This is a genomic window from Mesorhizobium sp. CO1-1-7 (assembly GCF_020164885.1).
Classification (GTDB): domain Bacteria; phylum Pseudomonadota; class Alphaproteobacteria; order Rhizobiales; family Rhizobiaceae; genus Mesorhizobium; species Mesorhizobium australicum.
Genome location: NZ_JAIUHA010000001.1, coordinates 286,775 through 344,445 on the forward strand (window position 1 = coordinate 286,775; position 57,671 = coordinate 344,445).

Here is a 57,671-nt window from a genome sequence, read left to right on the forward strand (position 1 = left end):
AACGGAACTGATCGGCTTGGCCGGCTTTGCACTGCTCGGCTTCGGCTTCCTGACGATCTCGGAGAGCGACCCGTTTCCGGGCTATAACGCCCTGTTTCCCTGCGTCGGAACGGCCCTGCTGATCTATGCGGGCCAGAACCATGCGAACCGACCCGTGCCCCTCGCCACGCGTGTGCTTCAGTTCGCCCCGATGGTCTGGATCGGCCTCATCTCCTATTCGCTCTACCTTGTTCACTGGCCGATCAACTCCTTCGTCCACTACCTCTCGCTGAAGGCCATCTCGGTGCCGATGATCGTCGCGATGACGGTGGCCAGCGTCGCCCTGGCGACCTTCTCGTGGAAATATGTCGAGCAGCCTTTCCGGCGGAAGCGGGCCTTCACCGCCCCGTTGCCGATCTTCGCCTTTTCGGCGACGGCGATCGCCCTGCTGTGTGTCGGCGGTCTGGCCGGTGTGCTGGGCAAGGGCTTTCCGCAGCGGTTCCCGGATTTCTCGACGCAACGGATCCTGGTGGGCGACTGGCGCAACGGTGTCTGCTTCAATGAGGGTGCGAGCCGGATCGAGGATTGGAACCTTGCCGACTGCACGCGCACGCACGGCTTTGCCACCAATGTGCTGCTGTGGGGCGATTCCTTCGCGGCTCACTACGTATCGGGCCTGGAAGCCAACGCGCAGAAAATCCAGGCCAACGTCGTCCAATATACCTATGCCGGCTGCCCACCCAACCTGAGCTATTTTTCCTATGCCCGGCCGGCCTGCACCCGCTTCAACGAACGGGCGCTGTCGATCATCCGCGATGCCAACATCCAGGCGGTGATCCTGAGCGGTCGATGGACCGACTACCAGGCCAGGGGCTTCGACGGCCTGCAGACGACGATCGACCGGCTGCGCGACATGGGTGTCAAGGTCTATGTCATCGGCCAGTCTCCGGAGTTCATCGCCGACGTCCAGAAGATCGCTTTCTTTGCAAAACACGAGGGCGCCGCGAATACATCCTGGCCGATGGCCATGGATCCCGACATCAACAAGCAGGTGCAACTCTTCGCCAACGGCGCGACCTTCATCGACCCGCTCACCTATCTGTGCGACGCAACCGGTTGCTCCTATGCGGATGCCGGCAGCAAGCAGTTTCTCTATTTCGACTATGGCCATTTCTCTTCCGCCGGCGCGACGCTGGCCATCTCGAAATACTGGCCGAGCTTCGCCGCCGGCGGCGAAGTCGCAAAGGCCAGGGAACCAACGCCGACCGTCACCGGTGAGCTGGCGAAGCCCGCCTTGTGAGACCGGTTTGCGATTGCCCGAGGCCATGCCGTCATGATAACGAGGCTGCAGCGCGGGTATGATGTAATGGTAGCCTGTCAGCTTCCCAAGCTGAACGCGCGGGTTCGATTCCCGCTACCCGCTCCAGCTTGATGCGAAAAGCCGATTGCCTAGCCCGGCCCCTGTCCGATTGGCAGCACTATCGGGACTCGCCTAGGCCTGTCCGGTTAGCATCTGCTTCTTGAGGAGGAACCGGGCGAGATTGTTGATGTTCCGCGGCGCCACCTTCCTGGGCAGATGCGCCAGCAAGTCTTCCGATTTGACGTCGTTGCGGAACCGCTCCGCCCAATCTTCGGTGAGATCGTCCCGCTGCAGGCGTAAATTCGTTTCGAACTCTCCGTCCGGCATTTCAACCGACAACTGCCGGGCCACCGACGCAACGTACGGCCGAGGATCGTCCAACAAATCCTCATAAAAAAAGTGATCGTATGCCAGGTCGGCCAGCCGCAGGTAAGCTTCCCAGAAGGCATAGCTCTGCTCGATCAGGAAATAGGCCTGGCAGATGCCGGCGAAGTCGTATCGCGGAAGATCGGCGCCGTCCATCGTACTTTTCCAGTGCCCCGACGCCTTTGCCCGGCAATAGGAAATCGCCTGGCGAAGGCGGTCCCGCCGCTCCAACAGGACCAAGCCCATGGCATGGCGCCGGCTGCATTCAGCGAGGAAGTCAACTCCATATCTGGCCTGCGACCAGTGAAGATGCCGCGGAAACAGTTTCACGGCGAACGTGCCGTTTGCGGTTCCGCCGCGATCGATCACGGCGGACATCAGGTCATCGAAGGATTTCGGCTTGCACCCCAGATTGGCCGTATCGAGCCACTCGGCCGACTTGCCCAACAATCCCGTGCTGTTCGTGAGACTGCCAAGCCATTCGGAGCCGCTGCGGGCTTCGGTCAGTATGGCGACGCCCTTCATGCGTGCCGCTTCTCCGCGGCACGCATGATCTTGATTGCAGAATGCCGTTCTTCTTGGTGGTCCCTCGGCATGGTCAAAGCTCCGCTTTAAACAGGCTTCAACGGACAAAGGCTCATATGGTTCCGCCGATTCGGCGGCAGCTAGGCAAAAGTGCGAGTCCCAAACACGTTACAGTTGGGTAATCAACGCCGGACTTGAAGAGACTGAACACAGGTGCCGGCCACCTGCGGTGGCCGGCTTAGCGTCAGCAAGAAGAGATTACAGCCATACGCGGAGCCAGACGCGCTCGCGCCAGCAGCGGGTACGGCGGCGGCCATGGCGCCAGTAGCTGCGGCAAACTCGTCTCCAGCCGCGGCGACGCCCGTGGCGACGACGCCAGTAGCCATCGTGGCCATGATGGCGGCGAAAATGCCAGTCGCGATGCGAGACCTGCTCTACCTCGACCGCTTCATCCCCTTCGAAGACAGCCGGATCCGGCTTGTCCAGTTCATCGAGAATTCCGTTTCCCTGGGGAACACCGGCTACCGCGCGGCCGGGTCCGGCCACGCTCGCAAACGCCGCTGCCCCCGCGAGGCCAAGCATTCCAGTAAGAAACAACCGACGTTCCATAAAAACCTCCCGAGTTGTTAATCGTCGACACCTCGTTTCCTCGCCCGCAACGGGCTCCAGCGCGCATGCCGAACGGTTTGAACGCGCGGCAGCGGTTCTCGTTCCATCACCCCACTTCGCGCAGGATGAAATCATGCAGCATTTTGGCAGCCGGCGACAGTACGCGATTCCTGACGGTGATCAGGCTGTAAGGCCTGACCTCGATGTCGAATTCGGTTTGGACGACATCAATGGCGCCGGCAAGCCCGTCCGGGTTCTGGATGAACTTCGCCACCTGCACCGAGACCGGCGCGATGGCATCGGATTGCGCGACCATGACCAGCGTGAGCAGCAGCGAACTGGTGTTCAAGATCCGGTCCGGCAGCGCGATGTTGCGGTTCAGGAAGTTGCTCTCCATCGCCTGACGCAAGGGCGAACCGCCCGACTGGAAGACCCAGTCATAGGCAGCGGTGTCTTCCAGCCGCACCACATTGCCTCCGGCGAGCGGGTGGCCGCGGCGCACGATCAGGCAGGCCTTCTCGACGCCGATCACACGGGATTCGAACAGTCGTGGATTGAGGTCGTCGGGAATGCGGGCGATGATGAAGTCGTGGCGCGAGCCGATCAGCTCGCGGGCGAGCACGTTCGACGTCTCGACCTGCATGGTGATCTCGATGCGCGGGTAGATGCGGCGGATTTCACGGATCGCCGGCACCGCCAATTCGATCGCCGGCGCGGTCACGGCGCCGAGGAACACCGAACCGCCCTTGCCGGCCTTGAGCTCGGCAATCTCGCGGTCGGCTTCGCGCATCTCGAGCAGGATCGAGCGGGCCCGCCTGGCAAGCGCCTGGCCATAGGGAGTGAGGGTCACTCCGCGCGGCAGCCGTTCGCACAGCTTCACGTCGAGCACCGCCTCCATCTCGGCAATCATGCGCGAAGCGGCCGGCTGGGAGATGTTCATGACCTGGGCCGCGGCGCTCACCCGTCCGTGATCGTCGAGGGCGGCGATCATGCGCATGTGGCGCAAGCTCAAACCACTGCGCAGGAGTGTCTCACCGTCTCCCGGGAGCTTCTCGTAAGTTACTGGAATCGCATCGGGATCGCGCAATGCCGCCATGATCTCCAGCTTTCTCGCCGATTGCTTTCCGGATGCTAGATCATACCGGTTTCGATATAGCAACCACCAAAGATCGCATTTGACAGTTATGGCAAAGGGACCCACCCTTCGCGCGTTCCGGGACGCAAGGGTCGGTGGCGATCAAAATCGTATCGATTGAAACTGCGTCGCGGAGCCGATTGGGAGGATACCGGAGATCGATAATGCCGACAGCGGCGCGTTTGCGCTCCTGTCTGGCTGCGCGGCCCGCGAAGCCCCGAGGTGTCGCGTCCATCAACCAGGGAGAGTAATGTGAAGATTATCAAGACGCTGGCCGCCGTGGCGGCCCTTGGCATCGCTGCCATGACCTATCAGGCGCACGCGGCCGACAAGGGTCTTGTCGGCGTGCTGATGCCGACCAAGACCTCGCAACGCTGGATCAATGACGGCGACGCCGTCAAATCCCAGCTCGAGGCGCTCGGCTACACTGTCGACCTGCAATACGCGCAGGACGACATCCCCAACCAGCTCAGCCAGCTGGAAAACGAAATCACCAAGGGTCCGAAGGCGCTGATCATCGCCTCGATCGACGGCACCACCCTGTCGGATGCGCTGCAGAAGGCCAACGACGCGGGCGTCGTCGTCGTCGCTTATGACCGCCTGATCAAGAAGACCAAGAATGTCGACTATTACACCACCTTCGACAATTTCGGCGTCGGCGTGATCCAGGCAAATTCCCTGGTCAAGGGCCTCAAGGAGCGTTTCCCGAACACCAAGCCGTGGAACGTCGAACTGTTCGGCGGCTCGCCCGACGACAACAACGCCTTCTTCTTCTACAATGGCGCGATCTCCGTCCTGCAGCCGCTGATCGACGACGGCTCGATCAAGATCAAGTCCGGCCAGACCGGCATGGACAAGGTCGGCACGCTGCGCTGGCTCGCCGCCACCGCCCAGGCGCGCATGGACAACCTTCTGTCGGCCAACTACTCGGACGGCAGCCGCGTCGATGGCGTTCTGTCACCCTATGACGGCCTGTCGCGCGGCATCACCGCCTCGCTGCGCGCTGTCGGTTACGGCACCGACGCACAGCCCTGGCCGATCGTGACCGGTCAGGACGCCGAGACCGCCTCGGTCAAGCTGATCATCTCGGGCGAGCAGTACTCGACCGTGTTCAAGGACACCCGCGAACTGGCCAAGGCCACGGTGCAGCTGGTCGACAAGGTGCTCTCCGGCGGCAAGCCGGAAGGCCTCGACGAAAAGACCTACAACAACGACGTCAAGGTGGTTCCCTCGATCCTGCTGACGCCGCATGAGGTCGACAAGTCGAACTACCAGGCCCTGGTCGTCGACTCCGGCTACATCAAGGCCGAAGACCTGAAGTAATCCCGGTTACAAAGGCAGGGGTCCTGCGCGACGCAGGGCCCCTTTTCGTTCACAAGCGGCCCCGGTATTGTCTCTGCCGGCCTAGAGCCATTCCCGGAAATTGCGCAGCGGTTTTCCGTCAGGAATCGCCTAAGAAAGAAAGTCTAGGAGGAGCTTGCCCTGATGACCTCGACGATTTTGGAGATGCGCGACATCACCAAGACGTTCCCCGGCGTGAAGGCGCTGTCGAACGTCAACCTCCACGTCGAGGAAGGCGAAATCCATGCCGTGGTCGGCGAGAACGGCGCCGGAAAATCGACACTGATGAAGGTGCTTTCGGGCGTCTATCCCTCCGGCACCTATGATGGCCAGATCATCTTTCAGGGCCAGGAATGCCAGTTCAAAGGCATTCATGACAGCGAACACAAGGGCATCGTCATCATCCACCAGGAGCTCGCGCTGGTGCCGATGCTGTCGATCGCCGAGAACATTTTCCTCGGCAACGAGCAAGCCAGATACGGCGTCATCGACTGGGACGCCAACGAGGCGCGCACGGCCGAGCTTTTGAAGAAAGTCGGGCTCAAGGAAGACCCCAAGACGCTGATCACCCATATCGGCGTCGGCAAGCAGCAGCTGGTCGAGATCGCCAAGGCGCTCAGCAAGGAAGTGAAGCTGCTGATCCTCGACGAGCCGACAGCATCGCTCAGCGAGAAGGACAGCCAGGCGCTGCTCGATCTATTGCTCGAGTTCAAGCGGCAGGGCATGACCTCGATCCTGATTTCCCACAAGCTCAACGAGGTGAACCGCGTCGCCGACAAGGTGACGGTGATCCGCGACGGGCGCACGATCGAGACATTGCCGAGGAAGGACATCAGCGAGGACCGCATCATCACCTCGATGGTCGGCCGATCCCTCGACGATCGCTACCCGCCGCGCGAACCTAGCATCGGCGACGTCATTTTCGAGGTCAAGGACTGGTCCGTCTACCACCCGATCCATGCCGAACGGCAAGTGATCAAGAGCATCGACCTCAAGGTGCGCAAGGGCGAAGTTGTCGGCATAGCGGGACTGATGGGCGCCGGTCGCACCGAATTCGCCATGAGCCTGTTCGGCCGCTCCTATGGCCGGCGCATCAGCGGCGAGGTGCTGCTCAACGGCAAGCCCGTGGACCTTTCCACAGTGGGCAAGGCCGTGCAGAACGGCATCGCCTATGTCACCGAGGACCGCAAGACCTACGGGCTGAACCTCATCGACCATATCAAGCACAATGTGACGCTGGCCAACCTCGGCGGCGTTTCCAGTGGCGGCGTGATCGACGATATGCGCGAAATGAGCGTCGCCAACGACTATCGCAAGAAGACCAATATCCGCGCCTCCAGCGTCTATCAGCTGACCGGCAACCTCTCTGGCGGCAACCAGCAGAAGGTGGTGCTGTCGAAATGGCTGTTCGCCGACCCGGAAGTCCTGATCCTCGATGAGCCGACGCGCGGCATCGACGTCGGCGCCAAGTACGAAATCTATACAATCATCGCTCGCCTTGCTGCCGAGGGCAAAGCGATCATCGTCATCTCGTCTGAAATGCCGGAATTGCTCGGCATCACCGACAGAATCTATGTCATGAACGAAGGACGCATCGTCGGCGAGATGGCGGCAAGCGACGCCAGCCAGGAAAAAATCATGCGCGCCATTGTTCGCGGAGAAGGAAAAGCATCATGAGCACAGACAGCGCTCCCGCACCTCAAAGCGGCACCGCCGAGGACGTCAAGCAGGGTCCTCGCGTCGCCGTCTCGGCGCTGACGACGAACCTGCGCGAATACGGCCTGATCATCGCGCTGATCGTCATCATGCTGTTCTTCCAGTACACGACGTCGGGAACGCTGTTCAAACCGGTCAACCTCAGCAACCTGGTGCAGCAGAACTCGTTCATCATCGTGATGGCGCTCGGCATGCTGCTGGTCATCGTCGCCGGCTACATCGATCTCAGCGTAGGATCGGTCGCCGGCTTCATCGGCGCGCTTGCCGCCATGATGATGGTCATCTGGCCGCTCGGCATATTCAGCAATCCGCTCGTTGTCTCGATCGTCTGCCTCATCGTCGGCGGGTTGATCGGTGGCGCGCAAGGATACTGGATCGCCTATCACCGCATACCAAGCTTCATCGTGACGCTCGCCGGCATGCTGATCTTCCGCGGCATCTGCCAGGCGCTGCTTGGCGGCGGCTCCTCGGTCGGCCCGCTTCCCGACAGTTTCAAGGCGCTGAGTTCCGGTTTCATCCCCGATGTCATCGGTCCGCTGACCCTGATCCCGCCGACGGTGAACGCGGCCGGCAAGACCGTTTTGGGCAGTGGCCTGACGCTTCACATGACGACAGTCGTGCTGGGCCTGATCGCGGTGCTCGCCTACGCCTATTTCGGCTTCAGGACGCGACGCAAGCGCGAACTCCACGGTTATGAGGCCGAGCCTTTCACCCTGTTCGTCATCAAGACCCTGGTCGGCAGCGCGCTGGCGCTCTTCCTGATCTTCCAGTTCGCGACCTATCGGGGCCTGCCGATCGTGCTCCTGGTGATGGGCGTGCTGATCTCGCTGTTCGTCTTCGTCACCAAGCGCATGACCATCGGCCGCCGCATCTACGCCATGGGAGGCAACGCCAAGGCGGCGCAACTGTCGGGCATCAACACCGAAAGGCTGACGCTCTGGGTGTTCGTCAATATGGGCGTTCTGTCGGCGCTCGGCGGGCTGATCATCGCCGCACGTCTCGGCCAGGCCGTGCCGGCGGCCGGCCTCGGCAGCGAGCTCGACGTGATCGCGGCCGTCTTCATCGGCGGCGCCTCGGCGATGGGCGGCGTCGGCCAGGTCATCGGCGCGGTGGTCGGCGGCTTCATCATGGGCGTGATGAACAACGGCATGTCGATCATGGGCGTCAATGTCGACTGGCAGCAGGTGGTCAAGGGCCTGGTGCTGCTCGGGGCCGTGATCTTCGACGTCTACAACAAGAACAAGGCTTGAGGGCTGGGGCGAGGACTAGGAGGCATACGGGTTCTAGATCGCGAAGCTGCCGGCAGCCCGTCGGCACCAAGAAGTCCGGGGAAGGACCAGGCTCGCGAACGCAATCCGGACGAAGCGTTTCAACCGTGGCGCGTTTCCGCGCCGCGCCGGTCAGGATTTGCCCATTGGCAGCCGGATACAGATAAATGAGAGAGGACTGATCATGCTGATCTCGCAGATTCTCGACGACGCCGAGACGATCCGTGTCGTTGCCCGCAGCGGCGGGAAGACCCGGATCATCAACGGGGCGCGCAGCGTCTATTCGCTGGCGATGGAGGCTGCCCGCACCGGCGTCGGCCTGGCCGCCCTGATCGAACGCAAGGGGCTTGGCGAGACGATCGATCTCGACGCCGCCTACAAAAGGGGGCGCCTGCTGTCGCCGATCAATCACCCCGACCCGGCGCATCTGCACCTGACCGGCACCGGGCTGACGCATCTGGGGTCGGCGGCGACGCGCGATTCCATGCACAAGAAGCTCAGCACCGACGGCGAGGAGCAACTTACCGATTCCATGAAGATGTTCCGCATGGGACTGGAAGGCGGCAAGCCCGCGAAAGGCCAGGTCGGCGTGCAGCCGGAATGGTTCTACAAGGGCAACGGGACCATGGCGGTCGCGCCTGGCGCGGCGCTCATGTCGCCGGCCTTTGCCAAGGATGCCGGCGAGGAACCCGAGGTCGCCGGGATCTATGTCATCGGCGATGACGGGGCGCCGTTCCGCGTCGGCTTCACCTTGTCGAACGAATTCTCGGACCATGTGACCGAGCGCGTGAACTATCTCTTCCTCGCCCACTCCAAGCTGCGCAATGCCTCCTTCGGCCCGGAGATCCTGATCGGAGACCTGCCTTCGGACATCCGCGGCACGTCGCGCATCCTGCGCGACGGCAAGGCATTGTGGGAAAAGCCCTTCCTGTCGGGTGAAACGAACATGTCCCACACCATCGCCAATCTCGAACACCACCACTTCAAATATTCGGCCTTCCGCCAGCCTGGCGACGTGCATGTGCATATGTTCGGCACCGCGACGCTATCCTTCGCCGACGGCATCAAGACGGAAGCCGGCGACGTGTTCGAGATCGAGGCCGGGGATTTCGGACTGCCGCTGCGCAACCCGCTCGAGATCGAAAAGCCGGTGAAGGTGTCGGTGAAGGCGCTTTGAAGCCATGAGCGCGTGATTCCCTCTCGTGGGGAATGGCTGGCAAGCCAGAGCGGGGCGCTGTCCCGCCGATCTAGCAATAGGTTTCCGTCACGTCCCTGCCGGGCATCTCTCCCACAAGAGCGAGGTCGGCAGCTTCAACCTTAGCGCACGGCGCGGAAATGCTTTGACAGCTTCAGGCCCTGCGCCTGGTAGTTCGAGCCGAGATCGGTGCCGTAGAGCGCCTGCGGTCGCTTCAGCATATGCTCGTAGACCAGCCGGCCGACGATCTGGCCGTGGTCGAGAATGAACGGCACTTCGTGGCTGCGTACTTCGAGCACCGCCCGGCTGCCGGTGCCGCCGGCCGCCGAATGGCCGAAACCCGGATCGAAAAAGCCGGCATAGTGGACGCGAAACTCGCCGACCAGCGGATCGAACGGCGTCATCTCGGCGGCGTAGAGCGGCGGCACATGCACCGCCTCCTGGCTGACGAGGATGTAGAACTCGTCGGGATCGAGCACCAGTTCGCCGGCGCGGCTCTTGTGGATCGGCTCCCAGAAGTCGAGGACATCCTGCGCGGCGCGCTTGTCGACATCGACGAGGCCGGTGTGGTGCTTGCCGCGATAGCCGACCAACCCATCCTTGTCGCCATTGAGGTCGATCGACAGCGCGATGCCGCCGCCGGAAATGTTCGGCGGCTCCGTGGCGACCAGCATCTCGGCACGATGCAGCTCATGCAACTCGGCTTCCGAAAGCAGCGCGTTGCCGGTGCGAAAGCGGATTTGAGACAGGCGCGAACCCGTGCGCGCGATGATCGGAAAGGTGCGCGGGCTGACCTCGAGATAGAGCGGACCGTTGTAGCCGGCGGCGATCTTATCGAACTCGTGGCCCCGATCGGTCATGACGCGGGTGAAGATGTCGAGCCGCCCGGTCGAGCTCTTGGGATTGGCCGAGGCCGAAATGTCAGCCGGCAGGGCCAGACTTTCGAGCAGCGGCACAATATAGACGCAGCCGGTTTCGAGGACCGCGCCTTCGGTCAGACTGATCTCGTGCAGTTGCAGCCGATCGAGCTTTTCCGACACCTTGTGGTTGGGACCGGGCAGGAACGAGGCGCGAACCCGCCAGGCCCTTTCGCCCAATCTGAGATCAAGGCTTGCCGGCTGGATCTGGTCGGCATCGAGCGCGCGCGGCGACTTCAGCGCGCCGGACCGGAACAGCGCCGAAATGTCCTGATCGGGAAGAATGCCTGTCTGCCGCAAAGTCTGGCTCCGCCCCAAGACTGGTCTCTTTCGTTGCAGGTTCTTGTTTGTTGCAGGTTCTTGCCGCAAAACCGCCGGGCACTTCTGCGGAACCTGCCTTGGTACAAACGTCTTAATGAAGCCGGCAATTGACGCAAGCGTGGCGCGGGTCTAAAGGGTCGTTATCCCGTGGTGATTTGGCCGGTCGGCTTGCAGCCACGTTAAACAAGTCGCTAAAGGACCGTCGGGCCGCAAGGCCGTATGGACCGGTTGCGACTTTCGCGGCCGGTTTTTTTGTGTCTGGAACAAAGCGATGAGCACCAAGAAGCGCAACTGGAAACCTCAGACGGCACTCGTGCATGGCGGAACCCTGCGTTCCGGCTTCGGCGAAACCTCCGAGGCGATGTACCTGACCCAGGGTTATGTCTATCAGACGGCGCAGGCCGCCGAGGCCCGCTTCAAGGGCGAAGAGCCTGGTTTCATCTATTCGCGCTACGCCAACCCGACCGTCGACATGTTCGAAAAGCGCATGTGCGCGCTTGAAGGCGCCGAAGACGCGCGCGCCACGGCGTCGGGCATGGCGGCGGTGACGGCTGCCCTTCTGTGCAGCGTCAAGGCCGGCGACCACATCGTGGCCGCGCGCGCGCTGTTCGGCTCCTGCCGCTGGGTGGTCGAGACGCTGGCGCCGCGCTATGGCATCGAGGCAACCTTGGTCGACGGCACCGAGATCGCCAATTGGGAAAAGGCGGTCAGGCCGAACACCAAGCTGTTCTTCCTGGAAAGTCCGACCAACCCGACGCTCGAGGTCGTCGACATCGCCGCCGTCGCCTCGCTTGCCAATTCGATCGGCGCGCGGCTGGTCGTCGACAATGTTTTTGCCACGCCGCTGCAACAGAAGCCGTTGCAGCTTGGTGCGCACATCGTCGTCTACTCGGCCACCAAGCACATTGACGGCCAGGGCCGCTGCCTGGGCGGCGTCATCCTGTCGGACAAGAAGTGGATTGACGAGAACCTGCACGACTATTTCCGCCACACCGGTCCCAGCCTGTCGCCGTTCAACGCCTGGACGCTGCTGAAGGGCCTGGAAACCTTGCCGCTGCGCGTGCGCCAGCAGACCGAGAGCGCCGGCAGGATCGCCGACTTCCTGGCCGGGCAGCCGCAGATCGCCCGCGTCATCTATCCCGGCCGTGCCGACCACCCGCAGGCCGATATCGTCAAGAAGCAGATGTCGGGTGGCTCGACGCTGATCTGCCTCGACGTCAAGGGCGGCAAGCCGGCGGCCTTCGCCCTGCAGAACGCCCTCGACATCGTGCTGATCTCGAACAATCTCGGCGACGCCAAGAGCCTGATCACCCATCCGGCGACGACCACCCACAAGAACCTCAGCGACGAGGCCCGCGCCGAACTCGGCATCGGGCCCGGTACGCTCAGGCTGTCGGTCGGCCTGGAGGATACGGACGACCTGCTGGAAGATATCGCGCAAGCCTTGAAGGCCGCCAAATAGGTTTCGTCCAGGCAGCGTCGTCAGCAGCGATCAAGCGCTCGATGGCGTCTCCTCCAGTTCCGCCGTCTTGGTGCGGATGGTCATGGCGTTGCCGCGCCAATCGACGGCGCCGCCGAGCCAGCCGCGCGCCCAGATGGCCGGGAGCATGACGTCCCGCGCGACCGTCGCCGCGATCATGCGCGTCGAGACGTGCCAACCCTTGGCCAGGGCCAGAGCGCATTCCGGAAGATAGAACGCCGCCAGCACGGCAATCGCGGTCGCCCAGAGACTAATGCCGGCGCTCGCCGCGGCAATCAGCGCAAGAACCAGCGGGACCGCCGCACCAGTCAGGATCTCGGGCGCGAAGAACAGCGGGAAAGTGACGCGGCGCAGGCGCGCCCAGCGGGCCTGGCGCGACCAGATCTCGCCAAACGTGCGCTGGCCGAGCGGCTGCTCGAAGGGGGCGGCAACGAGGTTGACACGCAGGCCGAGGCCGTTCACCAGCTTGGTTGCGGCGGCGTCCTCGGCGATCTCGGCGGCCAGCGCGCGTATGCCGCCATTGGCGTCCAGCATCGGCTTGTTCCACAGCATGCTCTTGCCCTGCGCGAAGCCGAGGCCGAGCGCCGCGCCGGCATACTGCCAGCGGGCCTGCAATGTGTTGAGGAAGGCGCATTCGACATCGGCCCAGAAACCATCTGGCCTGGAGCCGATCGGCGTCGAGCAGACAAGGCCGGTACCGTGCTGCCACGCCGCCATCATGTGCTCGACATAGTCCCTCGGCATCAGAACGTTGGAATCGGCAAGAATGATCCAGTCGTGGCGCGCCGCTTCCCAGCCTTTGACGCAATTGTTGAGCTTTGGATTGGCACTGACACGGTCGTCGCCGATCAACAGCCGGGCCGGCACCTGCGGAAACCGGGCAATCGCCCTGTTTATCAGTTTGACCACCGGGTCGTCGGCATGGGCGACGCAGAAGATCAGTTCGTAGCGTGGCCAGTCGAGCGCGAAGGCGCGTTCCAGCGTCTCATGTGTGAATGGCTCGGCGCCGCGCGACGGGACGACAATCGACACCGCCGGCGATCTGCCCGCCGGCGGGGCGATCGTGGTGCGCCGTTTCAGCTGTGAAGCGGCAAGCAGGATGCTGGCAGCGTTTGAGAGGATGAGTGCGGTCGAAAGCGAGGCGGATATGAGAGTGAGTTCCATCGAGATCTGGTCACTCCGGAAGTCGGCCCGCGTCGCGGCCGTTTTCAACAGTTCGACAGAGGGCCGAGTCGCCCGGTTCGCGCACACCACCATTGTCGTGTGTCACTTAAATGACATTCTTTGCCGGCACCTGCGTTTCAATCCCAGGCGCGACAAGACGCGCACGTTGACCTGCTCACCGCGAGCGTCGAAAGTCGTCGGATTGTTTTGGAGCCGCTCATGTACCGCGCCGTGACGCGCAACATCGAAGTGCAGGTCAGGCCATTCTATCTGGAGGATCGTTCGGATCCCCAGGAGAACCGCTACGTCTGGGGCTATCAGATAACGATCGACAACCAGTCTGACGAGTTCGTGCAGCTTCTGTCGCGCTATTGGCACATCACCGATGGTGCCGGCCGGATCGAGGAGGTCCGCGGGCCGGGCGTTGTCGGCGACCAGCCGGAACTCAATCCCGGCGACAGCTATCAGTACACGTCCGGCTGCCCGCTCTCGACACCCTCCGGGATCATGGTCGGACGCTACACGATGCGCAACAAGCGCGGCGAGACGTTCGACATCGCCATCCCAGCCTTCTCGCTCGATCTGCCGGGGACAAGGCGCACAGTGAACTGAGCGCCGACGGTCGCGCCGCCCCTCAGCCGCCCTTCGGGCACCTTCTCCCCGCGGAACGGGGAGAAGGAAAGGCTTTACTGAGCCGCAAACTCGGCCGGATCGAAGTCGTACTGCGTCGAGCAGAATTCGCAGGCGACATGGATGCCGCCATCCTCGGTGCTGTCCTTGATCTCTTGCGCTGAGAAGCCTTCGAGGATGCCACGGATCTTGTCGCGGGAGCATGAGCACTGGTCGGCCACGGGAACGCCGCCGAAGACGCGCACGCCATGCTCGTGGAACAGACGATAGAGCAGCCGCTCGGCGCCTATGGTCGGGTCGATCAATTCGGTCGGCTCGATGGTGCCGAGCAAGGCCAGGAGTTCCTGCCAGGAATTATCGGCCGGATCGTGGACTTCCTCGCGCGGATCGCCGTCCCCACCCGGCAGGTCCGGAATGCGCATGCGCTCGGGCGATTGCGGCAGGAACTGCGCCAGGATGCCGCCGGCGCGCCATTGCTCGCGCGCGCCGCCGATCCCGGGCGTCAGCAGCTTGGCGACCGAGAGCCTGATGTCGGTCGGGATCTGTTCCGACTGACGGAAATAGGTGCGCGCCGCGTCTTCCAGCGTTTCGCCGTCGAGCTGGACGATGCCTTGATAACGCTGCGTATGGGCGCCCTGGTCGATGGTCAGCGCCAGCACGCCGCTGCCAAGCAGCGTCTGCTGGGACGTCTCGCCTGCCGCGACCAGTGCTTCGAGCCGATCCGCATCGAAGCGTGCATAGGCACGCAGTGCCGAGGGCGTGGAGAAGTCCGCGACCAGCATGTCGACAGGCCCGTCGGTGCGGGTCTGCAGGATGAACTTGCCTTCGAATTTGAGCGAGGTGCCGAGCAGAACGGTCAGCACACAGGCTTCCGCCAGCAGGCGGGCGACCGGCTCGGGATAATCGTGGCGGCCAAGGATGGCGTCGAGCATCGGCCCAAGCTGGACCGTGCGGCCGCGCACGTCGAGCGGACCGACCTCGAAGGGAACGACGTGATCGTCGCCGGCGTAGCCGAACTCGCCGAGTTTGGGGTGATGTTCAGTCACTTGATGGCTTTCCAACATGACAAAGCTCCAGGGCGCGGCCATGCGGCCCTGGTGGGCACATGCGTCCAAACGCGCTTGATTTGCGTGATGCGGCGCAGATAGGCATCGCGCCGCCGCAGATCAAGCGCCTGGGCATTTCAGGCGCCTGGGCATTTCGGGCGCCCAAGACACTTCAAGCCCCAAGACACTTCAAGCACCAAGACACTTCAAGCACCGAGGCACCAGGCAAGCACTGCCTTCTGGGCATGGAGCCGGTTCTCGGCCTCGTCGAAGACCACCGAATGCGGCCCGTCGATGACCTCGTCGGTCACTTCCTCGCCGCGATGGGCCGGCAGGCAGTGCATGAACAATGCATCCGGCTTGGCCTTGGCCATCAGCGCCGCGTTGACCTGATAGGGCGAGAAGACATTGTGCCCGCGAGCACGGTGTTCCTGCCCCATCGACACCCAGCAATCGGTGACGATGCAGTCGGCCTGGTCGACGGCTTCCTCGGGCGAGCGGGTGAAATGCAGCTTGCCGCCATGCGCCTTGGACCAGTCGACATGCTTCTGCGCCGGTTCGCTGCCTTCGGGCACAGCGACGTTGAGATTGAAGCGGAACCGTGCCGAGGCCTCGAGCAGCGAGTGCAGCACATTGTTGCCGTCGCCGGTCCAGGCAATCGTCTTGCCGGCCACCGGACCGCGATGCTCCTCGAAGGTCATGATGTCGGCCATCAGCTGGCAGGGATGGGTGTCGTCGGTCAGCCCGTTGATCACCGGAACGGTGGCATTCTCGGTCAGCTCCAGCAGCCGCTCATGCGAAGTGGTGCGGATCATGATCGCATCGACGTAGCGCGACAGCACCTTGGCGGTGTCGGCGATTGTCTCGGAGCGGCCGAGCTGCATCTCGGTGCCGGTCAGCATGATGGTCTCGCCGCCGAGCTGGCGCATGCCGACGTCGAAAGAAACGCGCGTGCGCGTCGACGGCTTGTCGAAGATCATGGCCAGCACCTTGCCTTCGAGCGGCTTGCTCCGCTCGCCGGCCTTGAGACGCGCCTTTCGCGTCACCGCATCATCCAGCATGAAGCGCAAATCGCCTTCGGAAACGGTGGAAAGATCGGTGAAATGGCGAACTGACATCAGGAATGGTTCCGGATTACTTCGCGGCGGCGGAGGCGATCGCCTCCGACAGGCCCTTGGCGCCGGCGCGGATGCGGTTGAGCGCTTCGTGAATCTCGGCGTCGGTGACGGTGAGCGGTGGCAGCAGGCGAATGACGTTGTCGCCGGCCGGAACCGCCAGCAAATGCTGGTCGCGCAGCGCCATGTTCACCTTGCCGTTGGGCATCGCGCATTTGAGGCCGAGCATCAGCCCGGTGCCCCTGATATCCTCTACAATTTCGGGGAATTCGTCGGCTATCGAGGCTAGCCCCTGCTTCATCAGCAGCGCCTTGCGCTGGACATCCTCCAGGAAGCCGTCTTCCAGAACGACGTCAAGCACGGCGTTGCCGACCGCCATTGCCAGCGGATTGCCGCCGAATGTGGTGCCGTGCACGCCGGCGGTCATGCCGACGGCCGCCCCGTCGGTGGCAAGGCAGGCGCCCATCGGGAAGCCGCCGCCAATGCCCTTGGCGATTGCCATGATGTCGGGCGTCACCGCGGACCACTCATGCGCGAACAGCTTGCCGGTACGGCCAATGCCGCACTGGACCTCGTCGTATATCAACAACAGGCCGTGCTGTTCGCAGAGCTGCCGCAGCCGCTTGAGCGACTGTGTCGGTACTGGGCGGATACCGCCCTCGCCTTGCACCGGCTCGATCAGGATCGCGGCGGTCTCGGGCGTGATCGCCTTCTCGGCGGCGTCGATGTCGTCGAAGCCAACCTGGTCGAAGCCTTCGACCTTGGGTCCGAAGCCTTCGAGATATTTGTACTGGCCGCCTGCCGCGATGGTCGCCAGCGTGCGGCCATGGAAGGCGCCCTCGAAGGTGATGATGCGGAAGCGCTCGGGATGTCCCTTGACGAAGTGGTAGCGCCGCGCCGTCTTGATCGCGCATTCCAGCGCCTCGGCGCCGGAATTGGTGAAGAATACCTTGTCGGCGAAGGTGGCATCAGCCAGCCGCTCGCCAAGCCTGCTCTGCCCCGGAATCTCATAGAGATTGGAGACGTGCCAGAGTTTCGCCGCCTGTTCGGTGAGGGCCGCGACAAGATGCGGATGGCCGTGGCCAAGCGAGTTGACCGCGATGCCGCCGGCGAAATCGAGATATCGCTCGCCCTTGTCGGTAACCAGCCAAGTGCCTTCCCCATGGTCGAAGGCCAGGGGTGCGCGAGCAAAGGTCTCGTAAAGCGCCGAACCGCTCATTATATGCGTCTCCGGTACCGGAAAATCAAAAAAGCCGCCAAAGCGGCGGCCTTCTGCGGCTTATCGTGTTTTTCGGCCATGAAGTCAACGAAAACGTCGCGTAGTGGCGCGCGGCAAGCTCCCCGACGCAACGCCGGCTCATGAGCGACCGGGCAAGTTGGGGAAAACCGAAAAAACCGATTCGTGTTGCACTTGGGACTCTTGTCACCGAGTCAGCGCATAGAGTAGTTGTAGTCGAGAAATAACTAGATTTCGTGCGGCGGACCTAATCACCAGATATATGTGGTGTCTGCCCCAGCAGTGGTGCTGGGTCGGGAATGGATTCTGATTGCCGCACGCTTATAAGGAGCGCGGTCATGAACTGGACTGACGAGCGGGTAGAACTCTTGAGAAAACTGTGGTCGGAGGGTCTGAGCGCAAGCCAGATTGCTGCGCAGCTTGGAGGGGTCAGCCGCAATGCCGTCATCGGCAAGGTGCACCGGCTGAAGCTGTCGGGTCGCGGTCGCGCAACAGCGACGCCGGCGCGCCAGAAGAAGGCTACGCAGGGATCGACCGTCCAGAAATCGGTGGCGCGCGCCGCAAGCACGGCACGCCACGTCACGACTTCGATCGGCGCGACGGCCCTTCAGACGCAATTCGACGCCGAACCGGTGGCGCGGCACTACATCCGTCCGGTCGAGAACGTCGTAGTGCCGATCTCACGGCATCTGCAGCTCGTCGAACTGACCGAGCGCACCTGCAAATGGCCGAACGGCGATCCACTTTCGGAGGACTTCAATTTCTGCGGCAACGAAGCCGCTGAAACCGGTCCCTACTGTAAATACCATGCCCGCGTGGCGTTCCAGCCGGCGGCGGAGCGGCGGCGGAATAGATAAGCGGTGAGTAGTGAGGAAACAAGCGCTCCCACCAACCACTACCGACTACCGACTACTGACTACTGACTACTGACTACCGACTTCCTCACAGCCAGCCGTTCTTCCTGAAGCGCCAATAAAGGAAGCAGCAGATAAGCGCGATGGTGGCCAGCACCATCGGATAGCCATATTCCATCTTCAGCTCCGGCATGTCGGTGAAGTTCATGCCGTAGATGCCGGCGAATGCGGTTGGCACCGCCAGGATGGCCGCCCATGAAGCGAGTTTCTTGGAGATCGCCGTTTCCTGGCTTTGGCCGACCAGAAGACTGGCCTCGAAGGCAAAGGCCAGCACCTCGCGCAGACTGTCGATCTTCTCCTGGACGGTACGGATATGATCCGTAACGTCGCGGAACAGCGGGTGCATGGCCGAATGGATCTGCGGCAGGTCGGCGCTGGTCAGCCGGCGACAGACTTCCACCAGGGGCAATGCCGCGTTGCGCAGGCGCAGGAGGTCGCGGCGCAGCATGTAAAGGCGTTCGATGTCGGGGCCGGTCATTGGCTTCAGCAGGACCTTGTCCTCGATCGCCTCGACCTCGTCCTCGATCTGCTCGAGCACGGGCATGTAATTGTCGACGATGAAGTCGAGAATGGCATAGAGGACGAAATCCTCTCCCTTGGCCAGCGAGTGCGGGCAGCTTTCCCAGTGCTGCCGCACGGCGGCATAGGATGTCGAAGGACCGTGCCTGACGCTGACGATATAGCCTGAGCCGACAAACAGATGTGTCTCGCCGAAGGTGACGCGCCCGTCGATCAGCTGCGCCGTGCGGGCGACGATGAACAGCGCATCGCCATATTGCTCGATCTTTGGCCGCTGGTGCGGATGCTCGGCATCCTCGATCGCCAGTTCATGCAGATGAAACTGCGCCTTGACGCGCAGCAGAAGTTCGCGGTCAGGCTCAAGCAGCCCGATCCAGACGACATGTCCCGACTTCTTGGCCCATTCGCCCGCTTCCTCGATCGGAATATCGGCGATACGGCGCCCGGCGGTATAGACACCGCAGGCGATGATGCCCGATGTCGGCGGCGAGGCCTTGAACTCCCGGACATATTCCATGGCAGCCTCCCGAAAGCGTTGCCTTCCCTGGGGAACCGGCAAGCTTATCTTGGGATAGTCTAGCGCAATATGATCAAGCGTTCGAGAGGACGTGCGTTCACTTCACCGGCAGCGCCTCGGGGAGGCCGATCTTGTCGGTCTTGTCGCCTTTCGGCCGGTCGGCGGGCATCTGGTCGCCGGTGACGATATAGTAGATGGTCTCGGCGATGTTGGTGGCGTGATCGCCGATCCGCTCGATATTCTTGGCGCAGAACAGCAGATGCGTACAGGGCGTGATGTTGCGCGGATCTTCCATCATGTAGGTCAGCAATTCGCGAAACAGCGACGTGTACATGGCATCGATCTGGTCGTCACGGTCGCGCACGAAGCCGATCTTGTCGACTGAGCGCGATGCATAGACGTCGAGGACTTCCTTCAGCTGGGTCAGCGCCAAATTGGCCAGAGCCTCCAGGCCGCGAAACAGGCTGGTCGGCTGCCGGCCGTCGGTAACGGCAACCACCCGCTTGGCGACGTTCTTGCCGAGGTCGCCGACGCGCTCGAGGTCGGCCGAAATGCGGATGGCGCCGACGATCTCGCGCAGGTCAGTCGCCATAGGCTGACGCCTGGCGATAATGATGATCGCCTTGTCGTCGATCTCACGCTGTCCCTCGTCCAGGACGGCGTCGTCTCGGATGACCTTCTGAGCCAGCCCCGGATCGGCATTGACCAGGGCGGCGACCGCCTGCTCGACCATGCGCTCGGCGTGCCCACCCATCGCGGCGATGCGCTTCGAAAGATATTTCAGTTCCTCGTCATAGGCGCTGACAATGTGAACGGACTGCATGGATGAAATGCCTTCCCACGGGATCTTGTCTTTGAGTCGTTTCCTCGAATCCCCGCTGATACGCTAACGGGATGACAGAAAAAAGAAACGGCCCCGTGGAAAACTAGGGCAGTATCAGTGCGCCGGCAAATGGACCGAGAAGGCGGCGCCCTTGCCGACCTCGGACCTGATCGTCAGCCTGGCGTTGTGACGTGTCAGGATGTGCTTGACGATCGACAGGCCAAGCCCCGTGCCCTTCTGGGTCCGGCTGGTCTCGACATCGATACGATAGAAGCGCTCGGTGATGCGCGGTATGTGCTCCTCGGGGATGCCGGGACCAAAATCCCTGATGGTGACGTCGATGCCGGGTTCGGAACCATCATCGCCGCGCGCGATCGACACCACGACACGACCGCCCGACTGGCCGTATTTGCAGGCATTTTCCAAAAGGTTCTCGAACACCTGGAACAGCTCGTCGCGATCGCCCGGCACATCGAGCGGCCCCTTGGCGAAATCGCGCTCGATGGCGACATTGTTTTCGCGGGCGAGCGGGCCGAGCGAATCGATGACGCTGTCGACGGTCTGGCGCAGATCGACTTCGGTTCCCGGCTTGAGATAGGGCTTCATCTCCAATCGCGACAGAGACAGGAGGTCGTCGATCAGGCGGGCCATGCGGCCGGTCTGGTTCTGCATGATCTGGAGGAACTGCTCGCGCGCCGCCGGATCGTTGCGGGCCGGTCCGCGCAGCGTTTCGATGAAGCCCGCGATCGAAGCCAGCGGGGTGCGCAATTCGTGACTGGCATTGGCGATGAAGTCGGCGCGCATGCGGTCGATACGCCGCGCCTCGCTCTGGTCCTTGAAAACCAGCACATAAAGATCGGTGCCATGCCCGACCGAGGATGCGCTGACCCGGTAGGCCCGTTCGACAGGCAGTTTCTCCGTGTAGTCGACGACATCCGAGGCGACAGTGCCCGACAGCACACTGTCCAGCAGCGCCTGCATTTCCGGCGCCCGGAATTTCAGCGGCAGCGATATGCCGGGCGCGATGCCGCCAAAGGCGGCAAAGGCGGCGGCGTTGGCGTGGACGATGGTGGCGGCGTGGTCGAAGATGATCAGCGGGTCGGCCACGGCGGCCGCCAGATATTCACCGGACAGGCGCTGCAAGCCAATCGCCTCGATCGCCGCGGCGTTCCCCGCGGAATGGCGGGCGCCGGTGACCGGCAATATTGCCGCGGCCGGCAGCAGGAGCAGCGCCGGCACCAGCACGTAGGCGGAAAAGCCCGCGAAGCCAAAGGCGATCAGAACCGCCACGACACCGGCCGCAAGCAGCCAGCGGCTGTGCCACAGCCGAGCGGCCACAGCTTGCCCCGTGCTCTTCTGCTCTGCGCCCAGCTCGGTCATTCGCGCGCCCAGCCTCCACCGGTCAGACGGCGGCGAAAACTTCCGCTGGACCGCAAATCAAAAGTGCTACAGCCTCCTTTGCGCGTCCAAACGGAGGCGCGGCGCTGTAGTGGCTCCCAATAGCATGAGTCCAGACACTTAAAAGGGTTCGTCTGCATGAAAAAAGCCAACGACAATTCGGTCACACCAACCTCAGGCCCGCTGAAAATCAGGATCGGCGGCAAGGAACGGGAGTTCGATATCGAGAATCCCGAGCTTCCGGACTGGGTCGAGGAGAACAAGCTGACCGCGGGCGGATATCCTTACGACAAGAAGATGAAGAGCGAGGAGTATGACGAGACGCTCGAGAAATTGCAGATAGAGCTCGTCAAGGCGCAGGCATGGCTGCAGGCGACTGGCAAGCGGATGATGGCGCTGTTCGAGGGTCGTGACGCGGCCGGCAAGGGCGGCACGATATTCGTGCTGCGCCAGTATCTTAACCCACGCACGGCGCGCAACGTCGCGCTGACCAAGCCAACCCCGACGGAACTGGGGCAATGGTACTACCAGCGCTACGCCGACCATTTCCCAACAGCGGGCGAATTCGTCACCTTCGACCGCTCCTGGTACAATCGTGCCGGCGTCGAGCCGGTAATGGGTTTTTGCACCCCCGAACAGCACGAGAAGTTTCTCGACGAGACGCCGCATTTCGAGCGCATGATCGTCAATGACGGCATCTATTTCTTCAAATTCTGGCTGAACATCGGCCGGGAGACGCAGCTCGAGCGCTTTCACGATCGCCGCTACAGCCCCCTGAAGAGCTGGAAGTTCTCGCCGATCGACATTGCGGGCATCACCAAGTGGGACGATTACACCAAGGCGCGCGACACCATGTTCGAGCGCACCCACAAGGAGTTCGCGCCATGGATCATCGTGCGGGCCAACGACAAGCGCCGCGCGCGGCTGGCGGTGATGCGCCGCATCCTGCTGTCGCTGCCCTACGAGGGTCGCGATCTCGACGCTATCGGCAAGGAAGATAAGAAAATCATCGGCGAAGGGCCGTCATTCCTGGGCAAGCAGGATTGACACTTTTGGCGCCGCGCGGCCAGAAAGGCAGCGCGGCGCGGTTGATGCAGGTCCTTTCTCTCGGCCTTTTCGACTCAGGCCGCCAGACGCGCGATCCGCTGCAACCGTCGCAACGTGGCGTCGTCCTGCAGCGCCTGCTGGAACAGCGATATCTCCTCATCGATGCGCTCGCAAAGCGGGGCGGTGTTCCCCTTGAGCAGGCCGCGTGTCTGCAGCAAAGCGGCAACCGGCTTTTTGGCGAGCTGCCTGGCTCGGCCAAGCGCCGCTTCCTCGACGCTGCCTTCCGCGACGATCTCGGCGACGAGGCCGAGCGCCCTGGCGTCTTCGGCACCAAGCGTGTCGCCGAGACAGAAGAAGCGGAAAGCACCGGCATAGCCGAGTTTCTGCGGCGCCAGGATGCTGGTTGCCGCGTCCGGCACCAGGCCGAAATCGACGAACGGCACCCGGAACGTGCTTTTTTCAGATGCGATCACCATGTCGCAATGGAACAGGATGGTGCAGCCGACGCCGACGGCATCGCCGTCGACACAGGCCAGGATCGGCTTTGGAAACGTCGCCAGCATGCGGAACATGTCGGTGACGGCGGCGATCAGCTTCTGGTGCTTGGCGGCATCCAGGAATTCGGAAAAGTCACCACCAAGGCAGAAGCAGCCGGCCAGGCCGCGCAGCACGACAACCCGCACCTCGTCATTCTCGGCGGCTTCATGGAACGTCCTGGCAAGGCTCTCATAGGCCCTCCGGTCGAGCACCGGCCGGCCGTCGTTCGACGACACGGTGACGATCAGTGTGTGGTTGCGCAGTTCGGGTTGCGGGTGCGCGTTCATGACGCCCTCCTTTGACCGAACATGTCGGGATATCCCCTGGCCAGGACGGGTGCATGATGATTGCGGCGCGAACGCACCACGTCCAGCGTGTGCTCGTTGAAGGTGAGCAGCGTCGCCACGACCTGCTGGTTGCCATAGGTGCGCTGATAGCCCAGCGGCGTCGCCAGGAAGTGCAACTGGAGCGCGCGCAGCACCCACATCGGCTCGAACTCGATGATCACCTTGTCGACGCCGCGCTTCAGACCCCACTCGACGAAGCCGGCTATCAATTCCGTGCCGACGGTCGAGACGCCGCGCCGGCCATCGCGAAAACCCGGAGCCACCGCGTAGCGGGTCAACTCCCAGATGTTGGGACCCGCCGGCGGCGTTCCTTCGGAGAGATCGGTCAACACCTCGGTCAGCAAATGCGGCCGTGTGGTCGGCAACATCCTCTGATAGCCCGCGACTTCATTGCCCCTGATGACGATCTGATGCACCGCCTCGTCATGATCGAACTGGTCGACCTCAAATCCGTCGGGGCGCCGAAGGTCCTCCCATCCCATCTCCTCGACGAATATCCGGTAGCGCAGCCGATGGACGGCCTCCCAAAGGTCGGGACGTTCCATCAATTCCTTGGTCGTAAGACAAAAAAGCATTCCGTAGTCTCCTGTGGTTCAGGGGAAGATACGGCCGTGCTTCGATGCGAAAATTGCGTGATCACGTAGGCAAGAAGTTCTAGGCCTGCACGGCCGACCTAGCTAATGTAGCCGCGCCTTATCGCCTCGGCGACTGCCTGGACCCGGTTGACGGCACCGAGTTTGCTTTTGGCGTTAAGAAGATGTTTCTCCGAGGTGTGCTCGGAGATGCCGAGGATTTGGGAAATCTCCCATTCGGACTTGCCGACGGCAGCCCATTGCAGGCATTCGCGTTCGCGCGGCGTCAGCTCGATGTGATCGATCGTCGTGGTCGCCATGGTGTGGAGTTGCATGGCGCGGCCGACGGCATAGGTCGAGACCAGGGAGACCAGGCCGAACTCGGCCGCCGACAGTTCCACGGCCTCGCCCCCCAGCGACACCATGACGATTTCGCCGTCGAGCGTGATCAACGGAAAGGCCAGCCCGTCGCGCAACTTGAAGGCGCCGGCGTCGCCCATCACTTCGCCGCTGCTCTTGTCGATGCGGATGCCCTGGGCGGCTTCCCGCCACTGGAACGGCGCTTGCAGCTGTTTCATGTGACTGACGACGGGATCGTGATCGACATAGTTGCGCGTCACGTAGCGCTCCAGCCATTCGACCGGCCAGTCGCAGAGCAGCACATGCTGCTTCTGCTGGCCCGTCGGTGTGCCCGGCTGCGGAACGGTTCCGGCCATCAGCGCGGTCAGGCCGAACTCCGACGTTACGCCCAACAGTTTCTCGCAGACCGCGGCCGCCGTTGCGGCGTGCTGCAGTTGATCTATGTATTCCAGCGTTCGATCGAACTGACTCATCGCAACATCAACCCCATGTTGCCTCATGCATTAAGTCCATGGTCCGCGCCTTCCCGGCACTTCGCCACCGACCACGGATTGCAAAGCGCCCGCTTCCGGTTGTGGTTCTCGACCCTGGTATTCCCACCAGGGCAGCCACCGCTGTTTGCAAACCGACCGAACCATATCCTGAAATCGAAGCGTTGAAATCAAAAAGCATTGTGCCTGTATCGTTTTCGTACCAAAACCGGCACGAGCACGGGTGCGGGGGAGTTTTATCGTGGCGTTCCAATGGAGGTCCCATGTCCTGGCAGCGGCGCTCATCGCCGCATTGTCATGGGTTTCCGGCGCGGGCGCGGGCGAGCCGCAGGTGCCGGTGTTGTGGGATGCCAAGGAGCGGCTTCCGAAGCCCGACCTTGCGGCGCTGCCGCGGCTGCGGTTCCTGACGACCACGGATTTTCCGCCCTTCAATTTCCTCGACGGCGCGGGGAAGCTGTCCGGTTTCCACATCGACCTGGCGCGCGCCATCTGCGCGGAACTCGGCATCGTCGACAAATGCCAGATCCAGGCCTTGCCTTGGGCGGAGCTTCAAGGCGCGCTTGAGAGGGGCGAAGGTGAAGCTGTTATCGCCGGCATTGCCCCGACGTCACAGTCGCGCCAGACATACGCCTTCTCGCGCGCCTACCTGCAGTTCCCGGCGCGCTTCATCACTGCGAAGAACAAGGCACTGGCGGAACCGCTCTTCGACAAATTGCACGGCAAGCGAGTCGGCGTGATATCGGGCTCGGCCCATGAACGCATGCTGCGCGATTATTTCGGCACGGTCCAGGTCGTCCCCTTCGACAAGCCGGAAGCCCTCTATGGCGACCTCAAGGCCGGCAAGATCGACGCGGCTTTCGGCGATGGCATGCGCTTCGCCTTCTGGCTCGGCGGCTCCGATGCCGCCGGCTGCTGCCGCTTTGCCGGCGGCCCCTACCTGGCGCCCGAATATCTGGGCACCGGCATGGCCATCGCCACGCGAGCGGACAATCCGGCGCTGGCCGCGGCCCTCGACTACGCTTTGCAAGAGATTTCGATGAAAGGCACCTTTGCCGAATTCTACCTGCGCTATTTCCCGGTCAGTTTCTTCTGATCCGGTCCGGTCAGCTTTTCTGATCCGGCCGTAACCTCGTCAGGTCAGAGTTCGCAGCCTTGCCTTGGCCGCACGGCCGATGGCCGCCACGGTCAGCGTGTCGAGATCGAGCTGGCGACGGATCAACTGCAGCACCCGCACTTCCTCCAGCCGCATCTCCAGATCGACGGCGGCCACTTCGAAGGCCGCGGCATAGGCGGTGTCGCGCAACCGCTCCGGCAGCGCCTCCGAGACCTGGGTCAGGACACCTTCGAGCCCACCCTTCTCATGCAGCATCTTCTGGCAGGCCTGGGCCACGGCAACGAGACGGTCCTGCTTGAAATCCTCGAACACCGGCCACGAGCGAACAACCTCACCGATCCTGGCCAGTTCGACATCGGTCATGTCCCGGTCGGAGGCCGAAGTGATGACCATCAGATAGATCAGGGCTTCGTGCGGGGTGGGCGACAGCATTCTTTGCTCCTTGAACGGGCTCCGAAGGTAGGAAGGGGAGCCTGAGGCCGCAAGGAAAAAGCGCCCGACGCGTTGACGCTCCGGCCACGCACGCCTAGAGACCGGTTGAAAATGCACTTGCGGCTATTGCCGGGATACAATCTGGAAAACTGTGACATGGCGGGATCAAACATCATCGATCTCAATCCCGAACTGCTGACGGCCGCGGCCGAGAGCAAGGCATGGCCGTTCGAGGAAGCCAAAAAGATTATCGAACGCTACAAGGGCGCCGATTTCCCCGAAACGATCCTGTTCGAGACCGGCTATGGACCGTCGGGCCTGCCGCATATCGGCACGTTCGGCGAAGTGGCGCGCACCTCGATGGTGCGCCATGCGTTTCGCGTGCTGACGCAGGACAAGGTCGCGACCAAGCTGCTGTGCTTTTCCGACGACATGGACGGCATGCGCAAGATACCCGACAGCGTGCCGGACCGCGCTGCGCTCGAGCCATATCTGCACAAGCCGCTGTCATCGGTGCCCAACCCCTTCGGCGGCGACTATGCGAGCTTCGCCGACCATAACAATGCGATGCTCTGCCGCTTCCTCGACACGTTCGGCTTCGATTACGAATTCGCCAGCGCGACGCAATACTACAAGTCAGGCCGTTTCGACGCGATGCTGTTGCGCGCCGCCGAACGCTACGACCAGATCATGGCGGTCATGCTGCCGACGCTCGGACCCGAGCGGCAGGCGACCTACAGCCCCTTCCTGCCGATCTCGCCAAAGAGTGGGCGCGTGCTTTACGTTCCCATGAAGCATGTCGACGCCAAGGCCGGCACCATCACCTTCGACGATGATGGCACCGAAACCACGCTGCCGGTCACCGGCGGCCGCGTGAAGCTGCAGTGGAAGCCGGATTTCGGCATGCGCTGGGCGGCACTCGGCGTCGATTTCGAGATGTTCGGCAAGGACCATCAGACCAATGCAGTGGTCTATGACCGCATCTGCAACATACTGGGCGGGCGGGCGCCGGAGCATTTCGTCTACGAACTGTTCCTCGATGAGAATGGCCAGAAGATCTCGAAGTCGAAAGGCAACGGCCTGACCATCGACGAATGGCTGACCTATGCGCCGACCGAGAGCCTGGGGCTCTACATGTACCAGCGGCCGCGGCAGGCCAAGAAACTCTATTTCGACGTCATCCCGCGGGCCGTGGACGAATATTACACCTTCCTCGCCGCCTATCCCCGCCAAGAGTGGAAGGAGCGGCTGGGCAACCCGGTCTGGCATATGCATGACGGCAATCCGCCCGCCATCGACATGCCAGTGCCGTTCTCGTTGCTGCTCAACCTTGTCAGCGCCTCCAATGCGCAGAACAAGGACGTTCTGTGGGGTTTCATCTCGCGTCACGTCGCGGGTGTGACTCCGGCGACCCATCCCGAGCTCGACCGGCTGACGGGCTACGCGATCCGCTACTTCGACGATTTCGTGAAGCCGACGAAAACCTTTCGCCCGGCCGACGAGGTCGAGCGGGAAGCGCTGGTGGCTCTCGAAAAGGCACTTGGCGACTTGCCGGCGGGCGCCAGCGGCGAAGCGATCCAGAACGCTTCGCTCAACGTGGCGCGCAAGATCGAACGCTATCAGGATCATTCCAAGCAAAGTCCTGAAGGTGGCCCGGGTGTCTCAGGCGCCTTCTTCCAGATGATCTACCAGGTGCTGATCGGCCAGGAGCGTGGTCCACGCTTTGGATCATTCGCCGCCCTCTACGGCGTCGCCGAGACCCGCTCGCTCATTCAGAAGGCGCTGGCTGGTCAGCTGGCTTGAGGACGCCGCCCTCCTCTTGCAGGATCGAGTCCTCCTCCAGGATCGAGCCCGGCGCCTGAGGCGCTGGGGTGGGTGCGGCCGGCATCGCCGAGATGCCGGCAAGGTTCGGCGCCGACCCGAAAATGCCTTTCTTCGCGCCTTGTGCCTTGTCACCGGCCTCGACATAGGGTCCGCCCTTGGCGGCACGCGCCCAGCCGTTTTCGACCAGCCATTGACCGACATCCTGCTTGCCGATCCGGCATTCCGCCGCAATCCGGTCGCGTCCACCTTCCGGCGGCACCGTGCAAACCACGGCGCGGCCGCGCAGAAAGGCGCGGAATGCCGTGCGCGCGCGGATGCCGCACGGCCAGGATTTCCCGTCGGTGGTGCAGGTCTCGTCCTGCCTGACGACATCGATGCCGGAAATCGCGACCGAATACCCCTTCGCCTCGATCAGGCCGGCGGCCGGAGCGACCGGCTGGAACAGCTTCGTGCCGTTCCAGTCGTCGGGCATTTTAGGCTTGGGCGGCACGGCGAGCGCCAGCTTGCTCAACGGCGCACGCGGCTCGACCCGCTCGAGTTCGCCGGTGGGCAGTTCCGGCGGCGCGACCACGTCCGGGTCGATCGCCCGCGAATGCACCGCCGGATTTGGTGGCTGCGCCGGTGCACGAATCGCTGAGGTGGACGGTTCCTCGGGCGTCGCATCCCTATCTGCCTCAGCGGTAGTGTCGGCGCCGCGATCGATCTGATCCACCGCAACAGTGCTTTCGCTGCCTTTCAGCGTGCGTCCGCCGGCAACGACCAGCGCCGCCATCGCCGGGATCATCAGAACCGCCAGGACAAGATGAGGAAGTCGCACCCGTTGCACCTATTGGCTTGCCCAGACGATCCGCGCCACCCACTCGACCTCGAGCATGGGGATGTCGCGGTCCGGATGCTCTGGATTGAGCGAGACCAGCGCGATCGACTTGACTGTCTGGCGCTCGAGCACCTTAGCCATCACCTCGCCCGATGTGGTCTTGACGACGACGCGGTCGCCCTTGCGGGTGGCCGCACCCGGCTCGACGATGAGGACGTCGCCATTGCGGTAGAGCGGCAGCATGGAATCGCCCTGCACCTGCAGCGCATAGGAACTTTCGGTCGATTGCGCCGGCAATTCGACGAGATCCCAGCCCTGCCCCGCCGGAAAGCCGGCATCGTCGAAGAAGCCGCCGGCGCCGGCCTGGGCGAAGCCGAGCAACGGCACCGCGCGCCGGCTGGCGGGCGATGCGCCACGGCCTTCGATCAGCCCGGTGAATTCGTCCAGCGAAGCGCCCGTCGCCTCGATGATCTTGGCCAGCGATTCGGTCGAAGGCCAGCGCGGCCGACCGTCCGAGGACAAGCGTTTGGATTTGTTGAAGGCGGTTGAATCAAGTCCCGCGCGCCTTGCCAGACCCGAAGCCGAAAGCGAATAGCGCTCGGCAAGAGCATCGATGGCAGCCCAGACTCGGTCGTGCGAGAGCATGACGTGCTCTCCTTCGAAACAGGAAAAAATGCCTCTTCCTGTCTAACGCGCAACGGCTGAGTTGTCCACCAGCGGGCTGGCGGATCACGAACAAAGCTGTGTGCCGCAACCACGGCACAGTGTCATGGCCGAAGCCGGCTATCCGGCCAATGCCGCCATCGCCCTCGGCAGGCCCTTCTGGAGCTCGTCGACGTTCATCACCGGGATGAGCTCGACGGTGGCATTGAAGGCGAAGAAGAACCGCTCGGCGACATAGGGCATGTCCGAACTGTCCTTTACCTCCAGGAAAAGGTAGGCCGTCCGCCAACCACCGTCCGCGGTAAAATAGGCAGCCTCCGGCTTGAGATCGGACAGGGTTTGCTCGATGATCTTGCCCATGCTGCCGTCCTTGATCGCCTTATTGCCTTCCTCGGCCGGGATGGAAGCTCATGTTAGCGATGCCTAATATATCATCCGCGCCTGGTTTGGGAAAGTCGATCGAATCCTGCTTGCCAACGGGTTGGTCAGCCGGACGATTTGGCCAGGCCGCGCAGTCCCTGGTGCGATGTCATGAAAATGCGTTCTGCCTCGGTCGGTGGCCGCGGTTCACCGCACGGCCAAGTGCGGCGACAACCGCGTCAATGTCGAGGAAGCGGCGCGCCTTGCGGTCATAGTCGGTCGGCAGGCAGCGAAAGGCCAGCCGGCCTTCACCGCCCATCATGTAGGGGCCACGGCTTCGCGCCGTGGCCGGCATGCGCGCCCAGACATAACATGACGCTCTGTCAGGCTGCCTGCTTCACATCGCCCTTGGCATAGGGGTCGAAGCGTTCGTAGAAGGTCTCACCTTTCTCGGCCATGTCGAGGAGCAGCTTGGGCGCCTTGAACTCGGCGCCATACTTCTTCTGCAGCGCCTTGGCGATCTTGACGAATTGTTTGGCGCCGATGCCGTCGATATAGGACAGCGCGCCACCGGTGTAGGGCGCGAAGCCGAAGGCCAGGATCGAGCCGACATCGGCCTCGCGTGGATCGGTGACGATGCCCTCTTCCATCACGCGCGCCGCTTCGAGCGCGATGGTGACCAGCAGGCGTTGCTGCAGCTCCTCATAGTCGACCTTCTCGGCCGCGAGCTGCGGATAAAGATCCTTCAGGCCGGGCCACAGCTTCTTCTTGGCCGGCTTGCCCGGGTAGTCGTAAAAACCCTTGCCGTTCTTGCGGCCGAAGCGGCCGTGATCGTCGACCATGGTGTTGATCAGCGCCATCTGCCTGGGGTCGACGGCCTTTTCGCCGAGATCCCTGATGGTCTGCTTCATGATCTTCTGGGCAAGGTCGATGGCCGTCTCGTCGGTCAGCGCCAGGGGACCGACCGGCATGCCGGCGGCCTTTGCCGCATTCTCGATCATCGGCGCGGGCACGCCTTCGATCAGCATCTTGTAGGCTTCCGACATGTAGCGCAGCACGCAGCGATTGACGTAGAAGCCGCGCGTGTCGTTGACGACGATCGGCGTCTTCTTGATGGCCCGCACGAAGTCGATCGCGGTGGCCAGGGCCTTGTCGCCGGTTTTCTTGCCAAGGATGATCTCGACCAGCATCATCTTGTCGACCGGCGAGAAGAAGTGGATGCCGACGAAATTCTTCGGCCGCGCCGAATTCCTGGCGAGGCCGGTGATCGGAATGGTCGAGGTGTTCGAGGCGAAGATCGCCGACGATTTCAGCACGGCTTCCGCCTGTTCGGTGGCGTTCTTCTTGACGGCGGAATCCTCGAACACGGCTTCAACGACGAGATCGCAGCCGGCGAGGTCGGCATAGTCTGCCGTCGGCGTGATCAGAGACAAGAGCTTGTCCTTATCCTCGGGCTTGGCACGGCCCTTCTTGACCTGATCCGAGATCAGGCCGTCGGAATGCGCCTTGCCCTTTGCGGCCGCCTCCATGTCCCGGTCGAGCAGCACCACCGGAATGCCGGCCTTGGCCGTGACATAGGCGATGCCCGCGCCCATGAAACCGGCGCCGAGGATGCCGATCTTCTTGAACTTGGTGTCCGGCACGCCGGCCGGGCGGCGTGCGCCCTTGTTCAATTCCTGCAGCGACACGAACAGCGAGCGGATCATCGCCGCCGCTTCCTTGGTCTGCATGATCTCGGTGAAATAGCGCTGCTCGATCCTGAGCGCCGTGTCGAAGGGCACCAGGAGGCCCTCATAGACGCATTTCAGGATCGCCGCGGCGGCCGGATAATTGCCATGGGTCTCGCGGCGCAGGATGGCGATGGCTGGCGGCCACAGATTGGCACCGGCCGCCGAATAGACCGGGCCGCCGGGCAGCTTGAAACCTTTCTCGTCCCACGGCGCCACCGGCTTGAGGCCGTTCCTGATCATCGCCTTGCCGATCTCGACCAGCTTGGCCGGTTCGGCGATCTCATGGATCAGGCCCATCGCCTTCGCCTTCTGCGGCGACAGGGTCTGGCCGGAGGTCAGCATTTGCAGCGCCTGCTGCTGGTCGGTCAGCCGCGGCACACGCTGGGTGCCGCCGGCACCGGGGAAGATGCCGATCTTCACCTCGGGGAGTGCCATCCTGACCTTGTCGGAATCGGCCGCGACGCGGCCATGGCAAGCGAGCGACATTTCGAAGGCGCCGCCCATGCAGGTGCCGTTGATCGCCGAGACCCATGGCTTGCCGCAAGTTTCCAGCTTGCGGAACAGGCCGGTCATGATGCCGGCATTGTCGAACAGCGCCTTGGTCGCCTTTTCGACATCCTTGACCTTGTCGGTGGCGAAGGTGGTCAGCATCCTCTGCAACAGCGTGATGTCGGCACCGCCGGAGAAGGTGTCCTTGCCGGAGGTGATCACCGCGCCCTTGATGGCGGCGTCGCCGGCCACCTTGTCCACGATATCGTTCAGCTCGCGCATCACCTCTTCGGTGAAGACGTTCATCGAGCGGTCCGGGCTGTTCCAGGTGACCAAGGCGATGCCATCGGCGTCGATGTCGAGGGTGAAATTGGTGTAGCTCATCGTTCTCTCCCCGTCAGACGCGTTCGATGATGGTTGCAGTGCCCATGCCGGCGCCGATACAGAGCGTCACCAGCGCGGTGTTGAGGTCGCGCCGCTCGAGTTCGTCCAACACGGTGCCGAGGATCATCGCGCCGGTGGCGCCGAGCGGGTGACCCATGGCGATAGCGCCGCCATTGACGTTGATCTTGTCGTGCGGAATTTCGAAAGCCTGCATGTAGCGCAGCACCACCGAGGCGAAGGCCTCGTTGAGCTCGAACAGGTCGATGTCCGACAGCTTCATCTTGGCGCGCTTCAACAGTTTCTCGGTGACGTCGACCGGGCCGGTCAGCATCAACACCGGCTCGGAGCCGATGTTGGCGAAGGTGCGGATGCGCGCGCGCGGCTTGAGACCCATCGCCTTGCCGGCCTTCTTCGAGCCGAGCAGCACGGCGGCCGCGCCATCGACGATGCCGGACGAGTTGCCGGCGTGGTGGACGTGGTTGACCTCCTCGACCTCCGGATGCTTCTGCACCGCCACCGCGTCGAAGCCGCCCATTTCGCCAGGCATGACGAAGGACGGGTTGAGCGAGGCGAGCGACTGCATGTCGGTCGACGGCCGCATATGCTCGTCATGATCGAGAATGGTGAGACCATTCTGGTCCTTGATCGGGATGACCGAGTTCTTGAAGCGGCCATCAGCCCAGGATCTTGCGGCGCGCTTCTGGCTCTCGACCGCGTAAGCGTCGACGTCGTCGCGCGAGAAGCCGTATTTGGTGGCGATCAGGTCGGCCGAAATGCCTTGCGGCACGAACCAGCCGGGCAGGCCGACCGAAGGATCCATGAACCAGGCGCCACCGGACATGCCCATGCCGACGCGCGACATGGATTCGACGCCGCCGGCGATGACGATTTCATCGGCGCCTTGCGCGATCTTGGCGGCGCCGAAATTGATGGCGTCCAAGCCGGAGGCGCAGAAGCGCGAGATCTGCATGCCGGGTGCCTTGGTGTCGTAGCCGGCCTCGAAGGCGGCGGCGCGTGGAATGACGGAACCCGCCTCGCCGACCGGGTCGACGCAGCCGAAGATGATGTCGTCGACGTTTGCAGTGTCCAGCCCGTTGCGATCGCGCAGGGCCTCGAGCGTCCTGGCGGCGAGCCGTACCGCCGGCACTTCGTGCAGCGATCCGTCCTTCTTGCCCTTGCCGCGCGGCGTGCGCACGGCGTCATAGACATAAGCTTCGGTCATTTTTCATGCTCCCTGGGGTTCGCTGAAAAGCTGCTCAGAGCGAGCGTCCGATCAGCAATTTCATGATCTCGTTGGTGCCGCCATAGATGCGCTGGACGCGAGCGTCGCGGAACATGCGGGCGATCGGATATTCATTCATGTAGCCATAGCCGCCATGCAATTGAAGGCATTCGTCGACGACTTTGCCCTGGAGGTCGGAGAGCCAGTACTTGGCCATCGAAGCGGTCACCGGATCGAGGCCGCCATTGATGTGGCGGGTGACGCATTCATTGTAGAAGACGCGGCCGATGGTGGCCTCGGTCTTCAGCTCCGCCAGTTTGAACTGTGTGTTCTGGAAATCGATGATCGCCTTGCCGAAGGCCTTGCGCTCCTTGACGTAGTCGATGGTCAGCGCCAGCGCCCGCTCGATCATGGCGATCGCCCCGGTGCCGATCTGCAGCCGCTCCTGAGGCAATTGCTGCATCAGCTGGACGAAACCCTGTCCCTCTTCATGGCCGAGCAGATTGGAGGTCGGTACACGCACGTCGTTGAAGAACAGCTCCGACGTGTCGTTGGCCTTCAGCCCGATCTTGTCGAGGTTGCGGCCGCGTTCGAACCCCTCGACCTCGTCGGTCTCGATGACCATCAGCGATGTGCCCTTGGCGCCCTTCTCCGGATCGGTCTTGGTGACGACGATGATGAAGTTCGCCAGCTGGCCGTTGGTGATGAAGGTTTTGGAGCCGTTGATCTTGTACTGGTTGCCGTCTTTCTCGGCACGGGTCTTGACACCCTGCAGGTCGGAACCGGCGCCGGGCTCGGTCATGGCAATGGCGCCGATCAGTTCGCCGGTGGCGAGCCTGGGCAACCATTTCTTCTTCTGCTCTTCCGAGCCGTAATGGAGGATGTAGGGGGCGACGATCGAATTGTGCAGGCCGATGCCGAAACCGTCGACGCCGACATGGCCGATCGCCTCGATGATGGCGCTCTCATGCGCGAAGGTGCCGCCGGAGCCGCCATATTCCTCCGGCATGGACGCGCAGAGCAGGCCGGCGGAACCAGCCTTCAACCAGCTTTCGCGGTCGACCATCTCGTTCTTCTCGAACTCGTCGTAGCGCGGTGCGATCTCCTCCGACATGAAGCGGCTAGCCATGTCGTAGAGCATGCCGACCTCGTCGGCCGCCCAGGCTGGTTTCGGCAAAGAGAGCACTTCGGCGGGATTTGTCGCCACGATTTCCTCCGCGTATCGACAGACAGAAAGGCTAGCGAGACGGAGTTTAGAACGCTTCCGCCGGCAGGGCCATCAGCGTATCGGCACCACTCGAAATACGGGCGAGGTGCGCCGAGGTCTCCGGCATGATCCGCTCCATGAAGAAGCGCGCCGTCACCACCTTGTTATCGTAGAAAGACTGGGAGCCGTTGGCATCAGTCTTGCCCTGTGCCGCCTTGGCCATCTGCGCCCACATGTAGCCCAGCGCGACGAGGCCGAAGAGATGCATGTAGTCAGTCGAGGCCGCACCGGCATTATCGGGCTTGGCCATGCCATTCTGCAGCAGCCACATGGTCGCCGCCTGCAAATCGTTGAGGCCTTTCTTCAACCCCTTGGTGAACGGCGCCATCTTCTCGTCGGCGCGGTTTTCCTCGCAGAACTCGCCGACCTCCTTGAAGAAAGCCTGGATGGCGCGGCCGCCGTTCAAGCCGAGTTTGCGGCCGACGAGGTCGAGCGCTTGAATGCCGTTGGCGCCTTCATAGATCATGGCGATGCGGGCATCGCGCACGAACTGGCTCATGCCATGTTCTTCGATGTAGCCGTGACCGCCGAACACCTGCTGAGCCATGACGGCGTGGTCGAAGCCCTTGTCGGTCAGCACGCCCTTGACCACCGGCGTCATCAGGCCGGTGTAATCGTCGGCCGCCTGGCGATCCTTGTCGTCGGCGGAGCGGTGCGCGATATCGGACTTGATCGCGGTCCACAGCGCCAGCGCGCGGCCGGCCTCGTTGAAAGCCTTCATGGTCATCAGCGAGCGGCGGATGTCGGGATGAACGATGATCGGGTCGGCCTTCTTGTCCGGCGCCTTCGGGCCTGACAGCGAGCGGCCCTGCAACCGGTCCTTGGCATAGGCGGCGGCATTCTGGTAGGCGATCTCCGACAGCGACAGGCCCTGCAGGCCGACGCCGAGGCGGGCCTCGTTCATCATCGTGAACATCGCCTTGAGGCCGCCATTGGCCTCGCCCAGCAGCGTGCCTTCGGCCTCGTCATAATTCATGACGCAGGTCGAGTTGCCGTGGATGCCCATCTTCTCCTCGATCGAGCCGCAGGAGACGGTGTTTCTCGTCCCCGGATTGCCCGATGCGTCGAGCTTCAGCTTGGGCACGATGAACAGCGAAATGCCCTTGACGCCCTCCGGCGCGCCTTCGATGCGGGCCAGCACCAGATGGACGATGTTGTCCGACATGTCGTGCTCGCCGGCCGAGATGAAGATTTTCTGGCCTGAAATCTTGTAGGTGCCATCGCCGTTCGGCACCGCCTTGGTGCGCAGCAGGCCAAGATCGGTGCCGCAATGCGGCTCGGTCAGGTTCATGGTGCCGGTCCAGCTGCCCTCGACCATCCTGGGCAGCCAGGTCGCCTTCTGCTCGTCGGTGCCGTGGGTGATGATGGCGGCGATCGCGCCCTGGGTCAGGCCCGGATACATCATCAGCGACATGTTGGCCGACACCATGTATTCAGCCACCGCCGTGTGCACGGCATAGGGCAGGCCCTGGCCGCCGAACTCGACGGGCGCCGCCAGGCCCATCCAGCCGCCTTCGCGATACTGGTCGAAGGCTTCCTTGAAGCCCCTGGGCGTGGTCACCGAGCCGTCGTCATGGCGCACGCAACCCTCCATGTCGCCGACACGGTTGAGCGGATGCATGACGTTCTCGGCGAGCTTGGCCCCTTCGGCGAGAATTGCCTCCAGCACGTCAGGCGTTGCGTCGGCGAATCCCGGAAGGTTCGAATAGCGCTGATAGCCGAGCACCTCGTTGAGCACGAACAGCGTGTCCTGGACCGGGGCCCTGTAGATCGGCATGCTTTTCCTCCACCATGCGGATTGACCCCGAAATCAAGCCGTGCGCGGCAAGCGGGCCAATGTCGAAGCCGCAATAGCAAATATTGACGTTTGCGTAAACGTCAATATTTGCGCTGCGGCAAGATTTCCGCCACCACGGGCGCAATCGGCCAAGCGTCACGGCAATGCGCAAGCCAGCGCGAAGCACGCAGGCCAGACAGCGAAAAAGCCGCGCGGCATGGCCACGCGGCTTTGTGGTGAAGGGTCCGACAGTATCGGAGGGCGGCTTAGCTCGCGACGCTCGCTTGCGGCGCCGAACGCTCGGCCAGCATCTGACGCACCGCCGACATCGAGCCGCCGAGCTCATTGATGGCGTCGTCGATCAGCGCCCGCTGCTTCTGCAGGCGAGCGAGCTGCTTTTCCGACTTGTCCAGCGCCAGCCGCAACTGCTTGGTGTTGGAACCGGTCGGATCGTAGAGGTCCATCATCTGCTTGACGTCGCGCAACGAGAACCCAACCTTGCGGCCGAGCAGGATCAGCTTCAGCCTCGCCTTGTCGCGGCGCGTATAGAGACGGGTCGAACCGTCGCGCTGGGGGTTGAGCAGGCCCTTGTCTTCATAGAAACGGAGCGTGCGCAGCGTCACGCCGTACTTCTTGGCCATCTCGCCGATGCGGGAGAGATCCTCGCCGGCTTCAACGGTTGCATTATTGGTGTTGGCCGCGGTCTCGCCGGCCGAGATAAGCTTCATGGTCACTGGCTTCCCCGTCTGGTGGCGTCGCGGTCCCGGACCATGCGTCGCCTGACTGGAAGCGGGGGCGTGCTTCCGGCCGTGGTTTCGACAAACAAATCGAAAACAGCGCAGTTGATACGCCATTTACGTTTACGTCAATTCTATACCGGTAGCCGTCTCATGACGCAAGGGCGTTCTGAGAACGGTGCTTTATGCCGCACCGGAAGTCACGTCAGCCAACTTCCTTGCAACTTCTTAAGCTTGGTTAACGCGTTGTTTACCACGTTGGGCGAAATGTGCGCGTGTCGGCTACCCGTGGTTATCCTGTATCGAATTTTCACGGTTTTTCGGAGCGCGGGGAAACCCGGGAAGCTTGTCTTCCACCGTGGCATCGAAGCGCGGTCGCCTCGTTCCGGCAGGGACTTGGGGAGCTGGCCGCAAGCCGGCCAATCTGAAAGACGGACGCACCGATGAACAGCAAGCGGTCCTACCTCGATACACTCAATGCTGGCAGGCAGCGCAAGCCGCAGACCACGCTCGAGCAGCTGAACCGCTCCCTGGAGACGCTGGAACAGCGCCTGGGGCAGACGCGCGAGGACGCGACGGCACGACCCGCGCCTCGCCAATATGGCGCCGAACCGCCTTACCCCGCCTCCGACCCGCGCTATCCCGCTGCGCAGCCGACGGCCCAGCAGCGCTGGTACGAGGATCCGCAGCCGGCACCGCGTGCGCACAACCCGGCGCCCTCCCCTGCACCCTTCGACCAGAATTATCAGGCGATCGCGCGTGACATCGACCGCGTGCGCGGCCAGGAAGACAGCGTCGCCATGGTCGGCAAGATCGCCGGCGAACTGCGCGGCATGCGCGAGGAACTGCGCCACCAGGTGACTTCAGGGCTGCAGCGCGAATTCGACGCGCTGCGCAAGGACATCGACCGCGCCTTCCAGTCGAACGCCAAATCCGGGACATCGGGCAAGGGCAGCGCCGAACTCGGCGTGGAATTCGAGCGGCTCTCCGGCGCCATCAAATCGCTGTCGGAGAAGAGCGACGACAGGAGCGTCAACCTGCTGCGACTAGAACTCGAACAGGTCAAGGCCGCGCTCGACACGCTGGCGCGCGAGGAGAGCGTGCAGAAGGTCGACCGCCGCTGGGACGAGTTCGACCGCCGCTGGACGGCCTTCGAGGACCGCGTCGACGCCGACCAGCGCAAACGCTCCGACGACCCCGCCCTTGCCGCCTTGACCGACCGGCTGGAGCAGATCAGCAACGCCGTCAACAACCTGCCGGAATCGCTGTCCCTGCGCTCACTGGAGGAGAAGGTCCGCACGCTGGCCGGGGCGGTCGACCATTTCGCCAGCCAGCAGGACAATCGCGGCGGCGGCACGCTGGCCATGATCGACGAGCGGCTGGACGAGATTTCCCGCGCCATCGTCGCCTCGACAGTCGCCGCACAGGCGAATTCAGTCGACCACGAATCCTTCGAGCGCATCGAGAAGCGGATCGACTCGCTCGCCCAGCAGATCGAGGAAGTGGCGCAGGACCGTCCCGCAAATGTCGTGATCGACCGGCTGAACACGCTGTCGAGCCGGGTCGACGACCTCGCCGGCCGCGCCAACCTGCCCGAGCAGGCGATGGAACGGCTCGCCAAGCAGATCGCGCTGATCGCCGACAAGATCGATCAGGCGCCGGCCATGCCCGACGCCGACTACATCTTCCACGGGCTGGAGCAGCGCTTCGACGTGCTGTCGGGCATGATGGAGCGGCGCCAGGGCGACGCCATCGAGCAGGGCAACATGCTGTTTCGCGATCTCGAGCGCCGGCTGGACGAGGTTGCCGACCGGCTGGACCAGCGCAGCATGCCGCAGGTCGACAGTGCCGGCATCATGGACGCCATCGACGCTCGCTTCACCGCACTGGCAAAGCGCATGGAGACACGCGCTCCCGATCCCGCCGGCGAGGCGGCGATCCGGGGCCTGGAAAGCCGGCTCGAAGATATTTCAAGCCGGCTGGACGCTTCGGCGGCCCAGGTGGCCGGCATCGATCCGGCGCTGATCCGCAGCCTGGAGGCGCAGGTCGCCGGCCTGTCGGCGCATCTTTCCAAGCCCAGCACGCCGCTGCCGGACTTCGAGGACATCAGCCCACGCCTCGACGAAATCGAAAAAACGCTGGCCGGGACCCGCGATTCCATCCTCGGCGCGGCACGTGAGGCGGCCGAGAACGCGGTGCGCTCGCTGGCCGGAACGAGCACCAATACGGCCGCGGTATCCGGCCTCGCCCAGGATCTGAAGACCCTGGAGACGCTGACGCGGCGTTCCGACGAGCGCAATTCGCGGACCTTCGAGGCCATTCACGACACACTGCTCAAGATCGTCGACAGGCTGGGCTCGCTGGAAACCAGCGACCCGTCCGAGGCGGTAAGGGAGCTCCTGGACGCGGCCTCGATCGAACCCAGTGGCTGGCGTGGCTTGCAGCGGCCCAAGATGGCCGTGAACGCACCATCCATGACCATGGACGAGCTGCCGCTGACTGGCGACATGGCCGATCTGGACGCGCGTGCCGCGGCCATAGTGCGCACCGAGCCCGGCGAGCCCGCACTGCACGTTGGAACGGGCTTGTCTCCCCGGCCGGGCACGCGCTCGCCGGCGGAAGCCGCCGCCGCCGCCGCGATGGCCGCACTCGGTTCCGACACCGCCGCCGGAAAGGACCAGCCGGCAGGCCGCAAGTCGATGTTCGGCGGACTGGCGCGGGCCTTCAAGGGCAAGAAAGCGGCGGATGTTCCGCCGCTGGCCGGCTCGGCGCCGAGCGCCGACATCCCGAGTGTCGATCTCGACGAGCCGCTCGACCCGAAGGTCGCCAACCGCCCGCTGGAGCCGGGCTCCGGCGCGCCTGACCTCAATGCCATCATGAAGCGCGTGCGCGACGAGCGCGGACAACCGGCCAAGCTCGGCGACAGCGACGCGGCGAAATCGGATTTCATCGCCGCCGCCCGGCGCGCGGCGCAGGCGGCCGCGGCCGAGGCCGACGCCCTGAAGCGCCAGTCGACGATGAAAGGCCCGGTCAAGGCGCTCAGGATAGGCGACCTGCTCAAGGCGCGGCGCAAGCCGATCCTGATGGCGGCGGCAGCGATCATGCTGGCGCTTGCCGGCCTGCAGCTCGGCAAGGCGTTCCTTTCGGATCCCGCCCAGGTGGCAAGCAACGACGCATCCCCGATCGTCGCCCCGCAGCCGGTTCAGACGGCATCTCTCGATGCCGCCAGCCAGCCGAAGACCGAAGTTCAGCCGACGGCGATGAACAGTGCGCCGGCCCGTCCGGCCAGGAAGGCCGAACAATCCGCGCCGGCCAGCAAGGACGATATGGCGGCGCGGACCGTCGTGGCCATGCCGTCTGACGCGATGCCGGACACAGCGCCCACGGCCGAGCCCACTTCGCCGGTCACGTCGGCCATGGCTTCCGGCCCGAGCGCCCCCGACGCGATGGCTTCGGCCGCGCCGGTTACTCCGATGACCGCTGCCCCGGCCATGACGGATCCGGCACCAGCCGCCGGCGCTACGCAGGCGACGGATGCCGATCTCCAAGCGGCCCCTGCCGCGCCAGTGGCGACCGAGGCGACGACCAACGACACGACTGGCGCCGTTGCGCCCATGGACAAGCCGGCGGCGACAGCCGCGATCAAGTTCGACATTCCGGCCGATGCCGGCCCGGTCGCCTTGCGTGACGCCGCCGCCGGTGGCGACGCCAAGGCGCTGTTCGAGGTCGGCTCGCGCTACGCCGAGACGCGCGGCGTCAAGGAAGACATGCCGGCTGCCGCCAAATGGTACGAGAAATCGGCGGAACTCGGCTTCGCGCCGGCTGAATACCGCATCGGCAATTTCTACGAGAAGGGCATCGGCGTCGCGCGCGACATCAAGAAGTCGAAGACCTGGTACCAGCTCGCCGCCGCGCAGGGCAACGCCAGCGCCATGCACAATCTGGCGGTGCTGTTCGCCATGGCCGCCGACGGCGCAACCGACAATGAATCGGCCGCGCATTGGTTCCAGGCGGCCGCCGACCTCGGCGTCAAGGACAGCCAGTTCAATCTTGGCATCCTCGCCGCCAAGGGCGTCGGCATGAAGCAGAACCTGGAGGAATCCTACAAATGGTTCGCGCTCGTCGCCAAGACCGGCGACAAGGATGCCGCGGCCAAGCGCGACGAGATCGCCAACGCGCTGCGGCCCGAGCAGCTCGAGCGCGCGCGCGCGGCGACCGAATTGTGGAAGGCCAAGCCGCTCAACGCGGCGGCCAATTCGGTGGACATTCCCGAATCCTGGCAGGAAGGCACGCCGCAGACGACGGCCGGCATCGACATGAAGAAGGCGGTCAAGAACATCCAGCTCATCCTCAACAAGAACGGCTATGACGCCGGGGGCGCCGACGGCGTGATGGGCGGGAAGACCAAGAACGCGATCATCGCTTTCCAGACCGACAACAAGCTGCCAGCGACGGGCGCGGTCGACGAGAAGCTGGTCAAGGCATTGCTGGCGCGCAAATAACGGCAGAAGCGTCGTTTCCACGACGCCCTTGCCTTACATTTGCCTGTTAACTGATTGAGTTGTTTTTTGTTTCGGCGCGGTGACGGGGTTTGGTCCCGCTGCCGCGTCGGCGCAAGAGAAAATTGGCTTTTCGATGCGATAGTGCCCGCAGCGGCTTTATTCGCCGACAGGCAAACTGATCGAGACAGACGGGTGGGCATCTATCTCCCGATCGCGGAAATTTCCGTCAACGTCTTCGTGCTGCTGGCCATGGGCGCCGCGGTGGGCTTCCTGTCGGGCATGTTCGGGGTGGGCGGCGGCTTCCTGATCACGCCGCTCTTGATCTTCTACAACATCCCGCCGGCGATCGCGGTCGCCACCGGCGCCAACCAGGTTATTGCTTCTTCCGTCTCCGGCGTGTTGTCGCACATGAAGCGAGGGACGCTCGACTTCAAGCTCGGCAGCGTGCTTCTGGCCGGCGGCGTCGTCGGCTCAACCGGCGGCATCTATGTGTTCGGCTTCCTGCGCAGGCTCGGCCAGCTCGACCTGTTCATCTCGCTGCTCTACGTCGTGCTGCTCGGCACCGTCGGCGGGCTGATGCTGGTCGAGAGCATCAACGCCCTGCGCGCCACGCGCAGCGGCGCGGCACCGGTGCTGAAGAAATCCGGCCAGCACAACTGGATCCACCGCCTGCCGCTGAAGATGCGCTTCCGCGCGTCGAAACTGTTCGTCAGCGTCATTCCGGTGCTCGGGCTTGGTGCCGGCATCGGCTTCCTGTCGTCGATCATGGGTGTCGGCGGCGGCTTCATCATGGTGCCGGCGCTGATCTATCTCTTGAAAGTGCCGACCAATGTCGTCATCGGCACCTCGCTGTTCCAGATCATCTTCACCTCCGCCTATACGACGCTGGTTCACGCCACCACAAACCAGACCGTCGATGTGATGCTGGCATTCCTGTTAATGGCCGGCGGCGTGGCTGGGGCGCAATATGGCGCCAAGGCCGGCCAGCGGCTGCGCGGCGAGCAATTGAGGGCGCTCCTGGCGCTGCTGGTGCTGGCGGTGGCGATCCGGCTTGCCACCGATCTGTTCGTCACGCCGCCAAACCTTTATTCGCTGTCCGGCCTGGGCCTCAACTGATGAATGGCCTGAAAGCGCTCGCAGCCGTCGCTCTCCTGTCCCTGATCGCCGCCGCGCCGGCGAAGGCGCAGACGCCGCTGACGGAAGGCATCCAGATCGGCCTTTCCACCGACGCGGTGTCGATCACCGCCGGTTTTTCCGGCGCCGACCTGACCATCTTCGGTTCGCTGGAAAATCCCGACCCGCTGGTCGCACGCCAGGGCCGTTACGACGTCATCGTCGTGCTCGAAGGGCCGCCGAAACCGGTGGTCGTGCGCCGCAAGGACCGGGTGCTGGGCGTCTGGGTCAATTTGGATTCCGAGACCTTCGAGAACGTGCCGGTGTCCTATTCGGTCGCGACGACGCGGCCGCTGCAGGACATCACCGAACCCAACAGCTACAAGCAGCTGTCGCTCGGCGCCTCCAACCTCTATATGCAGCCCGCCGAAGCCGGTGACAGCCCGGCGACGATCGAGGAATTCACGGCCGCGTTGCGCGAACGCAAGGCCGCCGCCGGCCTCTACAGCGAGAATGTCGGGGGCGTGCAATTCCTGTCGCAGAACCTGTTTCGCGCTACCGTCAGGCTGGCGCCTGATGTCTCGGTCGGCACGCACAAAGCACGCGCATTCCTGTTCAAGAGCGGCCTATTCGTCAAGGAGAGTTCGGCGCAGCTCGAAATCCGCAAATCGGGCTTCGAACAATCGATCTTCCGCGTTGCCCACGACTATTCGTTCCTCTACGGCGTGTTCGCCGTATCGCTGGCCATGGTGACGGGCTGGCTCGGCCGGCTGGTGTTCCGCAAGGATTGATGCCGCGGGAAAAGAGGGTTCCCCTTTTCGCCGCCATGCGATAAACCGCCGCCTCCCAACCCAGGGGCAAACAAGCACATACCGTTCGCCAGGAGCGGTCCGGCATCCCGATGACAGCGGCGACGCGTCGCCGCTGTTTTGCCGCCATGAAACAATGACAGGAGGCTGCGATGCATCAGGCATTCGGCGGCATCGACTTCGGCACGTCCAATTCCACGGTGGGCGTCATCCGCAACGGCAAGGCGCGGCTGGTCCCGCTGGAGGGCGGGCAGCCCACTTTGCCAAGTGCCGTGTTCTTCAATTTCGAGGACGGCCATACTTATTTCGGCCGCCGCGCGATCGGCGACTATACCGACAGCATCGAAGGCCGCCTGATGCGCTCGTTGAAGAGCGTGCTCGGCAGTTCGCTCGCCCACGAGAAGACGCGGATCAAGGCACGCCAGATCGGCTTCATCGACATTATCGGCCTGTTCATCGGTCATCTGAGGACGCGGCTGGAAGAGGACGGCGGCGGCGTGGTGGAGAGCGTGGTGCTCGGCCGCCCGGTGCAGTTCGTCGATGACGACGCGCAAGCCGACGCGGAGGCGCAAGGCGAACTCGAGAAGGCTGCCCGTGCCCAAGGCTTCAAGCACATCGCTTTCCAGTTCGAACCGATCGCGGCGGCGCTCGATTACGAGCAGAAAGTGACACGCGAGGAACTGGCGCTGATCATCGACATGGGCGGTGGCACGTCCGACTTCTCCATCGTGCGGGTCTCGCCGGAGCGCGCGCGATCGACCGATCGCAAGGACGACATCCTGGCCAGCCGCGGCATCCATATCGGCGGCACTGATTTCGACCGTCTGCTGAGCATCGCCCATGTCATGCCGCAGCTCGGCTACCTCTCCGCGACCAAGGACGGCAAGCGCAATCTGCCGGCCAGCTACTTCATCGATCTCGCCACATGGCAGCGCATCAATCTGGTCTACACCGCCAAGGCGATGACGCATCTGCGCCAGATCCGCTACGAGGCCGCGCGCGCCGACCTGGTCGACCGCTTCATCCATATCGTCGAGCACCGCTACGGGCACGCGCTGGCGGCGCTGGTCGAGAAGGCCAAGATAGAGCTGACCGACATGTCATCGGCGGACGTGGCGGTGACGCTGCCGGGCGCGGCGTTCGCCGCCGGGATCACACGCGACGGGCTGGAGGCGACGATCGCTCGGGACATCGAGCGGGTTACCGAAACGGTGGCACAGACCATCCGCGACGCCGGGGTCAAGCCCTCCGACATCACCGCGGTGTTCCTGACCGGCGGATCGACGGCGATCCCGCTGGCAAGGCGGGAAATCCTGTCGCTGGTGCCGCGGGCTTCCGTCATAGAAGGCGATATGTTCGGATCGGTCGGGCTCGGCCTGGCGCTCGATGCGCAGCGGAAGTTCGGCTGAACCTACCCCAACGTAGACCCGTTCGCCTCCGCGGCCAGATGCGCCTTCAGCGCCATCTGGGCCAGGCTTGCCTGACGGTCGCGATGGGTGATCATGGCGAAGTCGCGCTTCGGCAATTCGATCGGCACGGCTCTCAGGCTCCCTTCGGCGACCGCGCGCCCGACGACCAGCTCTGAAATGATGGTCGCGCCGGCTCCCGCCTCGACAGCCTGGCGAACCGCCTCGTTGCTGGGCAGCACCAGGAATATCCTGAGGTCGGCAAGCGAAATCCCCTCGCGGCGCGCCAGGTCCTCCAGCACCTCGCGCGTGCCGGAGCCGCCCTCGCGGATTATCCAGCGCAGGCCGGTGATGTCAGGGCGGCCCGGCGCGGTTTCGGCGATCTCTGGATGGGAGCTGGCAACGACCAGCATCAACCGGTCGGTATCGACCTTGACGCGGCGCAATAAGTCGGACTCGGTGCGCCCTTCGACCAGGCCGAGATCGGCGGTTCCATCCAGCACGCTGGCCTCGACCTGCCTTGTGTTGCCGATGGTGACGCTCAGCCTGACGGCCGGATAGGCCTCGTGGAAAGAGGCCAGCCGGCGCGGCAGCCAGTAGCTGGCGATGGTCAGGCTGGCGGCGATGGAGAGGCTGCCGGCGACCGTCTGCGAAACATGTTCCAGGACATTGCGCGCGGCGGCGGCCCGCTCCAGCACGGCCTTGGCCTCCGGCAGGAACCGATGGCCGGTCTGAGCCAGCTCGATGTTGCGGCCGACGCGGTTGAACAGATGGACACCATGCTGCTCTTCCAGAGCGCGAATGGCCGCCGACGCGGCCGACTGGGAAATGCCCAGGAGCTCCGCCGCCTTGGTCATGTGGCCGCGCTCTGCGACGGCGACGAAAATGCGCAACTGATCCAGGGTCATGCCTGTATTAAGAACCAATATCGATCGAATTTACAAGAACAACTGATTAGACGGATCGATAGCTTTATTCTACTTTTTCGTCGGAAGTTAGAAAAAATTAGCCTGCAGGTCGCAAAGAGCAAAATGATCGGGCGGTTCAGGTCCCTGCTTGCGCATTGGAGCCGCGGTATAAGGCGACGGCTGGCCGGTGATCGCTACCATCCCGAAGAACATTATATGCGCGGCCCCGGGCCGAAGACGCGGGCCAAATCCCCTGGCCGCGCGAGCACCACGGGATCATGATGCAAGGACCGCCGCGCGGCGCCAATTCAGCCCCCTCGCAACGCCCGCTTGCCGACACGCGGGCGCCCGATGAAGGCGACGGTGTCGACACCTCGCCTGATGTTTCCGACAGCATCGCCAAGACGACCTGCTACATGTGCGCCTGCCGCTGCGGCATCGACGTGCACATCAAGGACGGCAAGGTCCGCTACATCAACGGCAACAAGGATCATCCGGTCAATCGCGGCGTGATCTGCGGCAAGGGCAGCTCCGGCATCATGCAGCACTACAGCCCGGCCAGGCTGAAGAAGCCATTGCTGCGCACCGGGCCGCGCGGCTCGGGTGAGTTCCGCGAGATCGAGTGGGAGGAGGCCTTCTCGATCGCCACCGAGCGGCTGTCGAATATCCGCCGGACCGATCCTAAAAAACTCGCCTTCTTTACCGGGCGCGACCAGTCGCAGTCCTTGACGGGCTGGTGGGCGAGCCAGTTCGGCACGCCGAACTTCGCCGCCCATGGCGGCTTCTGTTCGGTGAACATGGCGGCGGGCGGGCTCTACACGATCGGCGGCTCGTTCTGGGAGTTCGGCGAGCCCGATTGGGACAACACGAAATACTTCATGCTGTTCGGCGTTGCCGAGGACCATGATTCCAATCCGATCAAGATCGGACTGGGCAAGCTCAAGGCGCGCGGCGCCAAGGTGGTGTCGATCAATCCATGCCGGACCGGCTACAATGCGATCGCCGACGACTGGATCGGCATCCGGCCCGGCACCGACGGCCTGTTCGTGTTCGCGCTGATCCACGAACTCTTGAAAGCCGGCCGCGTCGATCTCGATTATCTGCTCCGCTACACCAACGCGCATGTCCTGGTTATCCAGGAGCCGGGCGCGGCCGATGACGGGCTGTTCATGCGCGACAGCGACGGCAATCCGCTGGCATGGGACAGAGTGGCGAAGCGCCCGGTGAACGCCACCGATGCCGACACCAAACCGGCACTGACCGGCAGCGTCACGGTCGACGGGCGCAGGTGCCTTCCCGTGTTCCAGCTGATTGCAGACCGCTACATGGACGTCAGCTATTCTCCCGATGCGGTCGCGGAGCGTTGCGGCATCTCCGCCGGAACGATCCGCCGGATCGCCGCCGAACTGGCCCATGTCGCCTTCGAGCAGGCGATCGAACTGCCGGTCGCATGGACCGACTGGGCCGGACGGCGGCACGAGACGATCACGGGACGGCCGGTTTCGATGCATGCGATGCGCGGCATCTCGGCCCATTCCAACGGCTTTCACACCTGTCGCGCCATCCACCTGCTGCAGGTTCTGCTGGGCACGGTGGACGTGCCGGGCGGCTTCCGCTTCAAGCCGCCCTATCCCAGGTCGGCGCCGCCCGGCCCGAAGCCCTGCGGCAAGGATGTCAGGCCGATGACGCCGCTCGACGGCATGCCGCTCGGTTTCGTCTGTGGACCCGACGATCTGCTGGTCGACGAAGCGGGCACGCCGCTGCGCATCGACAAGGCCTATTCCTGGGATTCGCCGCTTGCGGCGCATGGGCTGATGCACACAGTCATCCGCAACGCCTGGGCCGGCGATCCCTACCCGATCGACACGCTGATGATGTACATGTCGAACATGGCCTGGAATTCCTCGATGAACACCGTCGAGACCATGGCCATGCTCACCGACCATGACGAAGCGGGCAACTACAAGATCCCCTTCATCATCTATTCCGATGCCTACTACTCCGAGACCGTGCCGTTCGCGGACCTGGTCCTGCCCGACACCACCTATCTAGAGCGTCATGACTGCATCAGCCTGCTCGACCGGCCGATCAGCCATGCCGACGGGCCGGGCGACGCCATTCGCCATCCGGTCGTCGAGCCCGACCGCGACGTCAGGCCCTTCCAGTCGGTGCTGATCGACCTCGGCGCGCGGCTTGGCCTGCCCGGCTTCGTCGATGACGAAAGCTCGCCGAAGTACCGCGACTATGCCGACTATATCGTCAATCATGAACGCACGCCCGGCATCGGCCCGCTCGCAGGCTGGCGCGGCAAGGACGAAAACTCGATCGGCAAGGGCGACGTCAATCCCAACCAGTTGCAACGCTACATCGACAATGGCGGGTTCTGGCACCACGATTTCACCGAGGACCAGCGCTACTACAAGATGGCCAACCGCTCCTATCTCGACTTCGCGGTGCAACTGGGCTTCATCCCCAAGGCCGAGCCGATCGTCTTCCAGCTCTATTCCGAACCGATGCAGCGTTTTCGGCTGGCCGCGCGTGGCCATGGCCGGGTGGTGCCGCCCGAAAGCGAACGCAAGCGCGTCGAGACCTACATGGACCCGCTGCCGTTCTGGTACATGCCGTTCGAGGAAGCGTCCGTCGACCAGGAAGAATACCCGCTGCACGCGCTGACGCAGCGGCCCATGCACATGTACCATTCCTGGGGTTCGCAAAATGCGTGGTTGCGGCAGATCACCAGCCAGAACCGGCTGTTCGTGCATCAGCAAACCGCCGCCGGGCTCGGCCTTGGCGACGACGACTGGGTGTGGGTCGAGAGCATCAACGGCAGGGTCAAGGGGCAGATCAAGCTGGTCGAAGGGGTCAACGAAAGCACGGTGTGGACCTGGAACGGGATCGGCAAGCGACGCGGCAGTTGGGGGCTGAAAGACGATGCCGCCGAAAGCAATCGCGGCTTCCTGCTCAACCACATCATCGGAGACCAGACCTTGGCCGACGCGCAGGGCAAGCGTTATTCGAATTCCGATCCGGTCACGGGACAGGCGGCGTGGTTCGATCTGCGCGTGCGCATCGTCAAATGCGCGGCGGAGGAGGCCGGCTTCACCGAACCGCAATTCGAGCGTTTTCAACAGCCGCCGCATTTCGGACCCTCGCCCGACAAGCTCACTTTCGGCGCCGGGTTTCGGCAGGCAAGAGAGGCAACCGAATGACCTGTCTTCCAAGTCCAGGCGGCAAGAAGCTTGGCCTCGTCATCGACCTCGACACCTGTGTCGGCTGCCAGGCCTGCGTCACCGCTTGCAAGGAATGGAACACCGGCGGCCACATGGCGCCGCTGACCGACATCGACCCCTATGGCGGCCATGTCGACGGGGTCTGGTTCAACCGCGTGCACAGTTACGAGCACATCACCGAGATGGGTGGGCGCACGGTCAACTTCCCGCGCTCCTGCCTGCATTGCGAGACGCCGGCCTGCGTCACCGTCTGCCCGACCGGCGCCTCCTACAAGCGCGCGTCGGACGGCATCGTGCTGATCGACGAGGACAAGTGCATCGGCTGCAAATTGTGCAGCTGGGCCTGCCCTTACGGCGCGCGCGAATTCGATGGCGATGTCGGGGTGATGAAGAAATGCACGCTCTGCGTCGACCGCATCTATAACGACAACCTGGCCGAGGGGGACCGCGTGCCGGCCTGCGTCGCCGCCTGCCCGACCAGCGCCCGGCATTTCGGCGACCTCGGCGATCCCCAATCCCCCGTTTCGCAACTGGTGGCGGACCGCGGCGGTGTCGACCTGATGCCCGAACTCGGCTATCGCCCGACCAACAAATACCTGCCGCCGCGCGCTCACACGCAACGCGCCGCATCGGTGACCGCTCCCGCGCTGGAGCCGCTACGGGCCGAGGGCGGTTTCCTTGGCTGGGTCGACCGCATGCTTTCGAGCTGACCATCCATGAATCCAGCTTTTTCGGTCGTCTTCTTCACCACCGCCACGGGTGCCGGCTATGGGCTGCTCGCGCTGCTCGGCGTGCTCGGCCCGCTCGGCTTCGTCGCGCCCGATTTCTGGCCGGGCTTCGTCGGCATGGGGCTGGCGCTCGGCCTGATCGCCGCCGGCCTGTTGTCATCGACCGGCCATCTCGGCAGGCCCGAACGTGCCTGGCGGGCGTTCTCGCAATGGCGCAGTTCATGGCTGGCGCGCGAAGGCGTTGCCTCGGTCGCCACCTTCGTCCCGGCGGGACTGTTCGGCATCGGCTGGGTCCTTCTTGGCCGGGTCGATGGATGGGTCGCTGCTGCCGGACTTCTTGCCGCGATTGGCGCCATCGTCACCGTCTGCATGACCGGCATGATCTATGCCTCGCTGAAACCCATCGCCCAGTGGCACAGCCCCTACACCTTGCCTGGCTATCTCATCTACTCGGCGATGGGCGGCTGCGTGCTTCTGAATGCCCTGCTGCAAGCATTTTCTCTCGGCTCGAAAATGCTTCTGGCGGCTTCCGCGCTGCTCACTTTGCTTGGCTGGGGCTGGAAGCTGGCGACCTGGCGCCACAACGACCGGCTTGAAATCCCGACCAATGCCAACACCGCGACGGGGCTGACCGGTGGCACGGTGCAGTCGCTGGAGTGGCCGCATACGGAAGAAAACTACCTGCTCAAGGAAATGGGCTTTCGCATCGCGCGCAAGCACAGCGCAAAGCTGCGCCGGATCACGCAGGCGCTGGCCTTCGGTTTGCCCATCCTGTTGCTGCTTGCCGCCTTCGCCTTGCCGTGGCCGCTCGCGGCGGCGCTATCGGCGCTGGCCGCGATCGCCCAGTTTGCCGGCATGCTGGTCGAACGCTGGCTGTTCTTCGCCGAAGCGAAGCACACGGTCATGCTCTATTATGGGCGATAGATCTCAGCCTGGCCGCAGCATCGAGTGCGAGATGGCGAAGATGCGCTCGGTGCCGAGCATGTAGGCCATCAGCGACTCCAGGCGAAACAGCCCGGCATAGGCGCGGTCGAGCACGTTGAGCGAACCGGTATAGGCGCCGAAAGCCGGCATGATCATGCGGCCGCCATCGCCGGCAAAGCAGCGCCTGCGCACCGAGCGGCCTTGTTGCACGATGCGCGCGCAGGGGTGCAGATGACCAGATATTTCGCCCTCGACCCTCACCTTCGATGGCTCATGCCTGAACAGCAGCGAGCCTATGGCCAGTTCCCGCACGGTCTCGCCAGGCAGATCCGCCGGCGCTTCCGGGTCGTGATTGCCGGCGACCCAGAACCAGTCACGGCCTGCCATCTGCGCTTCCAGCCGTTCGCGAAAGCTCGAATGCATGCGCGCGGCGCCGCCGCCGTCGTGGAAGGAGTCCCCCAGGCTGATGACGATCGACGGCTGGTAGTCCGATATGACCGCCTGCAGCCTGAGCAGGGTCGCGCCAGTATCGTAGGGCGGGATGAGCGTGCCGCGCCGTGCCAGGGACGACCCCTTCTCCAGATGCAAGTCCGAAACTGTCAGCAGCTTGAGCTCGGGGAAATACAGCACGCCGCGCGGATCGCAGACCGCGCGCTCGTCCGCGATGCCGACGAGATCGGCCTCGGCGATCAGCGATGCGCGCGCCAGCGAAAAATTCATTCATCGACCATCCCGGGCCCCATCGCCTCTTCGACCAGTGTCGCCGCATCCATAAGCAGAGTTTCATCGGCCTCGCCGTTCACCGGCATCTTGCCGATCTCGAGCATGATCGGCACGGCAAGCGGCGATATCTGTTCGAGCGCCTTATGCATGATTCGACCCTGGATGCGCGAGAGCATGTCCGCAAGTCTGCTGACATCGAGCAGGCCGGTCGCCGCATCGGCACGCGTCGCCTGAAGCAGGATGTGGTCCGGCTCATGGCTGCGCAGCACATCGTAAATCAGGTCGGTCGACACGGTGACCTGCCGGCCGCTCTTCTCCTGGCCGGGGTGGCGTTTTTCGATCAGGCCCGAGATCAGCGCGCAATTGCGGAAAGTGCGCTTGAGAAGCCAGCTGTCGGCCAGCCAGGCTTCGAGATCGTCGCCCAGCATGTCCTGATCGAACAGCGCGCTCAGTGAAGGTTTCCTGGCTTTGAACATCGCGCCCATGTCGCCCAGCGACCATATGGCCAAGGCATAATCAGTGGCGACAAAGCCGAGCGGCCTGACGCCCGCCCTGTCTAGGCGACGGGTGAGCAACATGCCAAGCGTCTGGTGCGCCAGCCTGCCCTCAAAGGGATAGGCGACCAGATAATGGCGATTGCCACGCGGAAAGGTCTCGATCAGCAGATCGTCGCGCTTGGGCAGCATGGATTTGTCCGACTGGAACCGCAGCCAGTCGGCCACCTGCTCCGGCAGCTTCTTCCAGCGCTGCGGATCGTCCAGCATGATGCGGACCTGCTCTGCGAGGTAGGTCGAGAGCGGGAACTTGCCGCCGCCATAATATGGCACCTTGGCGTCGCTGCCGGGCGCGTTCGACACGAAGCACTCATTCTCGCGGATGCCCTCGAAACGCAGCACCTTGCCGGCGAACATGAAAGTATCGCCATGCGTCAACGTTTCGAGGAAGGCCTCCTCGATCTTGCCGAGCACGCGGCCACCGTGCGACGCCGCGCCTTTGCTGCCGGCCTTGACGTAACGCACGTTGAGGGCGGGCACCTCGATGATGGTGCCGACATTGAGCCTGTATTGCTGGGCGACGCGCAGATTGGAGACGCGCCACAGCCCGTCCTTGTTAAGGCGGATGCGGGCATAGCGCTCATAGTTCTTCAGTGCATAGCCACCGGTGGCTACGAAACCGACGACACGGTCGAAGGTCGGCCGATCGAGGCCGGCATAGGGTGCCGCCGTTCGTACCTCCTCGTATAGGTCATCGGCGCGGAACGGTGCGCCGCAGGCGCAGCCGAGCACATGCTGGGCCAGCACGTCGAGCCCGCCATTGACCAGTGGCGGCGTATCCTGCGCGCCGAGATAATTGGCGTCGAGTGCGGCCCGGCACTCCAGCACCTCGAAACGGTTGGCGGGGATCAAAATCGCCTTGGACGGCTCATCCATGCGGTGATTGGCACGGCCGATGCGCTGTGCCAACCGGCTGGCGCCCTTCGGAGCACCGACATGCACGACCAGATCGACATCGCCCCAGTCGATGCCGAGATCGAGCGTCGACGTGGCGACGATGGCGCGTAGCGCGTTCTCGCCCATTGCCTTCTCGACGCGCCGGCGCTGGGCGACGTCGAGCGAGCCATGATGCAAGGCGATCGGCAAGGTGTCCTCGTTGACGCGCCACAACTCCTGGAACAGCAGCTCCGCCTGGCTGCGTGTGTTGACGAAAAGCAAGGTCGTCTTGTGGCGCTTGATCTCGCGGTAGATTTCCGGCGTGGCGTAGCGCGCCGAGTGCCCTGCCCACGGCACGCGCTCCTCGGAATCGAGGATCGAGATTTCGGGCTTGGCACCACCCGTCACAGTGATCAATTCCGCCATGTCACCCGGTGGGTTCTGGCTGACCAGCCAGCGCCGCAATTCGTCCGGCTCGGCCACCGTCGCCGACAGGCCGATCGTCTGCAGGCTTGGGACAAAGCTGCGCAACCGCGCGAGGCCGAGCGCCAAAAGATGGCCGCGTTTCGACGTCACCAGCGAATGCAATTCGTCGAGCACGACATAGCGCAGATCCTCGAAGAAACGCCTGGCGTCGGAAGCCGCGATCAGCAGCGCAAGCTGCTCGGGCGTCGTCAAAAGAATGTCCGGCGGCACCAGCTTCTGGCGCTGGCGCTTGTGGGCGGGGGTGTCGCCGGTGCGCGTTTCGATGGTGACGGGCAGGCCGATCTCCTCGACCGGCTTCCCGAGATTGCGCTCGATGTCGACGGCCAGTGCCTTAAGCGGCGAGATGTACAGCGTGTGAATCCCGCGCCGCGCCTGGCCTGGTTTTCGCCTTGGCCTGACGGCCAGTTCGGTCAGCGACGGCAGGAAGCCGGCCAGCGTCTTGCCAGCGCCGGTCGGTGCGATCAGCAGCACCGATTGCCCCGCCTGGGCCTTCGCCAGGAGCTCGATCTGATGAGCGCGCGGCGACCAGCCTTTCTCGCCGAACCATTTTAGGAATGGCTCGGGCAAGACGACTGCGGCATTCTGGTCGGCGAGGCGGGGCTCAACTGTCACGCGCCAGAGGTAGCGCGGCGACAGTCAATCGCCAAGCAGATTCGGAACAAAAGGGGATCGAAAAAGCGTTACGGGCGCCGGAACCCTGTAGGCCCGCCATAGAGATAGCCGATGCGGGCGATTGCTTCCTTCAGCCCTTCGCGCGACACAAGCATGGTGTGGCCGTTGGCGTGGATCATGGTTTCGGCGTCGGTCATGATGGCGACATGCCCTTTCCAGAACACCAGGTCACCACGTCGCAGCCCCGAAAAATCAGGGCCCGCATCGAGGGGCTCGCCGATCGAGGCGGCCTGCATGTCGGAATCGCGCAGCACATTCCTGCCCGCCATGCGCATCGCCAGTTGCACCAGGCCGGAGCAGTCGATGCCGAAGCCGGAAACACCGCCCCATAGATAGGGCGTGCCGAGAAATGTCTCGGCCACAGACACATAGTCGCCGGCCACTTCGCCGATTGGCTGCAGATGGCCAGCGATCACGGCTTTACCGGAGGGCAGCAGCGCATAGTGCGTGCCCCGTGTTTCAGCGGCACCCGTAACGGCTACGGTCGATCCCATGGACAATTGCCCGGCAATCGGAAAGCGCAGGTCCGGACCGGGATAGAGAAACGTGCGTGGCACCGAAACGATATGAGTGGACGCATGGTCGCGCCCGCCCAGCATGGCATCGGCGACATAGCCGACATAGCCATCGCGTTCGCCCTGGACCCAGGCCCAGCCTTCAGTTTGCTCGAAGACGAGGACATCGTCGCCGAACAGGAACTGCGTGTTGGTGCCGGCATCCGGGCGTGGCGCCTTGCGCACTTCGGCAACGGATGCGGAAATCCGCGCCGGCCGGCCGGCGACGAAACGCTCCGCCGTGACCTCGCCTATCAGGCGCGAATCGGCAAGGTCGGAGCGGAAAGCGTGCAGGCGGGCGTCGTGGGCGGTCAAATCGGCAATCCAGTTAGTTAGACAGAGCACTTGTCAGATCGGCAGTTCGTGGGCCTTGGCGATGATACCATCTCCGAAACGCTCGACAAAGAGCGCGCCTTCGACGGTGCGCTTGATCAGGACGTTGCGCTTGTCGAGCTCGTCGCGATGGCGCGACACCAGTTTCAGCGCGCCCATCGTGTCGAGCGCGCGCGTGATAACCGGCTTGGTGACGTTGAGGCGGGCGGCGAGCCCGCGCACGGTGTGCGGCGGCGGATCGAGGTAGATGGTGAACAGGATCGCCGTCTGGCGCATGGTGAGATCAGGCGCGTCCTCGCGCACCTGCGACAGCATCACTTGCTGCCACAGTCGCAGGGCCTGGCTCGGGCGCATCGCAATCGACATCGCGCCAGCATGACGGCAAATTGTTTCGGTTCCGTTTCAGTTTCCAGCAATTTGCCGGCTCTGCTTGCGGGCCGTCCCTTCAGCCAAAGCGTGTCGAAATGACCCGCTCCAGCGCCCGGATGCCTTGCGCTTCACCACCAGCGGGGCCGTGGGGGCGATCGGTGGGGTTCCAGGCGAAGATGTCGAAATGCGCCCAGATTGCCGTCTTCTCGACGAAGCGCCTGAGGAACAGCGCCGCGGTGATCGAACCGGCGAAACCATCTGATGTGACGTTGTTGATGTCGGCTATCTTCGACGACAGTTTCGCGTCGTAAGGCCGCCATAGCGGCATGCGCCACAGCGGATCCTCGACCGCCAGCGCCGCCGCCGCCAGCTCCGAGGCAAGCGCCTCGTCATCGGTGTAGAAGGGCGGCAGGTCGGGGCCAAGCGCGACGCGGGCGGCGCCGGTCAGCGTCGCCATGTCGATGAGAAGCTGCGGCTCCTCGTCGTCGGCCAGCGCCAGCGCGTCGCCCAGCACCAGCCTACCCTCGGCGTCCGTGTTGCCGATCTCGACCGTGATGCCCTTGCGGCTCGCCAGCACGTCGCCCGGGCGGAAAGCGTTGCCGGCGATCGAATTCTCGACCGCGGGGATCAGCACGCGCAGCCGCACCTTGAGCCCGGCGGCCATGATCATCGAGGCCAGGCCCAGCACATTGGCGGCGCCACCCATGTCCTTCTTCATCAACAGCATGCCCGATGACGGCTTGATGTCGAGGCCGCCCGTGTCGAAGCAGACGCCCTTGCCGACCAGCGTCACCTTCGGCGCGCCCTGCCGCCCCCATGTCAGGTCGATCAGACGCGGGGCATCGGACGAAGCGCGGCCGACGGCATGGATCATCGGGAAGTTCTGTGCGAGCAGGTCGTCGCCCTTGATGACCGAGACTTCGGCCTTGTGAGCCCCAGCCAGGATCCGCACCGCCTTCTCCAGATCGTCCGGCCCCATATCGTTGGTCGGTGTGTTGACCAGGTCGCGCGTCAGGAAAACACCATCGACGACGCGGCGAACGCGCTGCGCATCGACGCCGGCCGGCAGCTCGAAGCGCAGCGCCTTGCCCGGTTTCTTGCCGTAGCGGGCAAAGACATAACCGCCGAGCACGATTGCAAGAGCCGCCAATTCCGGCTCCGCGGGCATGGAGGCAAAATGCCAATCGCCCTCCGGCAAGGTTTTCGCCAGCGCACCGACGGCAAGCGCGCCCTCGCCCTCACCGAGGCCGAACATGGCGCCGCCAAGCGCTCCGTTCTCGCCTGGCAGGACCAGCGTCCTGCCAGCCTCGCCGGAAAAGCCGTTTGCCTTGGCCCATGCGACAATAGACGGCGACAGACCGGCTGCCTCCAGTCTGTCCCTGGCGACCAGATGGATTGGCAGCGGGTTCTTCGGCTTGCTCTCGACCAGTTCAACGGACATCAGATGTTTCTCCTGCCGAGTTTGCGAGTCGGCGCGTCTTAACCCTCCGTTAGGGTTAACAGAATATTTCTGCTGGAGGGAAGATGGCCACGCAATGGCCACGCATGAATGGAGGCCCAGGTGCCGATGCCGACCAACCGCACGATAGACATCCGGGGAAAACGGCTCATTACCACGGCATTCATGCTAGCGCTCGCGGCGGGCGTTGCCGGTTGCGCGACCGACAAACTCACCACAGGCTCGATCGGACGCACCAGCGGCAAGCCGCTGGAAACGATGTCGGCGGGAGAATTGCACA

General features: G+C 63.6%; 49 protein-coding genes, 1 tRNA gene and 1 riboswitch (2 of these 51 running past the window's edge). Of the genes, 21 read left to right on the forward strand and 29 right to left on the reverse strand.

The window, feature by feature from the left end; genetic code table 11:
• Window positions 1-1,279, forward strand: the 3' portion of a protein-coding gene (locus tag LB516_RS01285) for an acyltransferase family protein (RefSeq protein WP_140660689.1). Its footprint begins 653 nt before the window's first position; the window shows 1,279 of its 1,932 coding nt (coding positions 654-1,932); its start codon lies beyond the left edge, outside the window; the stop codon is at window positions 1,277-1,279.
• A 52-nt stretch (window positions 1,280-1,331) separates the two neighbouring features.
• Window positions 1,332-1,405, forward strand: a tRNA-Gly gene (locus LB516_RS01290).
• A 66-nt stretch (window positions 1,406-1,471) separates the two neighbouring features.
• Here the strand turns inward: LB516_RS01290 and LB516_RS01295 are convergent.
• Complete coding sequence (locus LB516_RS01295) at window positions 1,472-2,230, reverse strand: Stf0 family sulfotransferase (protein WP_224718774.1); 759 nt, start codon at window positions 2,228-2,230, stop codon at window positions 1,472-1,474.
• Between the two features lie 363 nt (window positions 2,231-2,593).
• On the opposite strand from LB516_RS01295, the gene LB516_RS01300 reads away from it, so the two are divergent.
• A complete protein-coding gene (locus tag LB516_RS01300) occupies window positions 2,594-2,860 on the forward strand; it encodes a hypothetical protein (protein ID WP_181171003.1) in 267 nt (88 codons plus the stop codon).
• An 85-nt stretch (window positions 2,861-2,945) separates the two neighbouring features.
• Here the strand turns inward: LB516_RS01300 and LB516_RS01305 are convergent, their stop codons facing one another.
• On the reverse strand, window positions 2,946-3,935 hold the full coding sequence (locus LB516_RS01305; protein WP_224718775.1) for a LysR family transcriptional regulator: 990 nt from the start codon (window positions 3,933-3,935) through the stop codon (window positions 2,946-2,948).
• 291 nt (window positions 3,936-4,226) lie between these two features.
• Here LB516_RS01305 and chvE point away from each other — a divergent pair, with 291 nt between their 5' ends.
• From chvE to araD1, 4 genes are all read left to right on the forward strand, one after another.
• Window positions 4,227-5,297 carry a multiple monosaccharide ABC transporter substrate-binding protein gene (chvE, locus tag LB516_RS01310; RefSeq protein WP_015319282.1) on the forward strand — a complete coding sequence of 357 codons (1,071 nt, stop codon included), beginning with the start codon at window positions 4,227-4,229 and terminating at the stop codon, window positions 5,295-5,297.
• Between the two features lie 162 nt (window positions 5,298-5,459).
• Window positions 5,460-6,992, forward strand: coding sequence for a multiple monosaccharide ABC transporter ATP-binding protein (gene mmsA, locus LB516_RS01315; RefSeq protein ID WP_140660687.1), 1,533 nt, complete (start codon window positions 5,460-5,462; stop codon window positions 6,990-6,992).
• Window positions 6,989-8,281, forward strand: coding sequence for a multiple monosaccharide ABC transporter permease (gene mmsB, locus LB516_RS01320; protein ID WP_224588040.1), 1,293 nt, complete (start codon window positions 6,989-6,991; stop codon window positions 8,279-8,281). Before mmsA ends, mmsB begins: the two co-directional genes overlap by 4 nt.
• Before the next feature lie 202 nt (window positions 8,282-8,483).
• The gene (gene araD1 / locus LB516_RS01325; protein ID WP_015319285.1) at window positions 8,484-9,476 is read left to right on the forward strand and encodes an AraD1 family protein; all 993 of its coding nucleotides are present in this window, start codon (window positions 8,484-8,486) and stop codon (window positions 9,474-9,476) included.
• 140 nt (window positions 9,477-9,616) lie between these two features.
• Here araD1 and LB516_RS01330 read toward each other — a convergent pair whose 3' ends face one another.
• Window positions 9,617-10,711, reverse strand: a complete 1,095-nt coding sequence (locus LB516_RS01330; RefSeq protein WP_015319286.1) for a 2'-deoxycytidine 5'-triphosphate deaminase — start codon at window positions 10,709-10,711, stop codon at window positions 9,617-9,619.
• A gap of 158 nt (window positions 10,712-10,869) precedes the next feature.
• Window positions 10,870-10,947, forward strand: a riboswitch (SAM riboswitch).
• Window positions 10,948-11,003: 56 nt separating this feature from the next.
• Here LB516_RS01330 and LB516_RS01335 point away from each other — a divergent pair.
• On the forward strand, window positions 11,004-12,194 hold the full coding sequence (locus tag LB516_RS01335) for an O-succinylhomoserine sulfhydrylase (protein WP_015319287.1): 1,191 nt from the start codon (window positions 11,004-11,006) through the stop codon (window positions 12,192-12,194).
• Window positions 12,195-12,224: 30 nt separating this feature from the next.
• Here LB516_RS01335 and LB516_RS01340 read toward each other — a convergent pair whose 3' ends face one another.
• Window positions 12,225-13,376 carry a ceramide glucosyltransferase gene (locus LB516_RS01340; RefSeq protein ID WP_224718776.1) on the reverse strand — a complete coding sequence of 384 codons (1,152 nt, stop codon included), beginning with the start codon at window positions 13,374-13,376 and terminating at the stop codon, window positions 12,225-12,227.
• A gap of 219 nt (window positions 13,377-13,595) precedes the next feature.
• Between LB516_RS01340 and apaG the strand changes: the two genes are divergently transcribed.
• Window positions 13,596-13,988 (forward strand): Co2+/Mg2+ efflux protein ApaG, encoded by a 393-nt coding sequence (gene apaG / locus LB516_RS01345; RefSeq protein WP_224593639.1) that lies wholly within the window; start codon window positions 13,596-13,598, stop codon window positions 13,986-13,988.
• Between the two features lie 74 nt (window positions 13,989-14,062).
• Here apaG and LB516_RS01350 read toward each other — a convergent pair whose 3' ends face one another.
• The 3 genes from LB516_RS01350 to LB516_RS01360 all read right to left on the reverse strand — a co-directional run bounded on the left by LB516_RS01350 (window position 14,063) and on the right by LB516_RS01360 (window position 17,386).
• On the reverse strand, window positions 14,063-15,094 hold the full coding sequence (locus tag LB516_RS01350) for an Hsp33 family molecular chaperone (protein WP_140660684.1): 1,032 nt from the start codon (window positions 15,092-15,094) through the stop codon (window positions 14,063-14,065).
• 164 nt (window positions 15,095-15,258) lie between these two features.
• Window positions 15,259-16,170: an ornithine carbamoyltransferase gene (gene argF, locus LB516_RS01355; protein ID WP_140660683.1), complete on the reverse strand. Its 912-nt coding sequence runs from the start codon at window positions 16,168-16,170 to the stop codon at window positions 15,259-15,261.
• A 16-nt stretch (window positions 16,171-16,186) separates the two neighbouring features.
• On the reverse strand, window positions 16,187-17,386 hold the full coding sequence (locus tag LB516_RS01360) for an aspartate aminotransferase family protein (protein WP_224524551.1): 1,200 nt from the start codon (window positions 17,384-17,386) through the stop codon (window positions 16,187-16,189).
• Between the two features lie 356 nt (window positions 17,387-17,742).
• Between LB516_RS01360 and LB516_RS01365 the strand changes: the two genes are divergently transcribed.
• Window positions 17,743-18,261, forward strand: coding sequence for a GcrA family cell cycle regulator (locus tag LB516_RS01365; RefSeq protein WP_140614743.1), 519 nt, complete (start codon window positions 17,743-17,745; stop codon window positions 18,259-18,261).
• Between the two features lie 85 nt (window positions 18,262-18,346).
• On the opposite strand, the gene LB516_RS01370 is transcribed toward LB516_RS01365, so the two are convergent.
• From LB516_RS01370 to LB516_RS01380, 3 genes are all read right to left on the reverse strand, one after another.
• A complete protein-coding gene (locus tag LB516_RS01370; protein ID WP_224643240.1) occupies window positions 18,347-19,354 on the reverse strand; it encodes a magnesium and cobalt transport protein CorA in 1,008 nt (335 codons plus the stop codon).
• 97 nt (window positions 19,355-19,451) lie between these two features.
• On the reverse strand, window positions 19,452-20,177 hold the full coding sequence (gene phoU / locus LB516_RS01375) for a phosphate signaling complex protein PhoU (protein WP_015319295.1): 726 nt from the start codon (window positions 20,175-20,177) through the stop codon (window positions 19,452-19,454).
• 114 nt (window positions 20,178-20,291) lie between these two features.
• Window positions 20,292-21,557 carry an ATP-binding protein gene (locus LB516_RS01380; RefSeq protein WP_015319296.1) on the reverse strand — a complete coding sequence of 422 codons (1,266 nt, stop codon included), beginning with the start codon at window positions 21,555-21,557 and terminating at the stop codon, window positions 20,292-20,294.
• Between the two features lie 156 nt (window positions 21,558-21,713).
• Between LB516_RS01380 and ppk2 the strand changes: the two genes are divergently transcribed.
• Complete coding sequence (gene ppk2, locus LB516_RS01385; RefSeq protein ID WP_015319297.1) at window positions 21,714-22,622, forward strand: polyphosphate kinase 2; 909 nt, start codon at window positions 21,714-21,716, stop codon at window positions 22,620-22,622.
• A gap of 74 nt (window positions 22,623-22,696) precedes the next feature.
• Here ppk2 and LB516_RS01390 read toward each other — a convergent pair whose 3' ends face one another.
• From LB516_RS01390 to LB516_RS01400, 3 genes are all read right to left on the reverse strand, one after another.
• The gene (locus LB516_RS01390) at window positions 22,697-23,446 is read right to left on the reverse strand and encodes an enoyl-CoA hydratase-related protein (RefSeq protein ID WP_224718777.1); all 750 of its coding nucleotides are present in this window, start codon (window positions 23,444-23,446) and stop codon (window positions 22,697-22,699) included.
• A complete protein-coding gene (locus tag LB516_RS01395; RefSeq protein ID WP_015319299.1) occupies window positions 23,443-24,081 on the reverse strand; it encodes an acyl-homoserine-lactone synthase in 639 nt (212 codons plus the stop codon). The genes LB516_RS01390 and LB516_RS01395 overlap by 4 nt, the downstream gene beginning before the upstream one ends.
• Window positions 24,082-24,179: 98 nt before the next feature.
• Window positions 24,180-24,911, reverse strand: coding sequence for a helix-turn-helix transcriptional regulator (locus tag LB516_RS01400; RefSeq protein WP_041163567.1), 732 nt, complete (start codon window positions 24,909-24,911; stop codon window positions 24,180-24,182).
• A 259-nt stretch (window positions 24,912-25,170) separates the two neighbouring features.
• Here LB516_RS01400 and LB516_RS01405 point away from each other — a divergent pair, with 259 nt between their 5' ends.
• Entirely contained in the window at window positions 25,171-26,022 is an 852-nt protein-coding gene (locus LB516_RS01405; protein ID WP_224718778.1) for a transporter substrate-binding domain-containing protein, read from the forward strand.
• Window positions 26,023-26,061: 39 nt separating this feature from the next.
• On the opposite strand, the gene LB516_RS01410 is transcribed toward LB516_RS01405, so the two are convergent.
• The gene (locus tag LB516_RS01410; RefSeq protein ID WP_015319302.1) at window positions 26,062-26,475 is read right to left on the reverse strand and encodes a tellurite resistance TerB family protein; all 414 of its coding nucleotides are present in this window, start codon (window positions 26,473-26,475) and stop codon (window positions 26,062-26,064) included.
• A 156-nt stretch (window positions 26,476-26,631) separates the two neighbouring features.
• Here LB516_RS01410 and LB516_RS01415 point away from each other — a divergent pair, with 156 nt between their 5' ends.
• Window positions 26,632-28,278, forward strand: coding sequence for a lysine--tRNA ligase (locus tag LB516_RS01415; protein WP_140722863.1), 1,647 nt, complete (start codon window positions 26,632-26,634; stop codon window positions 28,276-28,278).
• Here LB516_RS01415 and LB516_RS01420 read toward each other — a convergent pair.
• From LB516_RS01420 to LB516_RS01460, 9 genes are all read right to left on the reverse strand, one after another.
• A complete protein-coding gene (locus LB516_RS01420) occupies window positions 28,244-29,116 on the reverse strand; it encodes a thermonuclease family protein (RefSeq protein ID WP_411969373.1) in 873 nt (290 codons plus the stop codon). The two genes, LB516_RS01415 and LB516_RS01420, sit on opposite strands and share 35 nt — an antisense overlap.
• Window positions 29,117-29,125: 9 nt before the next feature.
• Window positions 29,126-29,761 (reverse strand): helix-turn-helix transcriptional regulator, encoded by a 636-nt coding sequence (locus LB516_RS01425; protein WP_015319305.1) that lies wholly within the window; start codon window positions 29,759-29,761, stop codon window positions 29,126-29,128.
• Between the two features lie 138 nt (window positions 29,762-29,899).
• Complete coding sequence (locus LB516_RS01430) at window positions 29,900-30,139, reverse strand: hypothetical protein (protein ID WP_224718779.1); 240 nt, start codon at window positions 30,137-30,139, stop codon at window positions 29,900-29,902.
• 169 nt (window positions 30,140-30,308) lie between these two features.
• On the reverse strand, window positions 30,309-30,494 hold the full coding sequence (locus tag LB516_RS01435; protein WP_318011802.1) for a hypothetical protein: 186 nt from the start codon (window positions 30,492-30,494) through the stop codon (window positions 30,309-30,311).
• 28 nt (window positions 30,495-30,522) lie between these two features.
• Window positions 30,523-32,742: a 3-hydroxyacyl-CoA dehydrogenase NAD-binding domain-containing protein gene (locus LB516_RS01440; RefSeq protein ID WP_224718780.1), complete on the reverse strand. Its 2,220-nt coding sequence runs from the start codon at window positions 32,740-32,742 to the stop codon at window positions 30,523-30,525.
• A 13-nt stretch (window positions 32,743-32,755) separates the two neighbouring features.
• Entirely contained in the window at window positions 32,756-33,964 is a 1,209-nt protein-coding gene (locus LB516_RS01445) for an acetyl-CoA C-acetyltransferase (RefSeq protein WP_015319308.1), read from the reverse strand.
• Window positions 33,965-33,998: 34 nt separating this feature from the next.
• Window positions 33,999-35,171 carry an acyl-CoA dehydrogenase family protein gene (locus LB516_RS01450; protein WP_224718781.1) on the reverse strand — a complete coding sequence of 391 codons (1,173 nt, stop codon included), beginning with the start codon at window positions 35,169-35,171 and terminating at the stop codon, window positions 33,999-34,001.
• 46 nt (window positions 35,172-35,217) lie between these two features.
• Window positions 35,218-37,008 carry an acyl-CoA dehydrogenase gene (locus tag LB516_RS01455; RefSeq protein ID WP_224643234.1) on the reverse strand — a complete coding sequence of 597 codons (1,791 nt, stop codon included), beginning with the start codon at window positions 37,006-37,008 and terminating at the stop codon, window positions 35,218-35,220.
• 266 nt (window positions 37,009-37,274) lie between these two features.
• On the reverse strand, window positions 37,275-37,736 hold the full coding sequence (locus tag LB516_RS01460; protein WP_015319311.1) for a MerR family transcriptional regulator: 462 nt from the start codon (window positions 37,734-37,736) through the stop codon (window positions 37,275-37,277).
• 452 nt (window positions 37,737-38,188) lie between these two features.
• Here LB516_RS01460 and LB516_RS01465 point away from each other — a divergent pair, with 452 nt between their 5' ends.
• The 4 genes from LB516_RS01465 (at window position 38,189) to LB516_RS01480 (ending at window position 45,578) form a co-directional block, all read left to right on the forward strand.
• Complete coding sequence (locus tag LB516_RS01465) at window positions 38,189-42,247, forward strand: peptidoglycan-binding protein (RefSeq protein WP_224718782.1); 4,059 nt, start codon at window positions 38,189-38,191, stop codon at window positions 42,245-42,247.
• 192 nt (window positions 42,248-42,439) lie between these two features.
• On the forward strand, window positions 42,440-43,363 hold the full coding sequence (locus tag LB516_RS01470) for a sulfite exporter TauE/SafE family protein (protein ID WP_015319313.1): 924 nt from the start codon (window positions 42,440-42,442) through the stop codon (window positions 43,361-43,363).
• Window positions 43,363-44,151 carry a TIGR02186 family protein gene (locus LB516_RS01475; RefSeq protein WP_140614750.1) on the forward strand — a complete coding sequence of 263 codons (789 nt, stop codon included), beginning with the start codon at window positions 43,363-43,365 and terminating at the stop codon, window positions 44,149-44,151. Before LB516_RS01470 ends, LB516_RS01475 begins: the two co-directional genes overlap by 1 nt.
• Before the next feature lie 170 nt (window positions 44,152-44,321).
• Window positions 44,322-45,578, forward strand: a complete 1,257-nt coding sequence (locus LB516_RS01480) for an Hsp70 family protein (protein ID WP_224718783.1) — start codon at window positions 44,322-44,324, stop codon at window positions 45,576-45,578.
• 2 nt (window positions 45,579-45,580) lie between these two features.
• On the opposite strand, the gene LB516_RS01485 is transcribed toward LB516_RS01480, so the two are convergent.
• Window positions 45,581-46,483 (reverse strand): LysR family transcriptional regulator, encoded by a 903-nt coding sequence (locus LB516_RS01485; protein WP_224718784.1) that lies wholly within the window; start codon window positions 46,481-46,483, stop codon window positions 45,581-45,583.
• 278 nt (window positions 46,484-46,761) lie between these two features.
• Between LB516_RS01485 and LB516_RS01490 the strand changes: the two genes are divergently transcribed.
• From LB516_RS01490 to LB516_RS01500, 3 genes are read left to right on the forward strand one after another with little or no spacing between them, the layout of a single operon-like run.
• Window positions 46,762-49,692, forward strand: a complete 2,931-nt coding sequence (locus LB516_RS01490; RefSeq protein ID WP_224718785.1) for a molybdopterin oxidoreductase family protein — start codon at window positions 46,762-46,764, stop codon at window positions 49,690-49,692.
• Window positions 49,689-50,423 (forward strand): 4Fe-4S dicluster domain-containing protein, encoded by a 735-nt coding sequence (locus LB516_RS01495; protein WP_224718786.1) that lies wholly within the window; start codon window positions 49,689-49,691, stop codon window positions 50,421-50,423. The genes LB516_RS01490 and LB516_RS01495 overlap by 4 nt, the downstream gene beginning before the upstream one ends.
• A 6-nt stretch (window positions 50,424-50,429) precedes the next feature.
• Window positions 50,430-51,365, forward strand: coding sequence for a dimethyl sulfoxide reductase anchor subunit family protein (locus tag LB516_RS01500; RefSeq protein ID WP_224718787.1), 936 nt, complete (start codon window positions 50,430-50,432; stop codon window positions 51,363-51,365).
• Between the two features lie 3 nt (window positions 51,366-51,368).
• Here the strand turns inward: LB516_RS01500 and pdeM are convergent, their stop codons facing one another.
• From pdeM to LB516_RS01525, 5 genes are all read right to left on the reverse strand, one after another.
• A complete protein-coding gene (gene pdeM / locus LB516_RS01505) occupies window positions 51,369-52,085 on the reverse strand; it encodes a ligase-associated DNA damage response endonuclease PdeM (protein ID WP_140660666.1) in 717 nt (238 codons plus the stop codon).
• A complete protein-coding gene (locus LB516_RS01510; RefSeq protein WP_224718788.1) occupies window positions 52,082-54,616 on the reverse strand; it encodes a ligase-associated DNA damage response DEXH box helicase in 2,535 nt (844 codons plus the stop codon). The genes pdeM and LB516_RS01510 overlap by 4 nt, the downstream gene beginning before the upstream one ends.
• A 68-nt stretch (window positions 54,617-54,684) precedes the next feature.
• Window positions 54,685-55,545: a C40 family peptidase gene (locus LB516_RS01515; protein WP_224718789.1), complete on the reverse strand. Its 861-nt coding sequence runs from the start codon at window positions 55,543-55,545 to the stop codon at window positions 54,685-54,687.
• Window positions 55,546-55,578: 33 nt separating this feature from the next.
• On the reverse strand, window positions 55,579-55,929 hold the full coding sequence (locus LB516_RS01520) for a MarR family winged helix-turn-helix transcriptional regulator (RefSeq protein WP_015319324.1): 351 nt from the start codon (window positions 55,927-55,929) through the stop codon (window positions 55,579-55,581).
• A gap of 79 nt (window positions 55,930-56,008) precedes the next feature.
• Window positions 56,009-57,373 carry a leucyl aminopeptidase family protein gene (locus LB516_RS01525; RefSeq protein ID WP_224718790.1) on the reverse strand — a complete coding sequence of 455 codons (1,365 nt, stop codon included), beginning with the start codon at window positions 57,371-57,373 and terminating at the stop codon, window positions 56,009-56,011.
• 126 nt (window positions 57,374-57,499) lie between these two features.
• Between LB516_RS01525 and LB516_RS01530 the strand changes: the two genes are divergently transcribed.
• Window positions 57,500-57,671, forward strand: the 5' portion of a protein-coding gene (locus LB516_RS01530) for a tetratricopeptide repeat protein (RefSeq protein WP_140821731.1). It continues 659 nt past the right edge of the window; the window shows 172 of its 831 coding nt (coding positions 1-172); it begins with the start codon at window positions 57,500-57,502; its stop codon lies off the right edge, out of view.

Excerpts from the sequence above, each read along its gene's own strand:
- LB516_RS01520 (WP_015319324.1), bottom strand. The coding sequence starts at position 55,929 with ATGTCGATTGCGATGCGCCCGAGCCAGGCCCTGCGACTGTGGCAGCAA.
- LB516_RS01440 (WP_224718780.1), bottom strand. The coding sequence starts at position 32,742 with ATGAGCTACACCAATTTCACCCTCGACATCGACGCCGATGGCATCGCC.
- araD1 (WP_015319285.1), top strand. The coding sequence starts at position 8,484 with ATGCTGATCTCGCAGATTCTCGACGACGCCGAGACGATCCGTGTCGTT.
- phoU (WP_015319295.1), bottom strand. The coding sequence starts at position 20,177 with ATGCAGTCCGTTCACATTGTCAGCGCCTATGACGAGGAACTGAAATAT.
- LB516_RS01380 (WP_015319296.1), bottom strand. The coding sequence starts at position 21,557 with ATGACCGAGCTGGGCGCAGAGCAGAAGAGCACGGGGCAAGCTGTGGCC.
- LB516_RS01305 (WP_224718775.1), bottom strand. The coding sequence starts at position 3,935 with ATGGCGGCATTGCGCGATCCCGATGCGATTCCAGTAACTTACGAGAAG.
- LB516_RS01465 (WP_224718782.1), top strand. The coding sequence starts at position 38,189 with ATGAACAGCAAGCGGTCCTACCTCGATACACTCAATGCTGGCAGGCAG.
- LB516_RS01475 (WP_140614750.1), top strand. The coding sequence starts at position 43,363 with ATGAATGGCCTGAAAGCGCTCGCAGCCGTCGCTCTCCTGTCCCTGATC.
- LB516_RS01390 (WP_224718777.1), bottom strand. The coding sequence starts at position 23,446 with ATGAACGCGCACCCGCAACCCGAACTGCGCAACCACACACTGATCGTC.
- LB516_RS01445 (WP_015319308.1), bottom strand. The coding sequence starts at position 33,964 with ATGACCGAAGCTTATGTCTATGACGCCGTGCGCACGCCGCGCGGCAAG.
- apaG (WP_224593639.1), top strand. The coding sequence starts at position 13,596 with ATGTACCGCGCCGTGACGCGCAACATCGAAGTGCAGGTCAGGCCATTC.
- LB516_RS01500 (WP_224718787.1), top strand. The coding sequence starts at position 50,430 with ATGAATCCAGCTTTTTCGGTCGTCTTCTTCACCACCGCCACGGGTGCC.
- LB516_RS01455 (WP_224643234.1), bottom strand. The coding sequence starts at position 37,008 with ATGCCGATCTACAGGGCCCCGGTCCAGGACACGCTGTTCGTGCTCAAC.
- mmsA (WP_140660687.1), top strand. The coding sequence starts at position 5,460 with ATGACCTCGACGATTTTGGAGATGCGCGACATCACCAAGACGTTCCCC.
- LB516_RS01485 (WP_224718784.1), bottom strand. The coding sequence starts at position 46,483 with ATGACCCTGGATCAGTTGCGCATTTTCGTCGCCGTCGCAGAGCGCGGC.
- LB516_RS01480 (WP_224718783.1), top strand. The coding sequence starts at position 44,322 with ATGCATCAGGCATTCGGCGGCATCGACTTCGGCACGTCCAATTCCACG.
- LB516_RS01335 (WP_015319287.1), top strand. The coding sequence starts at position 11,004 with ATGAGCACCAAGAAGCGCAACTGGAAACCTCAGACGGCACTCGTGCAT.
- pdeM (WP_140660666.1), bottom strand. The coding sequence starts at position 52,085 with ATGAATTTTTCGCTGGCGCGCGCATCGCTGATCGCCGAGGCCGATCTC.
- LB516_RS01435 (WP_318011802.1), bottom strand. The coding sequence starts at position 30,494 with ATGCCGGCCACGGCGCGAAGCCGTGGCCCCTACATGATGGGCGGTGAA.
- LB516_RS01350 (WP_140660684.1), bottom strand. The coding sequence starts at position 15,094 with ATGGCCGCGCCCTGGAGCTTTGTCATGTTGGAAAGCCATCAAGTGACT.
- LB516_RS01395 (WP_015319299.1), bottom strand. The coding sequence starts at position 24,081 with ATGCTTTTTTGTCTTACGACCAAGGAATTGATGGAACGTCCCGACCTT.
- LB516_RS01365 (WP_140614743.1), top strand. The coding sequence starts at position 17,743 with ATGAACTGGACTGACGAGCGGGTAGAACTCTTGAGAAAACTGTGGTCG.
- LB516_RS01360 (WP_224524551.1), bottom strand. The coding sequence starts at position 17,386 with ATGAGCGGTTCGGCGCTTTACGAGACCTTTGCTCGCGCACCCCTGGCC.
- LB516_RS01525 (WP_224718790.1), bottom strand. The coding sequence starts at position 57,373 with ATGTCCGTTGAACTGGTCGAGAGCAAGCCGAAGAACCCGCTGCCAATC.
- LB516_RS01460 (WP_015319311.1), bottom strand. The coding sequence starts at position 37,736 with ATGAAGCTTATCTCGGCCGGCGAGACCGCGGCCAACACCAATAATGCA.
- LB516_RS01430 (WP_224718779.1), bottom strand. The coding sequence starts at position 30,139 with ATGGGCAAGATCATCGAGCAAACCCTGTCCGATCTCAAGCCGGAGGCT.
- mmsB (WP_224588040.1), top strand. The coding sequence starts at position 6,989 with ATGAGCACAGACAGCGCTCCCGCACCTCAAAGCGGCACCGCCGAGGAC.
- argF (WP_140660683.1), bottom strand. The coding sequence starts at position 16,170 with ATGTCAGTTCGCCATTTCACCGATCTTTCCACCGTTTCCGAAGGCGAT.
- LB516_RS01295 (WP_224718774.1), bottom strand. The coding sequence starts at position 2,230 with ATGAAGGGCGTCGCCATACTGACCGAAGCCCGCAGCGGCTCCGAATGG.
- LB516_RS01495 (WP_224718786.1), top strand. The coding sequence starts at position 49,689 with ATGACCTGTCTTCCAAGTCCAGGCGGCAAGAAGCTTGGCCTCGTCATC.
- LB516_RS01415 (WP_140722863.1), top strand. The coding sequence starts at position 26,632 with ATGGCGGGATCAAACATCATCGATCTCAATCCCGAACTGCTGACGGCC.
- LB516_RS01425 (WP_015319305.1), bottom strand. The coding sequence starts at position 29,761 with ATGCTCTCGCACGACCGAGTCTGGGCTGCCATCGATGCTCTTGCCGAG.
- LB516_RS01370 (WP_224643240.1), bottom strand. The coding sequence starts at position 19,354 with ATGGAATATGTCCGGGAGTTCAAGGCCTCGCCGCCGACATCGGGCATC.
- LB516_RS01400 (WP_041163567.1), bottom strand. The coding sequence starts at position 24,911 with ATGAGTCAGTTCGATCGAACGCTGGAATACATAGATCAACTGCAGCAC.
- LB516_RS01410 (WP_015319302.1), bottom strand. The coding sequence starts at position 26,475 with ATGCTGTCGCCCACCCCGCACGAAGCCCTGATCTATCTGATGGTCATC.
- LB516_RS01340 (WP_224718776.1), bottom strand. The coding sequence starts at position 13,376 with ATGGAACTCACTCTCATATCCGCCTCGCTTTCGACCGCACTCATCCTC.
- ppk2 (WP_015319297.1), top strand. The coding sequence starts at position 21,714 with ATGAAAAAAGCCAACGACAATTCGGTCACACCAACCTCAGGCCCGCTG.
- LB516_RS01490 (WP_224718785.1), top strand. The coding sequence starts at position 46,762 with ATGATGCAAGGACCGCCGCGCGGCGCCAATTCAGCCCCCTCGCAACGC.